The sequence below is a fragment of the Ruegeria sp. CJ2 genome, from assembly GCF_056536745.1.
In genome coordinates, this window is sequence record NZ_JBQFQF010000012.1 from 55,080 (window position 1) to 111,075 (window position 55,996).

The 55,996-nt window shown below is 56.7% G+C and carries 58 protein-coding genes and 1 other RNA gene (2 of these 59 only partly in view); 26 read left to right on the forward strand and 33 right to left on the reverse strand.

The features are described from left to right. The 3 genes in view from ACR0MS_RS16630 to ACR0MS_RS16640 are tightly spaced (at most 12 nt apart) and all read right to left on the reverse strand, a layout consistent with a single transcriptional unit that may run on beyond the window. Nucleotides 1-107, reverse strand: partial view of a dimethylsulfoniopropionate demethylase gene (locus ACR0MS_RS16630; RefSeq protein ID WP_480575698.1) — the 5' portion only. It extends 997 nt beyond the left edge of the window; only the first 107 of its 1,104 coding nucleotides appear in the window; its start codon is at nt 105-107; its stop codon lies off the left edge, out of view. 12 nt (nt 108-119) lie between these two features. Next, the gene (locus tag ACR0MS_RS16635) at nt 120-824 is read right to left on the reverse strand and encodes a DUF1326 domain-containing protein (RefSeq protein WP_170485476.1); all 705 of its coding nucleotides are present in this window, start codon (nt 822-824) and stop codon (nt 120-122) included. Between the two features lie 4 nt (nt 825-828). Beyond that, nucleotides 829-1,620 (reverse strand): DUF2182 domain-containing protein, encoded by a 792-nt coding sequence (locus ACR0MS_RS16640; protein WP_480575701.1) that lies wholly within the window; start codon nt 1,618-1,620, stop codon nt 829-831. A gap of 85 nt (nt 1,621-1,705) precedes the next feature. Here ACR0MS_RS16640 and ACR0MS_RS16645 point away from each other — a divergent pair, with 85 nt between their 5' ends. From ACR0MS_RS16645 to ACR0MS_RS16675, 7 genes are all read left to right on the forward strand, one after another. Then, the gene (locus ACR0MS_RS16645; RefSeq protein ID WP_480575705.1) at nt 1,706-2,437 is read left to right on the forward strand and encodes a FadR/GntR family transcriptional regulator; all 732 of its coding nucleotides are present in this window, start codon (nt 1,706-1,708) and stop codon (nt 2,435-2,437) included. 10 nt (nt 2,438-2,447) lie between these two features. Beyond that, complete coding sequence (locus tag ACR0MS_RS16650; RefSeq protein ID WP_480575708.1) at nt 2,448-2,810, forward strand: DUF4345 family protein; 363 nt, start codon at nt 2,448-2,450, stop codon at nt 2,808-2,810. 37 nt (nt 2,811-2,847) lie between these two features. Continuing rightward, nucleotides 2,848-3,194: a transfer-messenger RNA gene (ssrA, locus tag ACR0MS_RS16655) on the forward strand. A 94-nt stretch (nt 3,195-3,288) separates the two neighbouring features. Further along, entirely contained in the window at nt 3,289-3,720 is a 432-nt protein-coding gene (locus ACR0MS_RS16660; RefSeq protein WP_480575711.1) for an ester cyclase, read from the forward strand. Nucleotides 3,721-3,847: 127 nt separating this feature from the next. Beyond that, nucleotides 3,848-4,663 (forward strand): chromate resistance protein ChrB domain-containing protein, encoded by an 816-nt coding sequence (locus ACR0MS_RS16665; protein ID WP_480575714.1) that lies wholly within the window; start codon nt 3,848-3,850, stop codon nt 4,661-4,663. Continuing rightward, a complete protein-coding gene (gene chrA, locus ACR0MS_RS16670; RefSeq protein WP_480575716.1) occupies nt 4,660-5,913 on the forward strand; it encodes a chromate efflux transporter in 1,254 nt (417 codons plus the stop codon). Before ACR0MS_RS16665 ends, chrA begins: the two co-directional genes overlap by 4 nt. A gap of 76 nt (nt 5,914-5,989) precedes the next feature. Further along, complete coding sequence (locus ACR0MS_RS16675) at nt 5,990-6,448, forward strand: SspB family protein (protein WP_480575719.1); 459 nt, start codon at nt 5,990-5,992, stop codon at nt 6,446-6,448. Between the two features lie 17 nt (nt 6,449-6,465). On the opposite strand, the gene ACR0MS_RS16680 is transcribed toward ACR0MS_RS16675, so the two are convergent. Then, nucleotides 6,466-7,002 carry a hypothetical protein gene (locus ACR0MS_RS16680; protein ID WP_480575962.1) on the reverse strand — a complete coding sequence of 179 codons (537 nt, stop codon included), beginning with the start codon at nt 7,000-7,002 and terminating at the stop codon, nt 6,466-6,468. A 234-nt stretch (nt 7,003-7,236) separates the two neighbouring features. Between ACR0MS_RS16680 and fumC the strand changes: the two genes are divergently transcribed. From fumC to ACR0MS_RS16700, 4 genes are all read left to right on the forward strand, one after another. Then, complete coding sequence (fumC, locus tag ACR0MS_RS16685; protein WP_480575722.1) at nt 7,237-8,631, forward strand: class II fumarate hydratase; 1,395 nt, start codon at nt 7,237-7,239, stop codon at nt 8,629-8,631. Then, complete coding sequence (locus ACR0MS_RS16690) at nt 8,631-8,807, forward strand: DUF4169 family protein (RefSeq protein WP_480575726.1); 177 nt, start codon at nt 8,631-8,633, stop codon at nt 8,805-8,807. The genes fumC and ACR0MS_RS16690 overlap by 1 nt, the downstream gene beginning before the upstream one ends. Further along, a complete protein-coding gene (locus tag ACR0MS_RS16695) occupies nt 8,804-9,019 on the forward strand; it encodes a ribbon-helix-helix domain-containing protein (protein ID WP_480575729.1) in 216 nt (71 codons plus the stop codon). Before ACR0MS_RS16690 ends, ACR0MS_RS16695 begins: the two co-directional genes overlap by 4 nt. Nucleotides 9,020-9,085: 66 nt before the next feature. Continuing rightward, the gene (locus ACR0MS_RS16700) at nt 9,086-9,691 is read left to right on the forward strand and encodes a DNA-3-methyladenine glycosylase I (protein WP_480575732.1); all 606 of its coding nucleotides are present in this window, start codon (nt 9,086-9,088) and stop codon (nt 9,689-9,691) included. A 6-nt stretch (nt 9,692-9,697) separates the two neighbouring features. On the opposite strand, the gene ACR0MS_RS16705 is transcribed toward ACR0MS_RS16700, so the two are convergent. The 4 genes from ACR0MS_RS16705 to ACR0MS_RS16720 all read right to left on the reverse strand — a co-directional run bounded on the left by ACR0MS_RS16705 (nt 9,698) and on the right by ACR0MS_RS16720 (nt 14,028). Next, nucleotides 9,698-10,579 (reverse strand): fructose bisphosphate aldolase, encoded by an 882-nt coding sequence (locus tag ACR0MS_RS16705; RefSeq protein WP_480575735.1) that lies wholly within the window; start codon nt 10,577-10,579, stop codon nt 9,698-9,700. A gap of 72 nt (nt 10,580-10,651) precedes the next feature. Further along, nucleotides 10,652-12,001, reverse strand: coding sequence for a cytochrome P450 (locus tag ACR0MS_RS16710; RefSeq protein WP_480575738.1), 1,350 nt, complete (start codon nt 11,999-12,001; stop codon nt 10,652-10,654). Further along, nucleotides 11,998-13,212 carry a hypothetical protein gene (locus ACR0MS_RS16715; protein WP_480575742.1) on the reverse strand — a complete coding sequence of 405 codons (1,215 nt, stop codon included), beginning with the start codon at nt 13,210-13,212 and terminating at the stop codon, nt 11,998-12,000. Before ACR0MS_RS16715 ends, ACR0MS_RS16710 begins: the two co-directional genes overlap by 4 nt. A gap of 63 nt (nt 13,213-13,275) precedes the next feature. Further along, nucleotides 13,276-14,028, reverse strand: coding sequence for a cytochrome c biogenesis CcdA family protein (locus ACR0MS_RS16720; RefSeq protein ID WP_480575745.1), 753 nt, complete (start codon nt 14,026-14,028; stop codon nt 13,276-13,278). Nucleotides 14,029-14,133: 105 nt separating this feature from the next. Between ACR0MS_RS16720 and ACR0MS_RS16725 the strand changes: the two genes are divergently transcribed. Then, nucleotides 14,134-14,367 carry a sulfurtransferase TusA family protein gene (locus tag ACR0MS_RS16725; RefSeq protein ID WP_480575748.1) on the forward strand — a complete coding sequence of 78 codons (234 nt, stop codon included), beginning with the start codon at nt 14,134-14,136 and terminating at the stop codon, nt 14,365-14,367. A gap of 55 nt (nt 14,368-14,422) precedes the next feature. Here the strand turns inward: ACR0MS_RS16725 and ACR0MS_RS16730 are convergent, their stop codons facing one another. From ACR0MS_RS16730 to purC, 7 genes are all read right to left on the reverse strand, one after another. Continuing rightward, nucleotides 14,423-17,200 (reverse strand): Rne/Rng family ribonuclease, encoded by a 2,778-nt coding sequence (locus tag ACR0MS_RS16730; protein WP_480575751.1) that lies wholly within the window; start codon nt 17,198-17,200, stop codon nt 14,423-14,425. Between the two features lie 512 nt (nt 17,201-17,712). Continuing rightward, on the reverse strand, nt 17,713-19,047 hold the full coding sequence (locus ACR0MS_RS16735; protein WP_171125158.1) for a sigma-54-dependent transcriptional regulator: 1,335 nt from the start codon (nt 19,045-19,047) through the stop codon (nt 17,713-17,715). A 12-nt stretch (nt 19,048-19,059) separates the two neighbouring features. Further along, complete coding sequence (locus ACR0MS_RS16740) at nt 19,060-20,838, reverse strand: sensor histidine kinase (protein ID WP_480575755.1); 1,779 nt, start codon at nt 20,836-20,838, stop codon at nt 19,060-19,062. 36 nt (nt 20,839-20,874) lie between these two features. Then, entirely contained in the window at nt 20,875-21,543 is a 669-nt protein-coding gene (gene purQ / locus ACR0MS_RS16745) for a phosphoribosylformylglycinamidine synthase subunit PurQ (protein ID WP_480575758.1), read from the reverse strand. Nucleotides 21,544-21,554: 11 nt separating this feature from the next. Beyond that, nucleotides 21,555-22,598 (reverse strand): zinc-dependent alcohol dehydrogenase family protein, encoded by a 1,044-nt coding sequence (locus tag ACR0MS_RS16750; RefSeq protein WP_480575762.1) that lies wholly within the window; start codon nt 22,596-22,598, stop codon nt 21,555-21,557. Between the two features lie 4 nt (nt 22,599-22,602). Further along, nucleotides 22,603-22,833, reverse strand: coding sequence for a phosphoribosylformylglycinamidine synthase subunit PurS (gene purS, locus ACR0MS_RS16755; protein ID WP_170683997.1), 231 nt, complete (start codon nt 22,831-22,833; stop codon nt 22,603-22,605). A 174-nt stretch (nt 22,834-23,007) separates the two neighbouring features. Beyond that, complete coding sequence (purC, locus tag ACR0MS_RS16760; protein ID WP_171121706.1) at nt 23,008-23,763, reverse strand: phosphoribosylaminoimidazolesuccinocarboxamide synthase; 756 nt, start codon at nt 23,761-23,763, stop codon at nt 23,008-23,010. 187 nt (nt 23,764-23,950) lie between these two features. Between purC and ACR0MS_RS16765 the strand changes: the two genes are divergently transcribed. Together ACR0MS_RS16765 and bmt are read left to right on the forward strand one after the other, a co-directional pair. After that, on the forward strand, nt 23,951-24,268 hold the full coding sequence (locus ACR0MS_RS16765; protein ID WP_480575765.1) for a DUF1476 domain-containing protein: 318 nt from the start codon (nt 23,951-23,953) through the stop codon (nt 24,266-24,268). A gap of 114 nt (nt 24,269-24,382) precedes the next feature. Then, nucleotides 24,383-25,396, forward strand: coding sequence for a betaine--homocysteine S-methyltransferase (bmt, locus tag ACR0MS_RS16770; protein WP_480575768.1), 1,014 nt, complete (start codon nt 24,383-24,385; stop codon nt 25,394-25,396). Between the two features lie 3 nt (nt 25,397-25,399). Here the strand turns inward: bmt and ACR0MS_RS16775 are convergent, their stop codons facing one another. From ACR0MS_RS16775 to ACR0MS_RS16820, 10 genes are all read right to left on the reverse strand, one after another. Continuing rightward, nucleotides 25,400-26,176 (reverse strand): enoyl-CoA hydratase-related protein, encoded by a 777-nt coding sequence (locus tag ACR0MS_RS16775; protein WP_480575772.1) that lies wholly within the window; start codon nt 26,174-26,176, stop codon nt 25,400-25,402. Nucleotides 26,177-26,250: 74 nt separating this feature from the next. Continuing rightward, complete coding sequence (locus tag ACR0MS_RS16780; protein ID WP_480575775.1) at nt 26,251-26,706, reverse strand: cytochrome c-type biogenesis protein; 456 nt, start codon at nt 26,704-26,706, stop codon at nt 26,251-26,253. Beyond that, nucleotides 26,703-28,667: a heme lyase CcmF/NrfE family subunit gene (locus tag ACR0MS_RS16785; protein ID WP_480575778.1), complete on the reverse strand. Its 1,965-nt coding sequence runs from the start codon at nt 28,665-28,667 to the stop codon at nt 26,703-26,705. The genes ACR0MS_RS16780 and ACR0MS_RS16785 overlap by 4 nt, the downstream gene beginning before the upstream one ends. A gap of 76 nt (nt 28,668-28,743) precedes the next feature. Then, the gene (locus ACR0MS_RS16790) at nt 28,744-29,322 is read right to left on the reverse strand and encodes a holin family protein (RefSeq protein ID WP_480575781.1); all 579 of its coding nucleotides are present in this window, start codon (nt 29,320-29,322) and stop codon (nt 28,744-28,746) included. Then, nucleotides 29,313-29,924, reverse strand: coding sequence for a holin-associated N-acetylmuramidase (locus ACR0MS_RS16795; RefSeq protein WP_480575784.1), 612 nt, complete (start codon nt 29,922-29,924; stop codon nt 29,313-29,315). Before ACR0MS_RS16795 ends, ACR0MS_RS16790 begins: the two co-directional genes overlap by 10 nt. A gap of 122 nt (nt 29,925-30,046) precedes the next feature. After that, nucleotides 30,047-30,493, reverse strand: coding sequence for a cytochrome c maturation protein CcmE (ccmE, locus tag ACR0MS_RS16800; RefSeq protein ID WP_480575787.1), 447 nt, complete (start codon nt 30,491-30,493; stop codon nt 30,047-30,049). A 7-nt stretch (nt 30,494-30,500) separates the two neighbouring features. Further along, entirely contained in the window at nt 30,501-31,529 is a 1,029-nt protein-coding gene (argC, locus tag ACR0MS_RS16805) for an N-acetyl-gamma-glutamyl-phosphate reductase (protein ID WP_480575790.1), read from the reverse strand. A gap of 94 nt (nt 31,530-31,623) precedes the next feature. Next, nucleotides 31,624-32,433, reverse strand: a complete 810-nt coding sequence (locus ACR0MS_RS16810) for a glutamate racemase (protein WP_480575793.1) — start codon at nt 32,431-32,433, stop codon at nt 31,624-31,626. A gap of 8 nt (nt 32,434-32,441) precedes the next feature. Further along, nucleotides 32,442-33,320, reverse strand: a complete 879-nt coding sequence (locus tag ACR0MS_RS16815) for a lysophospholipid acyltransferase family protein (protein ID WP_480575796.1) — start codon at nt 33,318-33,320, stop codon at nt 32,442-32,444. A gap of 80 nt (nt 33,321-33,400) precedes the next feature. After that, the gene (locus ACR0MS_RS16820) at nt 33,401-36,820 is read right to left on the reverse strand and encodes an indolepyruvate ferredoxin oxidoreductase family protein (RefSeq protein WP_480575799.1); all 3,420 of its coding nucleotides are present in this window, start codon (nt 36,818-36,820) and stop codon (nt 33,401-33,403) included. A 169-nt stretch (nt 36,821-36,989) separates the two neighbouring features. On the opposite strand from ACR0MS_RS16820, the gene ACR0MS_RS16825 reads away from it, so the two are divergent. The 5 genes from ACR0MS_RS16825 (at nt 36,990) to grxD (ending at nt 43,724) form a co-directional block, all read left to right on the forward strand. Beyond that, nucleotides 36,990-37,895, forward strand: a complete 906-nt coding sequence (locus ACR0MS_RS16825) for a LysR family transcriptional regulator (protein ID WP_480575803.1) — start codon at nt 36,990-36,992, stop codon at nt 37,893-37,895. 278 nt (nt 37,896-38,173) lie between these two features. Then, nucleotides 38,174-40,423 (forward strand): mechanosensitive ion channel domain-containing protein, encoded by a 2,250-nt coding sequence (locus tag ACR0MS_RS16830; RefSeq protein ID WP_480575806.1) that lies wholly within the window; start codon nt 38,174-38,176, stop codon nt 40,421-40,423. Between the two features lie 154 nt (nt 40,424-40,577). Continuing rightward, a complete protein-coding gene (gene purL, locus ACR0MS_RS16835; protein ID WP_480575809.1) occupies nt 40,578-42,737 on the forward strand; it encodes a phosphoribosylformylglycinamidine synthase subunit PurL in 2,160 nt (719 codons plus the stop codon). Between the two features lie 135 nt (nt 42,738-42,872). After that, the gene (locus tag ACR0MS_RS16840) at nt 42,873-43,109 is read left to right on the forward strand and encodes a BolA/IbaG family iron-sulfur metabolism protein (protein ID WP_480575812.1); all 237 of its coding nucleotides are present in this window, start codon (nt 42,873-42,875) and stop codon (nt 43,107-43,109) included. A 252-nt stretch (nt 43,110-43,361) separates the two neighbouring features. Further along, nucleotides 43,362-43,724: a Grx4 family monothiol glutaredoxin gene (grxD, locus tag ACR0MS_RS16845; protein WP_480575815.1), complete on the forward strand. Its 363-nt coding sequence runs from the start codon at nt 43,362-43,364 to the stop codon at nt 43,722-43,724. Here the strand turns inward: grxD and ACR0MS_RS16850 are convergent, their stop codons facing one another. The 3 genes from ACR0MS_RS16850 to ACR0MS_RS16860 are packed head-to-tail and all read right to left on the reverse strand — an operon-like array spanning nt 43,725 to nt 45,265. After that, nucleotides 43,725-44,069 carry an MliC family protein gene (locus tag ACR0MS_RS16850; protein WP_480575818.1) on the reverse strand — a complete coding sequence of 115 codons (345 nt, stop codon included), beginning with the start codon at nt 44,067-44,069 and terminating at the stop codon, nt 43,725-43,727. It lies immediately after the preceding gene. Between the two features lie 3 nt (nt 44,070-44,072). Further along, entirely contained in the window at nt 44,073-44,468 is a 396-nt protein-coding gene (locus ACR0MS_RS16855) for a cell division protein ZapA (protein WP_480575821.1), read from the reverse strand. Next, the gene (locus tag ACR0MS_RS16860) at nt 44,468-45,265 is read right to left on the reverse strand and encodes a hypothetical protein (RefSeq protein ID WP_480575824.1); all 798 of its coding nucleotides are present in this window, start codon (nt 45,263-45,265) and stop codon (nt 44,468-44,470) included. Before ACR0MS_RS16860 ends, ACR0MS_RS16855 begins: the two co-directional genes overlap by 1 nt. Before the next feature lie 234 nt (nt 45,266-45,499). Here ACR0MS_RS16860 and tkt point away from each other — a divergent pair, with 234 nt between their 5' ends. Continuing rightward, complete coding sequence (gene tkt, locus ACR0MS_RS16865; protein WP_480575827.1) at nt 45,500-47,521, forward strand: transketolase; 2,022 nt, start codon at nt 45,500-45,502, stop codon at nt 47,519-47,521. Between the two features lie 161 nt (nt 47,522-47,682). Next, a complete protein-coding gene (locus tag ACR0MS_RS16870; RefSeq protein ID WP_480575830.1) occupies nt 47,683-48,033 on the forward strand; it encodes a hypothetical protein in 351 nt (116 codons plus the stop codon). 43 nt (nt 48,034-48,076) lie between these two features. Here ACR0MS_RS16870 and ACR0MS_RS16875 read toward each other — a convergent pair whose 3' ends face one another. Next, entirely contained in the window at nt 48,077-49,015 is a 939-nt protein-coding gene (locus ACR0MS_RS16875; RefSeq protein ID WP_480575833.1) for a DUF808 domain-containing protein, read from the reverse strand. A 182-nt stretch (nt 49,016-49,197) separates the two neighbouring features. On the opposite strand from ACR0MS_RS16875, the gene gap (ACR0MS_RS16880) reads away from it, so the two are divergent. The 3 genes from gap (ACR0MS_RS16880) to gap (ACR0MS_RS16890) all read left to right on the forward strand — a co-directional run bounded on the left by gap (ACR0MS_RS16880) (nt 49,198) and on the right by gap (ACR0MS_RS16890) (nt 51,501). Next, complete coding sequence (gene gap, locus ACR0MS_RS16880; RefSeq protein ID WP_480575836.1) at nt 49,198-50,199, forward strand: type I glyceraldehyde-3-phosphate dehydrogenase; 1,002 nt, start codon at nt 49,198-49,200, stop codon at nt 50,197-50,199. Nucleotides 50,200-50,270: 71 nt separating this feature from the next. Beyond that, nucleotides 50,271-50,414 (forward strand): hypothetical protein, encoded by a 144-nt coding sequence (locus ACR0MS_RS16885; protein ID WP_480575838.1) that lies wholly within the window; start codon nt 50,271-50,273, stop codon nt 50,412-50,414. Between the two features lie 82 nt (nt 50,415-50,496). Then, nucleotides 50,497-51,501 carry a type I glyceraldehyde-3-phosphate dehydrogenase gene (gap, locus tag ACR0MS_RS16890; RefSeq protein WP_480575840.1) on the forward strand — a complete coding sequence of 335 codons (1,005 nt, stop codon included), beginning with the start codon at nt 50,497-50,499 and terminating at the stop codon, nt 51,499-51,501. On the opposite strand, the gene coaD is transcribed toward gap (ACR0MS_RS16890), so the two are convergent. From coaD to ACR0MS_RS16905, 3 genes are all read right to left on the reverse strand, one after another. Then, nucleotides 51,493-51,984 carry a pantetheine-phosphate adenylyltransferase gene (coaD, locus tag ACR0MS_RS16895; RefSeq protein WP_480575843.1) on the reverse strand — a complete coding sequence of 164 codons (492 nt, stop codon included), beginning with the start codon at nt 51,982-51,984 and terminating at the stop codon, nt 51,493-51,495. The genes gap (ACR0MS_RS16890) and coaD overlap by 9 nt on opposite strands. Nucleotides 51,985-52,068: 84 nt before the next feature. Beyond that, entirely contained in the window at nt 52,069-52,506 is a 438-nt protein-coding gene (locus tag ACR0MS_RS16900) for a CBS domain-containing protein (RefSeq protein WP_480575846.1), read from the reverse strand. A 60-nt stretch (nt 52,507-52,566) separates the two neighbouring features. Further along, nucleotides 52,567-53,469, reverse strand: a complete 903-nt coding sequence (locus ACR0MS_RS16905; RefSeq protein ID WP_480575849.1) for a LysR family transcriptional regulator — start codon at nt 53,467-53,469, stop codon at nt 52,567-52,569. 103 nt (nt 53,470-53,572) lie between these two features. Here ACR0MS_RS16905 and ACR0MS_RS16910 point away from each other — a divergent pair, with 103 nt between their 5' ends. Next, complete coding sequence (locus tag ACR0MS_RS16910) at nt 53,573-55,072, forward strand: CoA-acylating methylmalonate-semialdehyde dehydrogenase (protein WP_480575852.1); 1,500 nt, start codon at nt 53,573-53,575, stop codon at nt 55,070-55,072. A 204-nt stretch (nt 55,073-55,276) separates the two neighbouring features. Next, nucleotides 55,277-55,861 (forward strand): L,D-transpeptidase, encoded by a 585-nt coding sequence (locus ACR0MS_RS16915; protein WP_480575965.1) that lies wholly within the window; start codon nt 55,277-55,279, stop codon nt 55,859-55,861. A 51-nt stretch (nt 55,862-55,912) separates the two neighbouring features. Here ACR0MS_RS16915 and ACR0MS_RS16920 read toward each other — a convergent pair whose 3' ends face one another. Then, nucleotides 55,913-55,996, reverse strand: the 3' portion of a protein-coding gene (locus ACR0MS_RS16920) for a fasciclin domain-containing protein (RefSeq protein ID WP_170485513.1). Its footprint extends 393 nt past the window's final position; 84 of the gene's 477 nt are visible here — the last part of the coding sequence; its start codon lies off the right edge, out of view; it ends in the stop codon at nt 55,913-55,915.

Sequence of the window (55,996 nt, forward strand, 5' to 3'; positions counted from 1 at the left end):
GGCAAAAGCATGCGGTTGTAAACCGTATACGCTTTGACACCAGCGGCCTCCACGCCTTCGGAGAACGGGGTGCGGCGCAAACGGCGGGACAGCGAAATCTGTGCCATTGCATGTCCTCGCTACTTGGGGCCGTGCCAGTCGATGGGGCAGATTTCCGCGGACTTTCCGCCAAAATCCCAGACGCGGCCATAGTCGCGAACCTTGGACTTTGTTCCACGCGCAACAATGATGTCCGGCCCCATCCAGTATTTGGAGTTGGAAACCATGACCGGATGATCAGCATCCTTGCCAGCCATCATTTCAATTTCGCCCTGAATTTTCCGGCCTATCATGATGCGGCGTTTGTTCCCGTCTCGCTCGATCTGGACCGGCGCGCGTTCAGCTCCGATGATCTCGCTTACCAACATGGTGAACAGGCCGGTCGTGCCGCCCGCCTGACCGCTGAAGATTTGCAGCAAACCGTTATAGGCTTTGCCGCTGGACCTCTCGTCCACATAAGCGGCGACCTTCCACTGGCCCTCGCCCATCCGACCCGGAATATCGACCAACAGCCCAACATTCAGGCCCGAAAGATCTTCGCCTTCGTAATGACCTTCGTCGATGATTACGCCCATCCAGGCGTGACAATGCCCTTCCGTCGGAGGGTGCGCCCCCAATGAAACGACGCACGGGCAGAACACATCGCAGGAACAGTTGAGGATCAATTCGCCCTTGATTGCCCAGTCTGTCGGGCTCATCTCGCGCCGTTTCGGATTGGGCATACGGCTGTCGATGCGCTGGCTGATCGGCAAGCGATCAGATTCTGGTTTTCTGTTTTTAGCCAAATACTTATCCTCCGTAAGTAAAGGGATACACAAGCAGTGCAAGACCACCCGCGATAAGAGCAAACCCCAGAGGCCGCGTTACCGCGTGCCCGATCTGAGGAAGTTTTTCGAGAACCATGAACAGGGTCGCCAGACCCATCCACAACAGGCTCATCACGCCGCCGACGAACCCAAGGGCCATAAAGCCCCAGCAGCAACCCACGCAAAACGCGCCAAGGCCCAGTCCCATGCGCAGTCCGCCTGAGAACCCGGTTTTCCAATGTCCAAGGAAATAGGTCATCGGGGCGTGGCAGACACCGTGGCAGACTTCTTTCGCGCGGGTGAACTGAAACGCACCGACGGCGATCAGAAGCCCTGCGGCAAGTATGTTGGACTTGGAGACCCCCAGCATATCGACCACGCCACCATACAGAAGAAAAAGCTGAATGCTGGTAATGGCTGCGGCAAAGCCGACCCAGACAAGAAAATACCCGCTCAGAACACCAAGCCACCCGGCACGCGTCCCGTCAGCGCTGCGGATCAGGTCATCATAGCTGCGCAAGGTTGGAACCAGTGTGGGCAACATCATGGCTGCCATCATAATCGCCCACATCCAAAACAGCGGGCCAAACTCGGCCATGGGCATGTACATATCCATGCGTGGGTCCATAGCTGCCATCGCCTGACCCATCGGACCCGGACGGCCAATCCAATCAAGATCCATGTTGCGGCTCATGGTGAACATCATCCACCACGCCCACAGGATCAAAGCATAATAGCCCAGCCAAAAACCGTTGCGTAGAACTGCGCGACTCACTTGTCCCTCCCGACTCAGTCCTTGCTTTTCAAATGTCAGACTTTTAAATGTCAGACAAATAAAAATTCGCCAATGGTCCCCGATTATGAAAATCGACCCCCAAAAACCTGCGGATCTGTCCGCGCAGATCGCTCAGGCTATCCGTGACGCGATCATCTCAGGGCAGTTGATCGTGGACGAGCGTTTGCCGTCCGAAGCCGAACTTGCCGATCAGTTCCAAGTCTCGCGCCCGACCGTTCGCGAAGCCTTGAAACGCCTTGCGGCGCAGTCACTTATCCGAACACAACGCGGCGCGACTGGCGGGGCCTTTGTCAATCGGTTGAGCTTTGAAGATGCTTACACGCAGCAAATCACAACATCGACCCTTTTGCTATCCATGAACGCCGTCGCCTTCGATACCGCTTGTGAGGCACGCTATGCGCTGGAACGCGCCTGTGCGCCATTATCGGCGCAGCGCAGAACGGCAGATCAATTGGCAACGATGCGGGCCGAGATATTCAGGCAGGCGCAGCCCGGTCTTACGGATGAGGCTTTTTGTGCCTCAGATGTGGCCTTCCACCGTGCGCTGGTCGACGGTGCAGGAAACCCGGTTCTGTCCTACCAATTGGCTGGTGCGGTTGAGGCGATGCAGCCGTTGATGAACATGATCACCTTTACGGCCAGATCGCGCGAAGAGATCATCTCGCTCCACAATCAAATAGTGGATGCCTTGCAGGACCGAGACTCGGAAACCGTTGATGAAACGCTTGTAAAGCTGGAAAACTACACCCGAAAATTGGCACAAGATGTTGCGGATCAGCGCAGAAAAACCGTTTGATGAGGGTATGATGACCGCAGGTCTTAATGTAATTGCCGCCATCCTGACCATTGGTTTTGGCTTGTTTGGGTTCCTGGCCCCTGCTTTTACCGCAGCCTCACTGGATCTGGCGCCAACCGACAGCACTATGGGGCTAAGCGAAATGCGCGCCTCGGTCGGAGGGTTGTTTGTCGTGACCGGAGCCGTGGTTCTGCTGCTGAATAATCCGATGGGCTACGTGATGCTGGGCGTTGTCTATGCCGGTGCTGCGCTGGGACGGTTCGTATCGGTCGCACTGGACAATCCGCCATTGGTCAAAGCGTTGACCTTTGGTGGAATCGAATTGGTCTTGGCGTTGTGGCTAATACTCGCGAACTTCAACAAAGCCACTTAATTGTTTAACAATAAATGATAAGTCCGCAGGTGTTTCCCCGTTTGCATCCTCGCGTTGGGTCACTTATATAGAAAGTGTCCTTCGGGACTATGGACATAAACGCGCTCGTAATAAGCGGATCGGACCCGGGGGCGGTACCCGGCGGCTCCACCAAAATCTCTCGTTTGGGGATCATGGGGCCGAAATAGGATCGACGAACGTCTAAAGGGGTTAGCTTTGTCTCGGCCGTCTGCCACCGTTACCGGCGAAACTAGTACAATTGCAAACGACAATCGTGCTCCGGTTGCAGTTGCTGCGTAAGCAGTAACAAGACCGAAACTTAAGCCCTTGCGCCTAGCCGCGTAAGGCGGGGTTCGCAGGTACCTGGCAACAGAAACCTGCATTTTCCCCGCGTCACATCAAAGTCCTTTTGCCCGCATGTTCAGAGTTTATTCACTGATTGCGGTGATGCTCTGTTCATTAAGACAGGAGAACTGAGATGTCGCACGCAGAAGTACTCAGAGAGTGGTATTCGGAGGTTTGGGAAAACGGCAATACCGATGCAATCGACCAGTATTTTGCCCCGGAAGCCATGGCAGAGGGTTTGATCCCTGAAATGCAGGTCGGCGCGGATGAATTTCGTGATTTGGTGGTGGCATTTCGGCATATCCTGGGCGACATCCAGGTCGAAATTCCCAAGATTATCGAAGACGGCGATTGGGTTTCCGCCATTCTGCATGTCAGGACAACCCGGGCAGACAATGGCGCCCCACTGCAGGCAACCGGCAGCATGATCGGGCGCATAAAAAACGGGCGTGTCGTCGAGGCATATAACCAGTTCGACTTTATTTCATTGTTCGAACAACTCGGTCAGTTTCCGCAAGACACCCTGCCCGTTTGCATGACAGGCCAACGTCTGGATTGGGCTTAAGCCCGGTAAGAAATCTTGACCCCCCTGTCTCAAGCGCTGTAGCAAGGGGCATGGGGTAAGATTGCGAACGCCCCGTGAGGCGCAAGCCCAAGTTTCGCATGTATCCGCTTGAGACAGGAAACATGCTATGCCCGCGCCAAACTCGATAACATCCAAGCAACTTTTGCGCCTGATAGGAACACCGCAGGCCCCGGTGCTCATCGACATTTGTGTCGACGAAGACTTTCAGGACGATCCCTTCCTTATCCCGGGGTCGTTACGCCACCCTGCCCAAGATTTTGACGGGTTGAAGGACCTGGTTGGCGGCCGGCCTGCTGTGATCATTTGTCAAAAGGGGAAGAAACTCAGCCAGGCCGTCGTTTCGTGGCTGCGCAGCGAAGGCGTTGAAGCCGAGTATCTGGAAGGCGGAATGCATGCGTGGCGGGACACGCCAAATGCGCCCCGCATCCCCGCATCAACGCTCTCCGGTCTGGGGGGAAGGAATACGCTGTGGGTCACGCGTCACCGGCCAAAAATTGATCGTATTGCCTGCCCCTGGTTGATCCGACGGTTTGTAGACCCAAACGCGCGGTTTCTGTTCGTGGCCCCGGATGAGGTTCAAAATGTTGCAGACGTATTCGGAGCCACCCCCTTCGACGTGGAAAACGTGTTCTGGAGCCATCGCAACGACCAATGCACATTTGATACGATGCTGGATGAGTTTGCCTTGCACATCCCGGCATTGGATCGGTTGGCAACTGTAATTCGCGCGGCGGATACGAACCGCCATGACCTGTCGCCCGAAGCTGCTGGATTGCTGGCGGTATCTGTCGGTCTGTCCCGGCAATACCGCGATGATCACCAGAATCTTATGGCCGGACTACAGCTATATGATGCGCTGTACCGCTGGGCGCGCGACGGTTTTGAAGAACGCCACGACTGGCCAACGGACAAGAAATCATGACGCCGACAATTGCGGACTTGATCAGCGTTTTCGGGCGGATTGGGCTGTTGTCTTTCGGTGGGCCCGCCGCGCAGATATCATTGATGCATCAAGAGTTGGTGGAAAAACGACCGTGGTTGGATGAACAGACATATCTAAGGGCGTTGTCCCTGTGCATGCTGCTTCCCGGGCCAGAGGCTATGCAATTGGCCACATTCGCCGGTTGGCGCCTTCGTGGAGTGTCAGGCGGTTTAATTGCCGGTGGTCTTTTCGTTCTGCCCGGGGCCCTAGTCATATCGGTTCTGGTTGGGCTTTACGCGGCGTTTGGTAATCTGCCCTTGGTTCAGGCGGGCTTTCTTGGCGTCAAGGCAACGGTGATCGTGATCGTGCTTCAGGCCCTGTATAGACTGTCGCGCAAGGCCCTGTCGGACACCGAACATCGCGTCATTGCCGTGTTGGGATTTCTGGCGATTTTTGCGTTGAACCTGCCCTTTCCCCTGATCATCCTTGCGGCCGCCGTTTGGGGATACGCGCGGTACAAAGATACAGGTGCTCAGGTGAGCCCCCCGCCGACCCCTCCGGCGACGCATCCGGTTCGGACCTGCGTAATTTGGTTGAGCCTCTGGCTGACCCCTTTGTTCCTGCTGGGACTAACAGGACAAAAACTGCTGAGTGATTTGGGCTGGTTCTTTGCGCGCCTTGCGGTTGTCACCTTTGGCGGGGCCTATGCGGTCCTTGCTTATATGACGCAGACCGTCGTGGACAAGTATCAGTGGATCAATACAGACCAAATGATTGATGCCCTTGGGCTTGCCGAGACGACGCCGGGACCGCTTATTCTGGTGACACAGTTTGTCGCCATGCTGACCGGCCAGATCGAAGGCGGAGCGTCTTTGGCGATCGCGGCAGGTATAGTCGCACTTTGGGCGACATTTGTGCCGTGTTTCCTCTGGATATTCCTTACCGCCCCGTATCTGGAGCATTTGGCCGCCCGTCCACGACTATCTGCCGCTTTGCATGGCATAACGGCGGCCGTTGTGGGTGTGATTCTCAATCTGTCCGTGTGGTTTGGCCTTAATGTTCTTTTCGGCGAAATCTCGCAGAAACAAATGGGTTTCGCCTCAGTTCCCTGGCCTGATCCCACCAGCCTGAACCCGTCGGCGGTTGTGCTAACAATGTTGGCCGGGGTGTTGATATTCAAACTAAAATTTGGCATGGGGGTGACGCTGGCGGTCATGGCTGCGGCTGGTATCGGATTTCATTTTCTTTGAACAATCCGTGCATACGCGGCCTTTCGTTTCCGTTGGAATCCCTTATGCTTGGGGCAATCACTTTTGAGGATGGCACATGTCGCAGGACATTGATTATGGCAACTTGATGCACACCGCCATGCGCGGCCTTATCAAGACTGTTTTGACAGAAGTTTCCCAAAGCGGCCTGCCCGGTGCGCATCACTTCTTCATTACCTTTGACACGGGCCACGATGGTGTCGAACTTGCGGACTGGCTGCGCGAGCGCTACCCCGACGAAATGACCATCGTCATGCAGCACTGGTTCGAAAACCTCGAGGTTGGCGACAACGGTTTCGCCATTACGCTGAACTTTGGGGATGCCCCAGAGCCGCTGTATATTCCTTACGCGTCGATCAAGACATTTGTGGACCCATCGGTCGAATTCGGACTTCGCTTTGAAAGCCCGGATGACGACGAGGAAACTCCGCATATCGCTGAGGAAACGATCGAGGTGGAAGAGCCCGAAGACCACCAGGACGCAGATGTCGTGTCGCTGGACAGCTTCCGCAAGTAATAGCTTATTAGCTTTTGCTACTGACGTTTCAGAAAGGTTTCCACCGACCGGGATTTAATCCCGTTGCGGAACCTTGAAAATGAAAGGTTCAGTCCGCCCTCGGCCAGTGTCCGATCAAATTGTTGGAGCTCGTATCCGCCGTTTTCGTCAATGAACAACGAAAACACAGTCAGCGTGTCCCCTTCGATCCGGCCCCATACAAAAGGCTCGCCCTGCATCGGATCCAATGGGACCTCGTGGCCAAAGACATTCCGTCTCATGGCGGCGGAATAAACGTCCGGCCGTTCGGATTCTTTGAAATCAATCGAAAAGGATTGCTCTTTCACACGGCCATCCAGCTTATAGGTCGTGGTTTTCCAACTGACGTTAAAGCCGTTCTTGGTGTCATGGATCGACACACTCATGTCCCGCGGTGTTTCGCTGCCGTCCTGATCCACAACATTTGCTGATCCAACGTAGTCACCAACAAATTGCTCTATGTCCGCAGCGCGGGCCTGAAAGCTGAAAAAGATAACAAATAGAGCAATGCCTGTGATACCGGCGAAGAATTTCAGGGGGTGAAGCCGTGTCAATTGGGCCACCTTAACCTCCAAATTTATGATCCGTTCATTTTAGCCTACCCGGTGGCACAGACAATGGCGCGAATTGTCATCGGTTCAAGAAAAATCAGGCACGCACTTATCTATACCTTTCCATTCCCTAAGTTTAAGGTGCGCGCAACTGGCCGATTGCATGGCGGCGATGCCGCAGGTAAACGGCATACGACTGTATACACGACGGAGTGACCGATGTCTCAGACCCGCACCGAATCCGACAGCTTTGGCCCGCTGGAGGTTCCTTCCGACAAATATTGGGGCGCGCAAACTCAGCGTTCGATCATGAATTTTCCGATTGGGTGGGAAAAGCAACCTGTCGCCATCGTTCGTGCGCTTGGTGTGATCAAAAAAGCCTGTGCTATGGAAAACAAGGCGATTGGCAAGCTGGATGCCAAGATCGCAGACGCGGTTATTCAGGCCGCTGGCGAAGTTATCGAGGGCAAGTTTGACGACAACTTTCCGCTGGTCGTCTGGCAAACCGGGTCAGGCACACAGTCCAACATGAACTCGAACGAGGTGATCGCAAACCGCGCGATTGAGATCTTGGGCGGCGTAATCGGCTCCAAGGACCCGGTTCATCCCAACGATCATTGCAATATGGGTCAATCGTCCAACGACACTTTCCCGACCGCGATGCACATTGCCACCGCCATGAGCGTGCGCGACGTTCTGCTGCCCGGACTGGAAAAACTGGCGTCGGGTCTCGAGCAGAAATCCGAGGAATTCAGCGAGATCATCAAGATCGGGCGCACGCATACACAGGATGCCACGCCTCTGACTCTGGGTCAGGAATTCAGTGGGTATGCGCATCAAATTCGTCAAGGAATTGAACGGGTCAAGGCGGCAATGCCGGGAATTTATGAACTGGCCCAAGGCGGTACGGCGGTCGGAACTGGCCTGAACACACATGACGGCTGGAGCGAGGCTGTCGCCGGAAATATGGCGGAAATCACCGGCCTGCCCTTTGTCACCGCCCCCAACAAGTTTGAGGCTTTGGCGTCGCATGACGCGATGGTCTTCCTGTCCGGCGCTTTGGCGACCATTGCAGGCAGTTGCTATAAGATCGCGAATGACATCCGTCTGCTGGGGTCCGGTCCCCGCTCGGGCCTGGGCGAACTGATCCTGCCGGAAAATGAGCCAGGGTCATCTATCATGCCGGGCAAGGTAAACCCGACCCAGGCCGAAGCGATTACCCAAGTTGCCGCCCATGTGATGGGCAACGATGCCGCGATCAAATTCGCAGGCAGCCAGGGCCATTTTGAACTGAACGTCTATAACCCGATGATGTCCTACAACCTGCTGCAGTCTATTCAGTTGTTGGGTGACGCCGCCGACAGCTTTACCGAGCGCATGTTGATGGGCATTCAGGCCAACGAGCCGCGGATCGAAAAGCTGATGAAAGAATCTCTGATGCTTGTGACCGCGTTGGCCCCAACGATCGGGTATGATAATGCCACGACCGTCGCGAAAACGGCCCACAAAAATGGCACGACCCTCAAGGAAGAAGCAATCGCCCTTGGGTTTGTCGATGAAGAGACCTTTGACGCTGTGGTCCGTCCTGAACACATGATCGGACCCAAAAGCTGATGGGAAAACCGGTTAACCTCAACCGGTATCGAAAAGAAAAAGCGCGGGCTGAGAAAAAAGCCCGCGCGGATCAGAACTCTGTCGCTTTTGGGCGCGGCAAGGCTGAGAAAGAAGTCCTGCAAAAACAACAGGACAAGCAACGCGCGGACCTCGATAATCACGAGTTGGACAAATGAGCGGTCGTCCCGTCAAACGCTCACTAACGCTCAAAGGGCATCGGACGTCCGTGTCGTTGGAGGATGAATTTTGGCTGGCGTTCAGGGATATTGCCAAGTCTAAAAACACTCCGATCAACGCGTTAGCGGCGGAAATTGATGTGGCGCGTGATCCAGACGTTGGGCTTGCCTCGGCCATCCGCGTGTTCATTCTGAACTGGTACCGATCCTGACCGAAAACGGTTGTGTTTTTCGTACAAACTTTACTAAGGTTGAGAGGAACAAAAAGGGTACACGCGATGAGCAAGACAGTAGTCGGACCAGACGGAAAGCCACGCTGCGCATGGTGCAGCTCTGCGCCAGAGTTTTTTGACTACCATGATCAGGAATGGGGTTATCCGGTGGCGGATGACCGGCGGTTGTTTGAAAAATTGTGTCTTGAGAGTTTTCAGTCCGGTCTAAGCTGGCGCACTATCCTGTCCAAGCGAGAGAACTTTAGAAACGCGTTTAAGCACTTTGATTTCAACAAGGTGGCCGAATTTGGTGAGGCTGACGTTGAGCGCCTGCTTCAGGACGAAGGGATCGTTCGCCATCGCGGGAAAATCGAAGCGGTAATCAATAATGCCCGGCGTGCTCAGGAGTTGGTTGCCGCAGAAGGATCCCTTGCTGCTTATGCCTGGAGGTTTGAGGCTGAAACGCCTGAAAATCCACAAACGGTTTCAACATCCCCGGAATCCATTGCGATGTCGAAAGACCTTAAGAAACGCGGGTGGAAGTTCGTGGGGCCAACCACGGTATTTGCCTTCATGCAGGCGATGGGTCTGGTAAACGACCACGCTGCCGATTGCATCATGCGAGAAAAAGCGGCGCAACTGCGCCGCGATTTCACGAAACCCCTAAGCTGACCGATCTTAGACGGAGGCTTTGAAAATCTTGTCGATGTTTCCGCCCAACGCGGTGTTGAACTCCGCATCGGACTGTTGCTTTGACAGACCTTCGGTCAAGGCGCGTGAGAAAGACGCGATCATCTTGTCGTTCTGATCCAGCAGATCACAGGCTTGTTCGGTCGAGTATCCTCCCGACAAGGCCACGACGCGGACCACACGCGGGTGATCGGCCACGTCGTCATACAGGTTGGCCTGGCTGGGAATGGTCAGCTTCAGCATCACATCCTGCCCATCCTGCAACTGGTCCAGATTCCTCAGGATTTCAGCTTTCAGGATGTCTTCGGCTTCGGCCTTGGTTGCCGAGTTAATGTTCACCTCAGGCTCAACAATCGGAACCATTCCAGCGGCGACAACCTCGCGGGCGACATCGAACTGCTGGGCAACAACTGCGGCGATACCCTCGGCGTTTGCCTCATGAATGACCGAACGTTCTTTGGTGCCAAACACACCCTCCGCCTTTGCCAGCGTGTCGGCGAGGCCCGGGATCGGTTTCATCATCTGAACGCCGTTCGCTTCGTCCTCCAACCCTTTGTCAATCTTGAGGAAAGGGACGATCCCCTTGATCGACCACAGGTAGTCGGCGACGGGGCGTCCGTCGATTTGTTCGGACAGTGTACGTTCAAACAGGATCGCGCCAATCACCTTGTCCTTTGTGAAATCGCTTCCCAAAATGATCCGCGCGCGCATCTTCTGGATCTCGCCGAACATCTCTTCATCCGAGGAATAGTCCGAAGCCTCGACCCCATAAAGCGCCAGTGCCTTGGGGGTTGAACCGCCACTTTGATCCAGAGCGGCAATGAAGCCCGCCCCGCTAGACATTTGTTCGCGCTGTTCAGATTTGGACATAAGACTTTCCCGTTCGAAATGATTCCGCTGTTTTCAACCGCATACAGCAAGGCGTCGGATGTTGGTAGTTGTTTAGCGCTCACGCACGCGCAACCAAATACCATCTTTTGATCTGACTGTTAGATGGGCAATCGGCACAGGTTCGCGCCCTTCTATCAGCTCAAACCGAAAGGATTTCAGAAGCATAGAGAGCAACAAAGGCCCCTCGATCATCGCGAATCCTGCGCCAGGGCACACGCGGGCCCCAGCCGAGAAAGGAATAAAAGCATCGCGCTGACACGAACGTCCGTTTTCGGTGCCCCATCGGGCCGGATCAAACGCATCCGGATTTTGCCACAGCCGCTCATGCCGGTGCAAATGCCAAGGGCTGATAACAATTTGCGAGCCTTCTTGAATTTTCCGGTCCCTGAATGTCTGTGGACAGGTATTTTCCCGGACCATCATCGGAACTGGCGGGTACAGCCGCAATGCTTCGCGAAACACATCCCGGCTGAGTTTCAGTCGGGGCATGGTCGTGAAATTCTGGTCGGGATGGCTTTGCGCTTCGTTGGCCACCTTGTCTTGCCATTCTGGATACTGGGCCAGCAGATACAGGGTCCAGGCCAACGCAGAGGCGCTGGTTTCGTGACCGGCCAGGAAAAAGATCGCAACCTGATCCACCATTTCGCCTTGTCCAAAACATTGCCCTGTTGCTGGGTCGGGTGTCGTCATGATTTTGGTCGCCAAGTCGTCCGGAGCGCACCCAGCGGCGATTTGTTTGGCCCGGTCAGCCGTCAACCGTTCAATCAGAGACCTGATTTCCCTGGCGTTTCGTTTGGTTTCAGATGAATGAAACCGTGGGACCCATCTTGGCAACGGAACGAAGGCTGCGAGGTTCACCAGAGGTTGCGCGCGTTGATATCTGCGAAACTTATTAAAGACTTCTGTGCCGATTTTATGTTCGATCGGGACAGAGAACAGAGTTCTGAAAATTACATCAGCCGCCACATAGCTTGTGAATTTCTCGCACTCCAGTTCTGTGCCGACATGAGGTCTCAGCCGTTCGACCGCGGCATTCGCGGCATCCAACATCGCCGGGTATGTGTCTTTCAACCGGCCGCCTTCAAACGCCGGGTCTATGATACGCCTCTGGCCCTTCCAGGTTTCACCGTTGGTCAGGAACACCGAGTTCCCCAGCAACGGGCGCAAGCCCTCGCTGATCCGTTCTGATTTTGGGAAATCGTCAGGGTCCTTTTTCAGCACCCTTTCAATGAGTTCCGGTTGGTTTATCAAGTATGATCTGAAGAATGGCGTTCGAAACTCAGCCATCCACGCCCGATACAAACGGTGGGGTTGCGCGGACAATATGTCCTTTCGGAAAAGCTTGAGGTATCGCCAAAGCGACACCTTGTCGGGACGTGCAGCCGGCTTAGGCGGCGTCATGCCTGCACCGACCTGAACTTTGAAACGGGGACAGCGATCCGTGACTTAGATGGTGCACGGCCTTCATATCTTTGTGCCAATGTCATTGGGCCGGCGGTAATCCGAAAGTAGTCATACGTTCCCACCTGATCAAACGCACAAAGGTATTGAAAGTGAAGGCGGAAAAAACGCCACCTCAGTTCCTTCCAGCGCTCGGGCGACAGTGTTTGCGTGAACGCAGCCGACAGAACAAGCGGCCATTTCGAGCTTTCCGTACTAACCCCCGAAACTGCAACCGGATCGCAGAGCGCAAATGAACACCCGTCTCCCGGCGCAGAAACGTCCAGCCATGTAAGATCATCCCGCTGAGACAGATAGCGAAGGTCAGAGCGCAGACCATGCGCATCAGGTAAAAAGGAAACCATCGGAACGACCTGACCCAAAGTCAGAAATGAAAGCTCTGGTCCTTTCGCCGGTCGATCCGTTGATCGCAAAACCTCGGCCAGCACACTGACGCCAAGATGCGCCCCCGAGCTGTGGCCGACAACCAGCACTTCGTCCACATCCGTTTCCAGAGCTCTTGCTATCAGCGCACTGAAATCCGACAGGCGAGATTCAAGCGCGGCTGGCGTCACCCCGTTTTCAGATGCGGAATAGGCATAGTCGTGCATCAGGTAATAAGCGAACAGCTTGTTGTCCGCCTTCCGAAACCACCTCAGCAGACCGTAGGCAAGCAGAACTCCGGGCGCGACCGCGAACCACGAGGTAACTGGCATGAGAACAACCGTCAAAGCCCACGCTGCCCCCAACGCCAAGCCCAGTTGCAGCAGTAGCATGGCCACCGGATACAGTGCGGCAATCACCGGACCTTTGCGCAACCGCATCAGCCGCCAAAGGGTTCCGGTAGAAATGTAAATCCACGCGGTTTGCACCATTTGCAAATAGGTCGCGAGGATCGAATTCGACATGCTTTCCCGAACGATGTCAGACCAAACCAGAACCTCGATATCGCTCTGGATGTGCTCACCATCTTGTTCCGAGCGCACGTGCCAACCGTATGGCCCCTCGCCCGACTTGGCCGATACGGACAAGTCGTAACCCGAAAGTTCGGCCTGAACCGCGCCTTCCTTGCGATACAACTCTCGATACCTTCGCGGATGGATCGGGTCGTAGCCGGGAATGTAGAAAACCCGGCGTGTGCGAACCCTTGATTGTTTGGCCTGACTGCTCATGATCTTACCTTTTGCCACGCAAGTTACCGCAGCATTACCGACAAGGTAAGACAGATCAGGTCATCACCCGAAATTTGCCAGCGCCGGGAAAGCTTCCAGCAACCACCAGCTGAACTCGGTAAACAGGCCGGTGATCAGCATGATGCCCACGAACAACAGCAAGCCGCCCATGACTTTTTCAATCGTCGCCATGTGGGGTTTGATCTTGTTCATCACCGTCATCGAGCGGTTGAGGAACATCGCCGCCAGCAGGAAGGGAATCCCCAGTCCCGCTGCGTATACCCCCAACAACAGCGTTCCACGTGCCACTGACGCCTCGGAAGCCGCAAGCGACAGGATAGCGCCCAACTGAGGGCCAATGCAGGGCGTCCACCCGAAGGCAAACGCAAGCCCCAAAATGTAGGCGCCAAAGACCGAGCCACCGGAGTCCCCGGTTTCGATTCTGGCCTCTCGGTCAAGAAACGGGATTCGAAATACGTTCAGGAAATGCAGGCCAAAGACGATGACCACCGCGCCGGACAGTTTGGCGAATAGAACCTGGTTCTTGAGAACAAACGCGCCAAAGGCGGACGCTGTAAATCCCAACAGCAGGAATACCGTGGAAAGGCCCAGAACAAAGAACAGGGCCGTCAGGGTCGCCTTGCGGCGCGCCTGCGCTTGGTCCTGCATGTCGTTGATGGACACGCCGCTCATATACGCCAGGTAAGGCGGAACGATTGGCAGAACGCAGGGCGACAGAAAGCTGATCAGGCCACCCAGCATCGCTATGAACATGGCAGGCAGAAGGCCTGCGTCTATGATGTCAATTCCGAACATGATTCAGCACATATGTTATGACTCCGCCGACGTCACGGGGCAATTCGGTCACATCCTCGTGGTTGCATGCTGGACACCCGGCAAAACTGGAAATATTTGATCGGTATGTCAGACTCGCCGGAAACACTCGACGCATTGGGGCTGTTATGCCCCCTTCCCGTGCTCAAAGCACGTAAGCGATTGAAATCCATGCCGAAAGGCTCTTTGCTTCGCATGCTGGCCGATGACCCTGCTGCTATCGTTGACGTTCCACATTTCTGCGCCGAGAGTGGCCATGTGCTGGTCTCGCAAGAGGAATCCGACGGGCACCAAGTCTACGTCATTCAGAAATCAGACTGACAAAAATCGCAATTTCCTAAGAAAAAAGGCGGGCCATGCGACCCGCCTGATCTGGTTATTGCCCCAGAGACCACCACCCACGACGTTTGGGTTTGGCAGGTTCACTAGGCGCCTCGGGTTCTTCGGCAACCACTTCCAACACCGGCTCTGCCGCGGGCTCTTCCGGTTCTGGCTCCTGAGTCGGCTCCTCTGATGCTGCTGCCACGGGCTCTGCAACCGACTCCACAACCTCTTCTGAAACCGCCTCGGCTTCTGGTTCAGGTTCACCGGTGGCTTCAACCTCAGCCTCAGCTTCAACCTCAGCTACAGTTTCACTCTCAGCGGTTTGAGGCTCCGCCGTCTCGGGGTCAGCGGCCTCTTCAGCAACCACTTCACTGGTATCCGAAGCCTCGCTTTCCTCAGAAACTTCAGCCGTTTCGGGGTCTTTTTTCTTACGACGAGGTGAACGGCGGCGTTTTGGCTTGGCTGGTTTTTCTTCCTCAGCCGTGTCATCGGCAACAACTTCTGCCTCGGACTCTTCCGAAGAGTCAGCCGGTGCCTCCTCGCCCTCTTCACCATTTGCTTCAGGCGCGTCGCCCGAGTTGTTGTTCTTCTTGCGACGGCGGCGGCGACGCTTGCGCTTGGGCTTTGTCTCATCCTCAGCCTGAGGCGCTTCGTCCTCAACCTGCTCCTCGTCAGAAGCATCCACCAAGTCCATCAAGGACGCATCGACGGACACAACCGGCGCACTGGCTTCGGGCACAATACGGCTTGCGGTCTTGAACTTCTCCAACGAGAAATCAGGGCTGACCAGATGCACATCACCTTCGATCCGCACCGACAAACCATAACGCGCCTCGATCTGCGCGATATGCTCGCGCTTCTGATTCATCAGGAAATTCGCGATACTGACCGGGCAGCGTACCAATACTTCGCGTGAACGGCGGCGGGTGCCTTCCTCTTCGATCTGGCGCAAGATGGTCAGCGCCATGTTGTCGTCCGAGCGGATCAGGCCAGTACCATGGCAGGACGGACACGGCTGCGTCGTTGCCTCCAACATACCGGGCCGCAGACGCTGACGGCTCATCTCCAGCAGGCCAAAGCCGGAAATTCGACCCACCTGAATGCGCGCACGGTCAGTTTTCAGCTTGTCCTTCAGGCGCTTTTCAACAGCCGTGTTGTTCTTGCGCTCGTCCATGTCGATAAAGTCGATGACGATCAGACCAGCCAGGTCGCGCAGGCGCAACTGACGCGCGACTTCCTCGGCCGCCTCAAGGTTGGTCTTGAGCGCGGTTTCCTCGATCGAGCCTTCCTTGGTCGCCCGCCCCGAGTTCACGTCGATCGCCACCAGCGCTTCGGTCACGCCAATCACGATATAGCCGCCGGATTTCAACTGAACCGTCGGGTTGAACATCCCAGCAAGATAGCTTTCCACCTGATAGCGCGCGAACAGAGGCAACGAATCCTCATACCGCTTCACGTTCTTGGCGTGGGACGGCATGATCATCTTCATGAAGTCCTTGGCGATGCGGTATCCGCCCTCGCCTTCGACCAGAACCTCGTCGATCTCGCGATTGTAAAGGTCGCGGATCGACCGTTTGATCAGGTCGCCTTCCTCATAGATTTTCGCGGGCGCGATGGATTTCAACGTCAACTCGCGGATCTGCTCCCACATCCGCTGAAGATACTCATAGTCGCGCTTAATCTCGGATTTGGTACGCTTGGCCCCTGCGGTCCGAATGATCAGGCCCGCGCCGGTTGGCACGTCAATCTCGGCAGCGATTTCCTTCAGCTTCTTGCGGTCCGGCGCATTAGTGATCTTACGGCTGATGCCGCCGCCACGCGCGGTGTTTGGCATCAGAACGCAATAGCGACCGGCCAAGGACAGATATGTCGTCAGAGCAGCGCCCTTGTTACCACGCTCTTCCTTCACGACCTGCACCAGCAGAACCTGACGAACCTTGATGACTTCCTGAATCTTGTACCGACGTGGGCGCGGTTTCCGTGGAGGTCGAATGTCCTCGCTGTCATCCTCATCCGCGACGGATTCGATGGAATCGTCTTTGGCCGTCGCATCAGCGCGGGCTTCCGCCTCATCCGTATCGTCCTTGGCTTCACCTTCTGACGACGCTTCCTCAACCTCGGCGGCTGCGGGTTCAGTATCGTCCGATTCACCCTCTCCGTCAGAGGTTTCCTCGGCTGCACCTTCTTCGTCTGGCGTTTCGGTGGCCGTTTCTGGCTGCTCGGTCTCCGAAGTCTCATCAGCCTCAGCTTCTACGCCCTCGGCCGCCGTGTCTTCAGATGCATCAGGCGCATCATCAACGGGTTCTTCGACAGGCGTCTCGGCCACGCGATCGGCAGGAGATGTACCCTCGGGGACATCGAGATCGGGATTTTCTTCACCGTCGCCGAGGTCAATGGTCTCCATACCCGTCGGCTCGTTGGAAACATCAAGCGTTTCGACCGCGTCATCTGTCTTTACGTCAGCGGCCTTGCTCCGCGAGCGCGAGCGGCGTTTTTTCGGCTTGGACTCTTCCGCCTCGTCCCGTGCCTTCAACGCTTCTGCATAAGCACGCTCTTCTTCCATAAGAGCTTCGCGATCAGCGACAGGTATCTGGTAGTAATCCGGATGGATCTCGGAAAACGCCAGGAAACCATGCCGGTTCCCTCCATAATCCACAAAGGCCGCCTGTAGCGACGGCTCGACCCGTGTTACTTTTGCAAGATAGATGTTGCCAGCAAGCTGGCGTTTGTTCTCGGATTCAAAATCGAACTCCTCGACCTTGTTTCCGTCGACCACCACAACGCGGGTTTCCTCCGCGTGGGTGGCATCGATAAGCATTTTCTTAGCCATGTGTCCTTGGTGCACCGCGCCAAACGCGTTGTCCTTACCCGTCCGGGGGGACAGGCGCTTTTGGGGTGGTGTCTTGTCAGGGCGATTTCGGACGGCGCGCGGCAGGGTCCGGCGCTGTGGCCCCCTGCCCGTATAGTCAATCGTTGCGCGCGCGTCATCGCGGTTCTTCTCCGACAGGCGCGATCCAACGCTGCCTGCCCATTTATTCCTTTCACCCGCATCCACGGGGTCAGGCGTTCAACTGCCCCATTACGGGGCACAATCGGTCTGCGTTGCCTGTGTGGGAGGTTGTCACCACCTGCGGCATTGCAGCGAAACTCAAAGATTCGGGACTTGGGGGCGCAAAAGGGCCCGGCCCGTCCGGGTACAATAAAAGCAGTCCTGTGGAAAAGACAATGGGCAAACTGCATAGCAACGCCTCCAAGCGCGCATCCAAACCTTCTTCTGTTCAAAAATACTTCGGCGGTGAATTGAGCCAAAGGCTCAAGAGGGGGCTGGCCCCCTCCTCGCTTCTACAGATAATCGGAACGCTGAAGCCCGTATTTGGCCATTTTCTCGTTCAGGGTGCGCCGTGGCAGGCACAGTTCCTCCATCACGGACGCGATCGAACCTTTGTGACGGCGCATCGTGTTGTCGATCAACATGCGCTCAAAGGCCTCGACATATTCCTTCAAGGGTTTCCCTTCGGTCGTCATCACCGGCTGCATCTCTTCGTGATCCGACATCAGCAGCGACGCAATGGTGCCCGATCCGCGGCGCGATTGCAGAACGGCACGCTCGGCAATATTGATCAACTGACGCACGTTGCCCGGCCAAGGGGCCTGCAGTAATTGCGCTGCTTCCTGTGCGCTGACCTGAGGCGCATCACAGCCATATTCTTCTGCAAATTGTTCGCTCAGACGGGTGAACAGGGTCAGGATATCCTCACCACGCTGCCGTAGCGGAGGCATGGTGATCCGCAACGCCGCCAAACGGTAGAACAAATCCGGGCGCAATACATCCTCGCTGGTCTTACCAGCCTCCTGAAGGTTTGAAATTGCGATGATCCTTGTTTCGGCCGGAGTTCCCTGATCGTTCATCACGCTCAGCAGCCGTGCCTGCAACGTGTCGCTCAGGGCTTCGATATCTTCCAGTACCAAAGTCCCGCCGCGCGCCTCTTCGATCGCGGGCAGTTGAGCGTCTTCTGGCATCATCGGCCCAAACAAACGCTTGGACAGAGCCTCTTCTTCAAGTGCTGCACAAGACACTAAAACGAACTTCTTACCGGCCCGGCTGCCAACGGCATGCAAGGCATGAGCCACCAGCGTCTTTCCCGTTCCCGTTTCGCCGTCAATCAGGACGTGACCATCGGCCTGGCCCAGATCAAGAATATCCTCGCGCAGGCGATCCATCACTGGACTGGCGCCAATCAGCTTATTCATGATCTGTGTGCCGTCCGACAATTCCCGTCGCAGGGCGCGGTTGTCCAGCGTCAGGCGCCGCGCGTTGCTGGCGCGCTTTGCCAGTTCAGACATCCGATCCGGGTTGAACGGCTTTTCAAGGAAATCGAAGGCTCCGACCCGCATAGCCTCGACCGCCATGGGAACATCGCCGTGGCCGGTGATCATTATCACTGGCAGAGTGCTGTCCGCACCCATCAGCTTTTTCAGCAATTGAATGCCATCCATGCCCGGCATCTTGATGTCGGAAATGACAATACCCGGATATTCAGGCCCAAGAACCTTAAGCGCATCTTCGGCGCTGGAAAAGGTTTCCGTGTCATATCCAGATAATGCCAACCACTGACTGATCGACTGGCGCATGTCCTGTTCGTCGTCCACGATGGCAATCTTCATGGCTTGTGCCATAGGCTTTCCCCGTTATTCCGCGGCCTCAAGGCCGTCGCTTCCTAGTCTCGGCAGCTGCATTTCGAACACCGCACCACCGTTCGGGCTGTTGCGCGCGGTCAGCCGTCCGCCATGGTCGTTCACGATCCCGGACGAGATGGCAAGCCCCAGCCCAACGCCGTCGCCGGGCTGTTTGGTGGTGTAGAAGGGCTCGAACAGGTTTTCGATATCTTCGATCCCGTGACCGTTATCCCTTACAGTCAACACCGCCATGTCGCCCACGGCCAGAATTATTTCGACATCTGGCTCAGTTACAGATTTGGTGGCGTCCAGCGCATTGCGCAAGAGGTTCACCATAACCTGTTCGATCCGCATCCGATCCCCCATCACAAACACGGGTTCTTCCGGCAGAATTTGCGTGATCTTAACATGACGCTGTCGCAATTGCGGTTCCATCATCGACAGGGCCGAGGCCAGCGCTTCGCCAAGATTTACAGGGGAAAACGCATCCGCACCCTTGCGGGCGTAGGATTTTAGCTGTCGGGTAATGGCCCCCATCCTCTCGATTAGACCGTCGATGCGGCCAAAGCTGGCCAGCGCCTCTTCGGGGCGGTTGCGGCGCAGCAGCAGGCGTGCGCCCGCCAGATAGGTCTTCATTGCAGCCAATGGTTGATTCAGCTCGTGGCTGACGGCCGCCGACATCTCCCCCAAAGCCGCAAGTTTCGAGCTTTGCGCAAGCGTCTGCTCTGCCACTTCAAGCGTCTTTTCGACCCGCTCACGCTCAGCAATTTCCCGCTGTAGCCGTGTATTCAATGCGCGAAGCTCTGCCGACTCGCGCTGGAACAGCGCCATCCGGAACGTCGCCCGACGACTGAGCGCATAGAACGCAAGCGCCAGAAGAATCGCAAATCCCATGATTTCCAGCGCGATGACGCTGTTCACCTTGTCCCGAATGGACGCGTAAGTCGTGAACGAGGTCATTTGCCAGCCCCGGAACGGAATCCGTGTATCCAATCGCATCACGGCTTCGCCCTGTAGATAGGCATCCGGTGGCAGTGCCGTCCAATCGGTTGTCGCGCGGATGGCGCGCTCAATCGCGCCTTCGGGTGGTTGCCGCACCAGTGCTGCGCTTTCTTCCAGCCCCCGCCATTTCGGTTCGGTCGACAGAATAATCGTACCCGTGCTGTCCGCCACCATCACAGCATCGGAAATACCCGCCCAGGCACGTTCGAACTTTTGCAGATCGACTTCGACAACGATGACCCCAAGGGTATCAGTACCGGCATCCATACGCCGCGAGTAAATGAAGCTGTAAGAGCCGGCTTCATTCTGGATCACGGTGAATATGGTGGAATTCGCGCGCACCGCATCTACGTAGTAATGAGAGTTCCGGTGTGCCTCACCCAATCTGCTGCGATCTGTGGCGGCAACAGTTCGCCCATCACTGTCCAGCAACATCAACGATGCCGCGCCGATCTCTTCCACAAACGATATAAGACGCTGTGTTGAAAGCGAAAAATCGCTGGATTGCAATGCCGAGATCAGCGTTGGGTCCCGCGCCAGAAGCTGTGGAACAATTGCGTTCCTGCGCAATTCACTCAGCAGGTTGCCGGAATACAGGGCCAGGCGCAGTTCCGCCCGATTGCGCGTCGATTCCGTGAACCGGTCTGTCAGCAACCTGTTGGTTACCCAGATTGTTGCAACCGTTGCAATCAGCAGAATGGAAACCGCAACACGCAGGCGCCAACCTAATGGCGCGCCGCGGAAAGGTTTTTGCAGTGAAGCCCACCCAGAGCGATCATCGGAACTCATACCCGGAAACTACGCGGGCTTGTCTGCGACCTCAAGTCATGCGGGTGCAAGTACGCCCGACAATGCGCGGAACAATGCCGTTCCGTCGGTTCCGCCGTGACCTTGGTCCGCCGCACGTTCCGGGTGCGGCATCATGCCCAGCACGCGGCGGTTTTCGGACAGGATCCCAGCAATGTCACCAACCGAACCGTTTGGATTCTCGGTATAGGTGAACGCCACACGGTCCTGATCCCGCAGTTTAGCCAACGTGTTATCATCCGCGAAATAGTTACCATCGTGGTGCGCAATCGGAATCCCGATCACATCCCCAGCGTTATACCCTTCGGTAAACGCGCTGGCGCTGGTCTGGACCTTCAGGCCGACAGTGCGGCAGATATATTTGAGGCCGGCGTTTCGCAGCAAAGCACCCGGCAGGATGCCTGTCTCGGTCAGAATTTGAAAACCGTTGCAAATTCCCAGCGCGTAGCCGCCCCGCTGCGTGTGATCCACGACCGCCTGACAGATCGGCGACTGCGCGGCGATCGCACCGCAGCGCAGATAATCACCGTAGGAGAAACCACCGGGCACGCCAACAATGTCGATGCCCTCGGGCAAGGCGGCATCTTTGTGCCAGACCATATCAACCTGAAAGCCTGCCTGTTCAAAGGCCACGGCCAGATCCCGGTCGCAGTTTGATCCGGGGAATACGATGACTGCTGCGCGCATTGCGGGGCCTCCTAATGCGAAAAATCAGTGACCACGGCAACGCCGGGGGGCGTTGGATGATCAAAGGCGGCAAGTTCTTCACTTACCTGAGACAGTGAAATCTGACGTGTCACCAGCGGGATCAGATCAACACTGCCCCCTGCGATCAACGACAAAAGTGAAGGATAGCGCCAACTTGGCATTCCACGCGTGCCAAACACGGCCAACTGCCCGGAATAGAGCACGTCCATCGGCAAGGTCATGTTGCTATGTGGTCCGGCGGGCATTCCGATCTGAACCATGCGACCCAGCTTGCGCAGGGATTTCATGGCAGCGACGGTGGTGATTTCGATCCCCAGCGCCTCGATCGCGACATGAGCGCCGCCACTGGTGATGTCCTTGATCGCTTCGGGCGCGTTGCTGGTTGCGGCATTCACCACGGCATCCGCACCAAGGCCTTTGGCGTAGGCCAGTTTTTCATCATCTATATCAACGACGATCACACGCGCACCCAACGCCTTGCCCAGCAACAGGGTCGAGATGCCGACGCCGCCACCTCCAAAAATCGCAAGCCATTCGCCGCCTTGTAACTGCGCCCGCCCGACCAAAGCCTGCCACGCTGTCGTCACGCGACAGCCCAACGCAGCGGCGATTTCCGATGCCATCGTATCGGGCAGCGCTGTCAGGTTGGCGTCAGCGTGGGCAACCGCGACAAATTCAGCAAAAGCGCCATCACAGGTAAAACCGGGCACGACTTGATCGGAACAGATCGTCTGATGGCCCTGTGCGCAATCCGGGCAATGCCCACACGCCAGAATGAAAGGCGCGATTACACGATCACCAACTTTCCACCGGCTGACACGGGAGCCGACCGCGACCACCTCGCCGCAAAATTCATGGCCAGGGGTCATCGGCAAAATTACATCGGGGTCCGCGCCAGACCAAGCATGCCAATCGGACCGGCACACACCACAGGCCAGCACGCGCAGAACGACCCCGTCCTCACCCGGTTCGGGATCAGCAATCGAGGCCAATTCCAACGGTTGGCGGTAAGTGATCAAACGCGCAGCCCGCATCCGCTTAGACCAGTTCGATCTCGTAGCGTTCGATGACCGTGTTGGCCAACAGCTTTTCGCACATCTGGGTCACGTCAGCCTCGGTCGCGCCCTCGGCCAGTTCCAGGTCGATCACTTTGCCCTGACGCACGCCTTCGACCTGGTCGAAACCCATAGCGCCCAATGCATGACGCACCGCTTCACCCTGCGGGTCCAGAACCCCGTTCTTGAGCATCACATGCACCCGTGCTTTCATTCCTGCAACTCCAGCTAAGGGCCATCGGTCACGGCCCGTTCCGTTGCGCGGGGGATAGCGCGCCTTTTGCATTTCGACAACCCTTGTCCGCACGCAGTTTGCCGCAGGATCGTCGGTAAACAAAAAACGCCGCATTCAGGTGCGGCGTTTCAGGTTTAGCTAGGGGCCGTCACGTCAATTAATAAGCGTCGGCTTGGTCACGTTGCTTTTGGGCAGAACGCCCAGACGACGGGCCACCTCGGAATAGGCATCCGTCAGGCTGCCCAGATCACGGCGGAATACGTCCTTGTCCAATTTCTGGCCCGTTTCGATATCCCACAGGCGGCAGCTATCCGGGCTGATCTCGTCAGCAACGATCAGGCGTTGGAAATCGCCCTCGAATACGCGGCCGATCTCGATCTTGAAGTCGACCAGACGGATACCCACTGCCAGCATCATGCCGCTCATGAAGTCGTTCACACGCAATGCGAGGCTAAGGATATCGTCCATGTCCTGCTGGCTGGCCCAACCGAATGCTGCAATGTGCTCTTCAGTCACCAGAGGGTCACCCAGAGCGTCATCCTTATAGCAATACTCAACAATAGGACGCGGCAATTGCGTTCCTTCTGCTATGCCAAGGCGTTTGGACATGGTTCCGGCCGCATAGTTGCGCACGATCACTTCAAGGGGCACGATCTCGCAGCTACGAACCAGTTGTTCGCGCATATTGAGGCGGCGGATGAAATGGGTCGGCACACCGATCTGGTTCAAGCCGTTCATGAAGAATTCGCTCAGTCGGTTGTTCAGAACGCCTTTACCGTCGATGACATCCTTCTTTTCCGCGTTGAACGCGGTGGCGTCATCCTTGAAATACTGAACGATTGTGCCCGGCTCCGGGCCTTCATACAGAATCTTGGCTTTGCCTTCGTAGATTTTCTTGCGACGCGCCATAAGCGACCCTTCCAGACTGTTGAGCCGGGGATTTCCCCTGCTTCTTGGCGCTCTCATAGTCCAAGCCCCTCTTTCCCGCAAGTTCGACGACCCGAGGGGCTTTGACGCAGCGCAAATACCTTGCGTCCGGGCGCGGCTATAGTCATATCATCAATTAAGAAGATGTAATCCAAGGGGTCCCTAACCAATGACCACGTTTGACGAACGCGAAAACGCCTTTGAAGCCAAGTTTGCGCATGATGAAGAGATGCAGTTCAAGGCACAGGCGCGCTGCAACAAGCTTTTGGGCCTGTGGGCCGCAGAAAAGCTGGGCAAATCCGGTGCTGAGGCTGAAGATTATGCCAAAACCGTCGTAATCGCGGATATGGAAGAAGTAGGCCACGAAGATGTGGTCCGCAAAGTGTCCGGCGACCTTGGCTCTTTGTCATCCGACGAAGAAATCCGCGCAAAAATGGCCGAACTTCTGCCAGAGGCCAAAGCGCAGGTTCTGAGCGAAACTCAGTAAGGCCAATGCCCAACTCATGATCTTCATGAGATTTATGAATTTGATTTGATGCCCCGTCCATGAGAGACGGGGCATCTTAGTTTTTTCGGCTCTGCCGACATCTGGAAAACCCCAATGACAAACGCGCTCAACACATTTCTGGAAACCAAGGATACGATTCTGGCCGACGGTGCCACGGGAACAAACCTGTTCAATATGGGTTTGCAATCCGGCGACGCCCCCGAGCTGTGGAACGTGGATGCGCCCGAAAAGATAACCGCGCTGTATCAAGGCTCGGTCGATGCAGGCAGTGATCTGTTTCTGACCAACACGTTCGGCGGAACCTCGGCACGTTTGAAGCTGCACGATGCCAAAAACCGTGTGGCCGAGCTGAACAAGGTCGGTGCTGAACTGGGTCGCGAAGTCGCGGACAAAGCCGGACGCCCCGTAATCGTTGCTGGTTCGGTTGGTCCTACGGGTGAGATTATGGAACCGGTCGGCAGCCTGTCTCATGCTGGTGCGGTCGAGATGTTCCACGAACAGGCCGAAGCGTTGAAGGCCGGTGGCGCCGATGTTCTATGGCTTGAGACGATCAGTGCCCCTGAAGAGTTTCGGGCCGCGGCCGAAGCCTTTGCAATGGCTGACATGCCCTGGTGTGGTACGATGAGCTTTGACACCGCCGGGCGGACCATGATGGGCGTCACCTCGGCTGACTTGGCCCAATTGGTTGAAACACTGCCGAATCCACCTGTCGCATTTGGTGCGAACTGCGGCACCGGTGCGTCTGACATCCTGCGCACCGTTCTTGGTTTTGTGGCCCAAGGGACCGAGCGCCCGGTGATCTCAAAGGGTAATGCAGGCATCCCGAAATACGTCAACGGCCATATCCACTATGACGGCACGCCCGAGTTGATGGGGCAATATGCTGCGATGGCGCGCGATTCCGGTGCAACGATTATTGGCGGTTGCTGCGGCACCATGCCAGCGCACCTGCGAAAGATGCGCGAGGCCCTTGATACCACTTCACGTGGTTCACGCCCTACTCTGGATCAGATTACCGATGCATTGGGGCCGTTTTCGTCAGCCTCGGACGGCACCGGTGAAGACGCCGTGCCCGAACGCAGGACACGCCGCCGTCGCCGTGCCTAAGGTTCAGCGCCCCTCGAATTTCGGAGGGCGTTTTTGCATGAAGGCCACCACTCCTTCGGCAAAGTCACGAGATCGTCCGCATTCGCCTTGCAGATGCGCCTCGATTTCCAGTTGCTGACTCAGCGTTTTGTCGTAGGTGCCCCGGATTGCTTGCTTGATGGCTCCAAACCCGGCGGTAGGACCTTTGGCAAGGTAGGCTGCGCGCTTGCGCCAATGCGCCTCGAATTCGTCATCGGGAACGGCTTCCCAGATCAAACCCCAGTCGTCCGCCTGCTGTGCGCTGATCTTTTCGGCGAAAAGGGCTGCACCCATGGCCTTGGCAAAACCCATTTGCCGAGGTGTGAACCATGTGCCACCCGCGTCGGGCAGCAGCCCAATGCGCGCAAACGCCTGCAGGAAATACGCGCTTTCCGTCGCAATCACGACGTCGGCACACAGCGCAAGGTTCGCCCCTGCCCCAGCCGCCGCACCGTTCACCGCCGCAATAGTCGGAACCGGACAGTTATAGACCGTCTCGAGCATCGGCTCATACTCATCGCGTAGAGTCCGCTCCAGATCAATTTTGCCTGTGCTTGAGGAATCCCCCAAATCCTGACCGGAACAAAATGCGTCACCCGCACCCGTCAGAACAACAGCTCGCGCATTGCGCGCTGCGTGTTTCATGGCATGCGTGACTTCGGCCCGCATCAGCGCAGTCATCGCGTTCATTTTGTCTGGCCGGTTCAAGGTGACTACTGCCAGATCATCGGCAACGTCCAAAAGCAGCGTTTCGTAGTCCATGCGTTCCTCCCGTTCGTTCTGGATTTGCGGCGACCCTGACTCAATTACCCTGGGAGGAAAAGCCCGACGAAACGTCAGTCTTTAAGAATTTGTTCTAACCGCTCTTTTTCCGCGTCGGTCAGGGCGTCACCGCCCGAGGTCTGTTGCGCCTTTGACCGCTTGCGCAAAAAGCCCAACCCCAGACCTGCCGCAATCAGCAACATGATCGGACCGGCCAGCCACAACACGATGTTTGCCCCTGACGTGGTCGGCTTCAACAGAACGTACTCACCGTAACGATCCACGATGAATTCAATCGCCTCATCATCGGTGTCACCTGCCACCAGCCTTTCCCTTAGCAACAGGCGCAGGTCACGGGCGAGATCGGCGTTGCTTTCGTCAATACTCTCGTTTCGGCATACCAAGCACCGCAAACCGGTGCTCAGGTCCCGCGCTCGTTGTTCCAAAACCGGGTCGTCCAGAACTTCATCCGGTTGAACCGCCCAGAGCGGCGAGGCAAAAAACGCGAGGATCAAAAACAGCCTTATCATTCTGCGGGTACTCCGCCCGATGGGGCCTTGCGAGCACCTGCGGCCACACGGAACCGGCGGTCTGACAAGCTGATAAAGCCACCAAGGGCCATAAGGATACATCCCCCCCAAATCCAATTGGCCAGAGGTTTGATATAGGTTCGCATCACCCAACCGCCATCAGCCTGCTGATCACCGATCACGACATACACATCGCGCAGGAAACGATAGTCGATCGCGGCTTCGGTGGTGGGCATTCTGGCAACCGGGTAGTCTCGTTTCTCTGGGTATAGGGTTGCAACGGGTCGTCCGTCCTTTTCCACCAGAACTTCGGCCATGGTTGAGAAGTAGTTCGGTCCCTCTACCCGCCGGACGTCTTCCAATGTGAACGTGAACTGCCCAACATCAAACGGTTTTCCCGGTTGCGCGACGCGGATATCCTCAACCTCCCATGCGGTAAGGCCCGCTATGGCAAACATGGTAACGCCCAGACCTGTGTGTGCGACGGCTTTGCCCCAATCCGCACCGGGAAGGCGGAACAAGCGTGACAGATTTCCGTTGCGTCCCGTTCGGCTCCAAAGGTCTACGGCCGCGCCAAAGGTTATCCATGCGCCCAGGAACAGACCTGCGGGCCCCAGCGCGCTGCGCCCGGTTTGCATTGCCCAGACCAACAGCGCCAGCGCGACCGCCAGAACAAAGGCAAAGCGCAAAGAATACGCGGCTTTCGCAATCTTGCCGCGTTTCCATGGCAGCATGGCCCCAACTGGCAGGGCTATTCCCAAGGCAATCATGAACGGCGTAAAGGCCGCGTTGAAGAACGGAGGACCAACAGACAGCTTCCGGTCAAACGCCATTTCCGCAACCATGGGCCACATGGTTCCGAAGAAAACGACAAAGCAGCTTACCGCCAGCAGGATATTGTTAAGAACCAACGCGCTTTCGCGGCTGACCATACCGAAGACGCCCTTCGCCTCCATCGCCTGTGCGCGTGCCGCGAACACGGTCAGCGCGCCGCCGATGAAGATCACGAGAATGAACAGGATGAACACACCGCGTTCGGGGTCATTCGCGAAGGCATGAACCGATGTCAGCAGGCCGGATCGGACAATAAATGTTCCGATAAGAGAAAAGCCAAAGGCTATGATGGCCAGAAGAATCGTCCAGCTTTTCAAGGCTTCGCGTTTTTCAACGACGATGGCCGAGTGCAACAAGGCCGCCGACAAAAGCCACGGCATGAACGAGGCGTTTTCAACCGGGTCCCAGAACCAGAAACCACCCCAGCCCAATTCGTAATAGGCCCACCACGATCCCAAAGCGATGCCAATGGTCAGGAATATCCAGGCTGCCAAGGTCCATGGTCGGACCCAACGGCCCCATGCCGCGTCGATACGCCCTTCGATCAAGGCGGCAACGGCAAAGCTGAAGGCCATGCTCAGGCCCACATAGCCAAGATACAAAAATGGGGGGTGAAACGCCAAACCCGGATCTTGCAGCAGTGGGTTCAGGTCTTGCCCGTCGAATGGGGCGACGATGAGCCGGTCGAAGGGATTCGACGTGAACAGGATGAACGCATAAAACGCGACACCAATTGCGGCCTGCACTGACAGAACGCGCGCCTTTAGCGTGGGTGGCAAACCTGCACCAAAGAAGGCAGCCATAGCCCCAAACAACGCAACGATAAGGACCCACAAAAGCATCGACCCTTCATGGTTTCCCCAGGTTCCGCTGATCTTGTACAGCATCGGCTTCAGCGAATGGCTGTTTTCCACCACGATGCGCAGCGAAAAGTCCGACGTCGCAAACGCCCAGACCAGCGCCCCAAAGGAAAATGCGACCAACGCGAATTGGGCGACCGCGGCCGTTTCGCCGAACTTCATCCAGCCTGTCCAACGGTAGCCCGCGCCAATCAGTGGGAAAACAGTCTGAACAATCGCGACGAGGAAGGCGAGTATCAGGGTAAAGTGACCGAGTTCTGTAATCATGGCCCCGGATATAATCCTGATGCGGGGCGATCACCAATCACTTTCGCCCCTGAGGAGCGAGCATAGTGTCGCGGCATCAGCCGGTTCGCTGACGCCTCCAGTCTTCAAGTGCGCGGTTTGTGTCGGGGTAAAGCGCGTTTTCGGCCAATTCCGCGTCTGTGCCGGGGTCCGCTGAACCTATCGCCTCGGTGCGCATTCCTTCAAGTAACCTAATGTTTTCGGCTACTTTGGGCGCGCGCAGAACAGTTGCGGAGAGTTCTCTTTGCAGGTCTTGCGCCTTGGCCTGATGGCGCGCGCCAAAATAGAAGGAAACGATCACGCCCAACAACCACCATAACGGTTCAGGAACCAGAGCAATCCCCTGCATTCGGGCTGCGAACCAAAGCGGGTCAACCATGGCGGCGATAAACAAACCAAGCGTACCAAAGGCCAGCGCTGGTCGTGGCAGACGATTGAGCCCGTCGATTGTCTGATCGTACCTGCTTTTGCGCGCCACACTGAATTCCGCACCGAATTGGTGCATTGCCTGTTGTTGCAGGCTCAGATCACGAACAGCCGCATTCTCGGCGTTCTGGCGAAAAACCTCTGTTGTTTCGCGAACAACATTCCTTCCGCTACCGAACAGGAACGTCAAAATCTCGGAGATCAGCCCCATGCCGCCACCCTTGTCTGAAATTCTGCATCACTCAAATGGTAAACAGGCGAGATAAATTCCTCGGCCCGACGTATCCAGCCACCTTTGCCGCCTGCCCGCGTCCGCGCGTATTTTCTGGCCGAAGGTCTACGGTCCGCCAATCGAACATAGTAGTTCCTTCGCGCCACACCATACGCGTCTCTCAGCGCCCGGGGTTCGGGCCGCGAGGCTTCTTGTGCAGCGTGGGCTGTTTGCGGTCCCACCACCCCGTCAACGGCTATGGAAAACCCCATGTCGGACAATAATACCTGCATTATTTTAATGGCTTGCGCGCCAGAGTTGACATACATGTCGAACACGGAAGGCTGAAGGTCCTCAGGTAACATCCCCAGACGTGGCTTCTGGAAATAATGGGTGACGAATATGTCGACCGCCTGTGATTTGCTGATCAACTCAACATCTTCTCTGCCGACATTTCCGTCACCGGAAAGATCCAGACCAAGGCGTCGCATCGTGTGGATTGTAACACCATACTTGGTTGCACCGCCCGGGTCATCGGGGTCATCAACAAACCCGCCTTCTCGGGCCACAATCTGTGTGGCGATTTGTCGAACCGTTCGCACCGCACCCTCCTTCAAAATGTGAGGGAACGGTCAGACATAAGTGTTAAAATGGGTAAACGAGAAAGGGCGCTGCCTTCTGTGCAGACGCAACGCCCATTTGCCTCACGTCCTAATCCGCTGGATCAGCTTTCGTCTGCGTGTTGGAATACACCCTGTTCCTTGAGGGCATCCACCACTTCTTTTGGCATGTAGGTCTCATCATGTTTTGCCAAAATTTCAGTGGCTTCGAAGACACCGTTGACGTAACTTCCGGTGCCGACCATGCCCTGATTTTCCGAAAACAGGTCTGGCAGAACGCCCGTAAAGGCAACGGGCACGCTTTCGCCACCGTCGGTTACGACAAATGTCACTGTTTCACCCTGCCCACGAACGATGGAACCTTCTTCGACAAGGCCACCGATCCGGAACACTTCGGTTGGCTTCGGCGGTTCAGCAATCACTTCGCTGGGCGAGCGGAAAAAGTTGATCCCATCCTGCAACGCCCAACCAATCAACACCGTCGAGGATACCAAGGCCACGACAGCCAACAGAATGATTTGGACGCGACGACGTTTCTTGAGTGACTTCATGATATCCTCACGGGAACAGAGGGGCCATCATCAGACCGGCGGTTTCAACTTCACCTAGCATCAGGTTGGCGTTCTGCAAGGCTTGGCCACTGCTACCTTTTGTCAGGTTATCCAGGGCACCGATGACTATGGCGCGGCGTTCGATCCGGTCTGCGACCACCCCGATATGGCAGAAATTCGAGCCTCTTACATGGTGCGTCGAAGGCGTTTCGCCGAAAGGCAGCATCTGGATGAAGGGTTCATCCTCATAGGTTTTGACCAATGTCTCATAGACGCTGGCAGGATCGCCTTTGACGTAGGTGGTCGCCAGAATTCCCCGGTTCGCCGGTATCAAGTGCGGCGTAAACTGAACATGCACAGGGCGACCCGCCAAGGCGGAAAACTCTTGGTCGAATTCTCCAAGGTGCCGATGCGTGCCTCCTACTGCGTAAGCGGTATACCCTTCGCTAAGCTCCGCGTGCAGCAGGTTTTCCTTGAGCGAACGCCCTGCCCCCGACACCGCGCATTTGAGGTCCAGTACGATGTCGTCCAGATCAATCACTCCGTTCGAGATCAGTGGGCGCAGCACATATTGGCCGGTCGCGGCGTTACACCCCGTTCCTGCAACCAGCCGAGCTTGGCGAATGTCGTCGCGATAGAACTCTGTCAAGCCATAGACGGCCTCGTCTTGCTGCTCCAAGGCCACGTGCGAATTGCCGTACCACTTTTCATATTCATCGGGGTCGCGCAGTCGAAAATCTGCAGACAGATCAACGATCTTCAACCCTTTGGGCAGATCGCGAATAACCTCCTGACTGGTTTTATGCGGCAGCGCGCAAAAACACAGGTCGACTTGTGAAAAGTCGATTTCGGAAATCTTGCACAGATCCGGCAGGTCCATATGGCGCAGATGAGGAAAAACCTGTGCCATCGACTGGCCCGCCTTGCGCTCGGCCGCCAAAGCGGTGATTTCCATATTCGGATGTTCGGCGATCAACCGAACCAGTTCAGCGCCGGTATATCCCGAAGCGCCCAGAATTGCGATTTTATGGGTCATCTGAGACCTCTTGTTTCTGAGTGTCACATATCACGACCGCCAAAGTGACGATCTTTGAACTAAGGGGCCAGCCTTGAACAATCCTTGACCTAAGTCAGGCGGCCTCGAATGTGATTTGTCGTCGGAGGAACTGTGTCGCGCGATCACTGACAACCTCTGGCTTTCCGGTCGTCAGAAAACCGCCTTTTCCTTCGCCAAGCATCCTGGGGTGGCGCTGCAGGTAATCCGCCAGACTTTCCGCGACCAGATCCCCCTGGCTGAACACCTGCACATCGGTGCCAAGCGCCTGCTGGAACGTGTCCGCCATCAGCGGATAATGCGTGCAGCCAAGAATTGCGGCCTGCGGTTCCGGCATCTTGCGTTTCAGCGCATCGACATGGCTGCGCACCAATGCCTCGGCCAGGATCATGTCGCCATCCTCGATCGCGTCCACCACACCGCCGCAGGCCTGAGCTTCGACGTCCACGCCGATCGCCCGGAATGCCAGTTCGCGCTGAAACGCCCGGCTGGAGACGGTGGCAGGTGTTGCAAACAGGGCGACATGTTTCACGGCGACTTCGCGCGGGGGGCTGTTGTCGCCCCACTGACGTTCTGTCAGCGCCTCAATCAAAGGAACGAACACACCCAGAACCCGCTTACCCTCGGGCACGCCTTCCTCCTGCATCCGGCGCAGCGCGGCAGCACTTGCCGTATTGCACGCCAGAATCACCAAATCACAGCCGCGATTCCATAGATCGTTCACGGCACCGCGTGTCAGATCATAGATGTTTTCCGCATCCCGCACCCCGTAAGGCGCATGTGCGCTGTCTGCGTAATACAGAAAATCCACGTCCGGCAGACGTTTCCGCGCGGCGTCCAGAACGGTAAGACCGCCCAAACCAGAATCAAAAATACCTACTGCCATTTGCCCCTTCAGGCGCGATGCCGTTCCTCGAATTCATAACCGTAGTCATAAGACTTTAACGGCTTCGGAGACAGCTCATACGTGGCTTTGCGCAGGAAATCCATCATCTTGCGCGTATCCTTTGCCAAAGGGTCCAGAACGTCGCGGCCAATCGGCTCTCCGACTACCACTTTGACCGGGGTATCGACGCGCTTTTTGAACTCTTTGATCAGCAAACCCATTCGCAAGGTGCTGTGCAGATGGCTGGCGATTTGGAACAGGCGCGAGGTGTGGCCGTCGAAAAAGACAGGCACCACGGTGGCGTTCGACTTGGCAACCATCCGCGCCGTAAACCCCCGCCACCCCGGATCCATCGGGTACGAGAACGGCTTGACCCCGGTACTGACGGTACCACCGGGAAAAATGCCGATTGCGCCACCCTCACCCAGATAATTCAGCGCCGTTTTCCGTGTTTCGAGGTTCAGTTTCATCGCCTCTTTCGTCTCATCAAACGAAATCGGCAGGATGATGCGGTTCAGGTCCTCTGCCTTGCGAAACACTCTGTGCGCCAGAATTCGGAAATCGTCCCTGGTCTGGGACAGCATATGGCCCATCATCATCCCGTCCAGAATGCCATAGGGGTGATTGGCAATCAGGATCAGTGGCCCGGTCTTGGGAATATGCGACAGCGACCCGCCGACCACATCCAGAGAAAGCCCGTACCGATCCACCATGACCGACCAGAAATCGCGCCCGTTGGCGACCTCTTTTTCGTACCCGTCAGCCCGCTTGATCAACCGCATCCGGCCCGTGGTATTCTCCATCAACTTAATGACCATGCGTCCACTTTTGGTCTCGGCGGAATAGGCATAAGAAATGTCACGAGCGACATGGCGGCGCGAGGGCATGGACGTCTCCGGGGTTTGTTGCCTGCTATTTATGTGCAGGTAACAAGTTTGCCTAGAGATCGTGACAGGGCTGTGACGATTTACTCGGCTGCCGCGCGCATGTCGGGCCCTCCGCTTCGGATCGTTGCCAACAATTCTTCACGGCGCTTGGCGGCCTTGGCCTCGTTTTCCTTCAAGACCGGTCCGAAGCCCCGAATATCTAGCGGCAACTGGGCCAGCGCAACTACGGCGTCTTTTGTCTGTGGTGTTATCAGCGAAGACACCTCTTTGAAATCGCGCTCATATTGCTTGATCAAGGCACGCTCCATGCGCCGTTCCGCGCTATAGCCGAAGATATCCAACGGAGTACCGCGCAGGAACTTGAACTTGCTCATCAACTTTAGCGGACCCAACATCCATTCTCCAAAATCGCGTTTGCGCGGGCGTCCATCCGGTCCGGTGCCGCCCAGCAACGGGGGGGCAAGATGGAAGGTCATCTTGAAATCCCCGTCGAATTCAGCAGCGGCCTTTTCGCGGCTGGACAACAGCAAGCGGGCGACCTCGTATTCATCCTTATAGGACAGAAGCTTGTGATACCCTTTTGCGGCGGCTTCTTTGATTTCTGCATCCTCGAACGCGTCAATCAGCTTCCGATACCGCTTTGCCAGCCGAGCACTTTGGTACTCGGATAGGTGGTTCGCCCTGAACTCGATCAGTTGATCCAGGGTTTTGGGCAATTCTGCGACCTTGGGACGTAGAATTTCACTGACCTTTTCGGGGTGTAAAACAGCCCAGCGTCCAATGTCGAACGCCCGTTTGTTACGCTCGACCGCTGTTCCGTTCAGCTCAATGGCCGTCAGAACAGCTTCGTGGCTGATTGGCAGCAACCCGCGCTGCCACGCGGCCCCAAACACCATCATGTTGGAATAGATCGAATTCCCCATAACAGCACGTGCAAGTTCCGTGGCATCGAACAATGAAACGTCATCTTTCAAACGCGCCTGCAATGCCAGTTCCAGCCTGTCACCCGGTATGCGGAACTTGGTATCTCGGGTAAAGTCACCCGTGACCGTCTCGTGGCTGTTTACGACCGCCCCTGTCTGACCTGCACGGGTCAGGCCAAGTGTCTTGGACCCGGCAGATACGACAAGGTCACCGCCAATCAATGTATGCGCTTCACCCGTGGCCACGCGGATTGCGCTGATGTCTTCGGGCTTGTTGGCCAGACGGCAATGGATGTGGACCGCGCCACCTTTCTGCGCCAGCCCCGCCATCTCCATCATTCCGGCGCCTTTGCCGTCGACCTGAGCCGCCTGCGCCAGAACCGCGCCAAGTGTCACGACCCCGGTGCCGCCAATTCCGGTGATCACCACATTATGGGTGCCGTGGATCGTCGGCAAAGTGGGCAAAGGCAGATCTGGAAGGTCAATCTCGGTCGTGGCTTCCTTACGGATTTCCGCCCCTTCCAAAGTAACAAAAGACGGGCAAAACCCTTTCAGACAGGAAAAGTCCTTGTTGCAACTGGATTGATCAATCGCACGCTTGCGCCCCAGTTCCGTCTCGTGGGGCACGATCGACACACAGTTCGACTGAACACCGCAATCCCCGCAGCCCTCGCAGATATCAGTATTGATGAACACCCGCTTGTCCGGATCGGGGAACGTACCGCGCTTGCGACGCCGACGTTTTTCAGCGGCACAAGTCTGTACATAGACGATAACGGAAACGCCTTCGATGTCACGGAACCGTTCCTGAACCTGCATCAGTTCCGCGCGTTCAAATGTCTCGACCCCGGCAGGTAGAGCTTTGAAGTTCACGTCCTCTTTCTCATCATAGACCAAAGCGACATCCTTCACGCCCATGGCCTTGACCTCGGCCACGATCCGCACTGCGGTCAGGTCGCCCTCGTTGCCTTGCCCGCCGGTCATGGCAACAGCGTCATTGAACAGGATCTTGAAGGTGATGTTCGTTCCCGCAGACAACGCCGCACGAATGGCCTGCACCCCGGAATGGTTATAGGTGCCATCCCCAAGGTTCTGGAAAACATGCTGGGTGGTCGAAAACGGTTCTTCACCGATCCAATTCGCGCCCTCTCCGCCCATTTGGGTAAAGCCGGACGTATTCCGATCCATCCACTGAACCATGTAGTGGCACCCGATACCGGCATAAGCCCGGCTGCCGTCAGGCACTTTGGTTGAGCTGTTATGCGGGCAGCCCGAGCAGAAATACGGAAGGCGGGTCGCGATCTCTTCGGCATTATCGGCGCGGCGCGCTTCGGACAGCTTGGCGAGGCCGCCGCGAATGCCGTCCGTCTCACGGCCTTCCTCAATCAGAATCTCACCCAGTTTTTCGGCGATCATGATCGGATCAAGCGCGCCACGGGTCGGGAACAGCTCTTCCCGGTGCAGCGTACCTGCGCCACCCTTGTACCAGCCGTAAACACGGCGTCCCCGGCGATCATCGAAAATGGCCTCTTTGACCTGCACCTCGATCAGCTTGCGCTTTTCCTCGACGATCACGATCAGGTCCAGCCCCTCGGCCCATTCGTGAAAACCGGTCATGTCCAGCGGAAATGTCTGCCCGACCTTGTAGGTCGTGATCCCAAGCCGTTCAGCCTCGGCCGCGTCGATATTCAAAAGTGACATAGCATGTACAAGGTCGAGCCAGTTCTTGCCTGCGGCGACGAGACCGATCTTGGCTCCCGGCTTGCCCCAAACCCGCTTGTCCATCTTGTTGGCGCGTGAGAATGTTTCTGCCGCAAACCGCTTATAGTCGATGATCCGCGCCTCTTGCAGATGCGGCGTGTCGCCAAGCCGAATATTCAAGCCGCCCTCAGGCATCTCAAAGTCCGGTGTCACCACTTTCATTCGGTCCGCACTGCCATCCACGACCGATGTCACTTCGATCGTGTCCTTCATCGTCTTCAGACCAACCCAGACGCCAGCAAACCGGCTGAGAGCAAATCCGTAGACGCCATAATCCAGAATTTCCTGAACTCCGGCCGGGCTGACCACGGGCATATACGTATCGACCAGCGACCATTCGGATTGGTGCAATACGGTCGAGCTTTCACCCGTGTGGTCGTCACCCATCGCCATTAGAACGCCGCCGTGCTTGGCCGTTCCCGCCATATTCGCATGGCGCATCACATCACCAGAGCGGTCAACGCCGGGTCCTTTCCCGTACCAAAGCCCGAACACGCCGTCGTATTTGCCATCCCCGCGCAACCCAGCTTGTTGGCTGCCCCAAAGCGCTGTGGCGGCAAGGTCTTCGTTCAAACCGTATTGAAAAGTGACATCGCTTTCAGCCAATTGCTTTTGTGCGCGGATCATCTGCTGATCGACCGCCCCAAGCGGTGATCCCCTATATCCGGTCACCAAGCCCGCAGTGTTCAATCCCGCCTGTTGGTCCCGTGCCTTCTGGATCAACATCAGGCGCACCAAAGCCTGAGTTCCGTTCAGCAGAACAGGGTTCTTCTCCAGATCGAACCGGTCATTCAGCGATATCAGTGGCTGACTCATCAGACGTCTCCCCTCGTCAGATCAGTGTGCTTCATTTATACACATATTAGGTCACAATTCCTGACCTGTATAGAGTTTATCCTCTGAAACATAAGGATTTCACCGTTTGAATGTGGAAGTTGTTACCTATTTCATATAGGCATTCCGCAGGATAACGAAAGTTGCGGCGATGGACTGGGACAAGCTTAGGATATTTCATGCAGTTGCCGATGCAGGCAGTCTGACCCATGCAGGAGACCGATTGAACCTGTCGCAATCAGCCGTGAGCCGCCAAATTCGGGCGCTGGAAGAGTCACTTGATTCGACCCTGTTTCACCGCCACGCCCGTGGCCTGATCCTGACGGAACAGGGTGAGCTTCTGTTTGATGCAACCTCGGCCATGTCCAAACGTCTGGACGCGGCGGCCGCGCGCATCCGCGACAGTGAAGAAGAGGTTTTTGGTGTTCTGCGCGTCACTACAACCTTTGGATTCGGCACGCTTTGGCTGGCGCCACGCCTCCCGAAACTCTACGAGCAATATCCTGACCTGAATATCGACCTGATGCTGGAAGAACGCGTGCTGGACCTGCCAATGCGTGAGGCTGACGTTGCCATCCGTATGAAGGAACCCAGCCAAGCTGATCTTGTGCGCAAACGGCTGATGACCGTGCAGATGCAACTTTACGCGACTAAGGAATACCTAGCCGAGAATGGAACACCCGAGACGCTTGAGGAAATCTCGACCCACCGGCTGATCTGCCAAACACCTGCGGCCCCGCAAGTTGGCGCAAGCGCTTCAATGGTTCGCCATCTAATGACCTACAATCCGGGATCATTGCTGACTGTGAACAACTATTTCGGCGTGTTGCAGGGTGTTTTGCACAATCTGGGTATCGGCGTCTTGCCGGACTATGTGACACAGGATTTCCCGCATTTGGTTCCGATTTTGATTGATATCGAGACCGCCGATGTCCCTGTTTACCTCGCCTACCCCGAGGAATTGCGCCATTCCAAGCGCGTAGCGGCGTTCCGCGACTTTGTTCAGGATGAAATTATTGAACAACGCAAGCAGTTGAAGCAAATGGGAAAACTATAGCTATGCACAAAAAGCATAGCGGACATTCCCATTGATCAGGCTGAAAAATCTTGATCGTTCACAAACTGATCCCTAAATGAGCACTCGAAGGCGGTGATGCTGAAACGCTCATCATCTTCATACCTCCCTGTTGGACTACGGCCGAGCTTAGTGCTCGGCCTTTTTTTTGCTTTAGAGCGTCAACACGACCCTTGAACCGGTGAAACATCTGGGAATGCCGGGCACTTAGACCTATGATCCCGGAAAAATACCAATACTTGTGTTCGAGGACAGATTCGATGTTTCACCCATTTCGCCTGCTTTTGGCGATGCTGTCAGTTATTTTACTTTCAGGGCCTATCGCCGCTCAGGAAAGCGGAACGTCCGGCTCAACAGCATCCGTCTCAATTCCCGAGGATCTAACGCCCGAACAGGTGGACGACCTTGTGGCGCGCATGTCTGACGATCAGGTGCGCGCTATCCTTCTGGAACGCCTCGATGCTGTGGCGGCTCAACAGGCCGAAACCACCGAGGCCAGGAAGGGTCTGATCCAGACGATTTCAGACACTTTCACCAGCATGACAGCCTCGTGGCTGGACGTGATCCGGAAAATTCCCCTTCTGGTGAGTGCTCAGGTCGAAGCTTTCTCGAATTTCGGAGCGACTTTCGGCTCAAATGGCCTCATGTCGCTGTTTGGGTTTACCTTCCTGGCGCTGGCGATCGGGTATGCGGCGGAAAACGTGGTCGGGCTGTGGACGCGCCGTTGGATCAAGGTTGTAGACGGGGACGCCTCATCTAACCTGCGTGGGGCGGTGACCTTTCTGTTCAAGCGGTTCCTTTGCGAATTTCTGGGTCTGCTCGTCTTCTACTACACCCTCGTTTTTGTCGGACGGCAGTTGTTGAACGAACAACAGATCGCTCAGGCCGCCCCCTTCGTTTTCTATATGATCTGGTTCCCGCGTTTGGGCGCGGCGATCTCGCGGTTCATTCTGGCCCCCAGGCAGCACGACCTGCGGCTTGTGAATGTCGATGACCATTGGGCAAAATACCTGCATCGGAACCTGATTGGCCTGTTCCTGCTGATCGGCTTCACGCTGTTCATTCTGGACTTCAACGCGCTGAACGGTGTCATGCCGGGTGAATCCCGTTTGGGGTTCTGGCTTAATACAGCGATCCATATCTATATCGGCGTGATCGCATGGCGTGCGCGGGATGGGCTGTCTGACATGATGCGCGGGTCAGACCCGGATCGCACGCGTTTCGACGAAGAAGTCGCGCGTCTTTATCCCTATCTGGCCATCGGTGTTTCGGCAGGCACATGGCTGCTTGTTGAGTACCTCTCGGCGCAGCGTAACCCCGCCGTGTTCGAGTTGCTGGCGCACGGCGCACATTTCACCACCATGTTCTGGCTCCTGATTGCTCCGGCTCTGGATACGCTGATCCGTGGGCTGGTACGGCACCTTCAGCCTCCGATGCTGGGCGATGGACCGGTTGCAGAACGCGCCTACAAGTCGACCAAGCGCAGCTATATCCGCATTGGCCGTGTTCTGGCCGGTATCCTGATCATTCTGATGATCGCAAACGCCTGGGATCTGGATCTGCAGGAAATTGCGGGCGGTGGCACGGAATCTGGCAGCAAGGTCATTCAGTTCTTTATCATCATCGCAGTCGGTTACATCCTGAACGAGGCGGTATCCCTGTGGATCAACCGGCGCCTGGCCAAAGAACAAACCGCAGCCGAACAAAGCCCCGACGAGGAAGCTGGCGAAGGCGGCGGTACCGGTGGGTCTCGTCTGGCGACGGTCCTGCCCCTGCTTCGCGTGACGGCACAGGTCTCGATCGCGGTTATCTTTGTGCTGCTGGCGTTGGGGGCGTTGGGCATCAATATCACCCCGCTGCTGGCCGGTGCTGGTGTTCTGGGTCTGGCCATTGGTTTTGGCGCGCAGAAACTGGTGGCCGATATCGTCGGGGGCATCTTCTTCCTGATAGATGATGCTTTCCGCGTCGGTGAATATGTCGATGTTGGCGGCACAATGGGTACAGTCGAGAAAATTTCGATCCGCTCCATGCAACTGCGCCACCATCGCGGACCGGTTCACACGATCCCCTACGGCGAGATTCAAAAGCTGACCAATTTCAGCCGCGACTGGGTCATCATGAAGCTGAAGTTCACCGTTCCATTCGACACCGATCCAAACAAGGTCAAGAAAATCTTCAAGAAGATCGGGGCCGAGATGATGGCAGACGAAGTGCACAAAGACGGATTCCTTCAGCCTTTCAAATCTCAGGGTGTGTTCGATTTCGACGATGTCGGCATGATCATCCGGGGTAAGTTCATGGCCAAACCGGGCAAGCAATTCACGTTGCGCAAGGAAATCTTCAATCGCGTGAAAGCGGCCTTCAAGGAAAACGGCATCGACTTTGCCCGCCGGGAAGTTCGCGTGGCGATCCCCGGATTGGAAGAGGCTGAGAACCTGACCGAGGAGCAAAAAGCCGCCGTCGGTGCAGCCGCTGCAGATGCCGTCAACAAGGGTGAAGCACCCGCCTGACCCGGTGCATTCTTAACCGATTATCGGGCCGTGCAGTATTGCATGGCCCGTTTTTCTTCATCTAAACCGCCCTGCGGTGACTTGACCCTTCCCACGGGCGCGTCCTTGCCCTAAAAGGCGCGCAATCTCGGCCCCTTTGGACACAGGACAGACGATGCAAGAGCCCGCCATCACCCCGGATCTGATTGCTGCACATGGGCTGAAGCCCGACGAATATGACATGATCCTCGAGATCATCGGGCGAGAGCCGACCTTCACCGAGCTGGGCATCTTCTCGGCCATGTGGAACGAGCATTGTTCGTACAAATCCTCCAAGAAATGGCTGCGCACCCTGCCCACCTCTGGCCCACAAGTGATCTGTGGTCCGGGTGAGAATGCGGGCGTGGTCGATATCGGGGACGGCCAGGCCGTGGTGTTCAAAATGGAAAGCCACAACCACCCCTCGTATATCGAGCCTTATCAGGGCGCGGCGACCGGCGTGGGCGGCATCTTGCGCGACGTCTTCACCATGGGCGCGCGGCCTATCGCGTCGATGAACGCCCTGTCCTTCGGTGAACCCGGCCACCACAAAACCCGTCAGTTGGTGAATGGCGTGGTCGAGGGTATCGGCGGCTATGGCAATTGTTTCGGCGTGCCTTGCGTGGGTGGTGAGGTTCGCTTTCACCCTGCCTATAACGGCAACTGCCTTGTAAACGCCTTTGCCGCAGGTCTGGCCGACAGCGACAAGATTTTCTACTCGGCTGCCTCGGGCGTCGGCATGCCCGTCGTTTATCTGGGTGCCAAAACTGGCCGCGATGGTGTGGGCGGCGCGACCATGGCCTCGGCCGAGTTCGACGACACCATCGAAGAAAAGCGTCCCACCGTTCAGGTTGGCGACCCCTTCACCGAAAAGCGCCTGATGGAGGCGACGCTGGAGTTGATGCAGACGGGTGCCGTGATCTCGATTCAGGATATGGGTGCGGCTGGCCTAACCTGTTCGGCAGTTGAGATGGGCGACAAGGGTGGCCTTGGTGTGCGTCTGGACCTTGAGAACGTCCCCCAGCGCGAAGAAAACATGACGGCTTACGAGATGATGCTGTCGGAATCGCAGGAACGGATGCTGATGGTCCTCAAGCCCGAGCTTGAAGCCGAGGCCCGCGCCGTGTTCGAAAAATGGGATCTGGACTTTGCCATCGTCGGCGAAACCATTGCCGAGGACCGGTTCCTGATCCTCCACAATGGCGAGGTCAAAGCTGATCTAGTCCTGTCGAAACTCTCCTCGACTGCGCCCGAGTATGACCGCCCGTGGGTCGAAACACCTGCAGCTGAGGACCTGGCCGAAGTCCCTCAGATCGACCCGATTGACGGGTTGCGCGCCCTGCTCGCCTCGCCGAACTACGCAGGCAAGCAGTGGGTGTATGAACAATACGACACCATGGTCATGGCCGACACCGCCCGCACGCCGGGTCTGGGCGCGGGCATGGTCCGCGTGCATGGCACCGACAAGGCGCTGGCCTTCACCAGCGACGTGACCCCCCGCTATGTCCGCGCCAACCCGATTGAGGGCGGCAAGCAAGCTGTGGCCGAAGCTTATCGCAACCTGACCGCTGTGGGTGCCACTCCGCTGGCGACCACTGACAACCTGAACTTCGGAAACCCCGAAAAGCCCGAGATCATGGGCCAGTTCGTCGGCGCGATCAAAGGCATTGGTCAGGCCGTCGCCGCGCTGGATATGCCCATCGTGTCGGGCAATGTCTCGCTGTATAACGAGACCGACGGTCAGGCGATCCTGCCCACGCCGACCATCGGCGCGGTTGGCCTGCTGGCCCATACCGACGACATCATCGGCAACGAAGTACGTGACGGCCATGTCGCTTTGGTCATTGGCGAAACCGGTGGTCATCTGGGACAATCCGCGTTGCTGGCCGAGGTGTTCAACCGCGAAGACGGCGACGCGCCCTATGTTGATCTCGAAGCCGAAAAGCTTAACGGCGATTTCATCCGCGCGAACCGCGAGATGATCAAAGCCTGCACCGATCTGGGCGATGGTGGCCTTGCGCTGGCCGCGTTTGAACTGGCCGAAGCCGCGGGCGTGGGCGTCTGCCTCGACGATGCCTCGACCGAGTTCCTGTTTGGCGAAGATCAGGCCCGGTATCTGGTCGCCTGCAACTTTGATCAGGCCGAAGCATTGATGATTGCCGCGGGTCAGGCAGGTGTGGCTGTGGCCTCGGTCGGTCGTTTCACCGGTGACGCGGTCCGCATCGGAAGCTCGGAAGCCTCGTTGGAGGAATTGACCGGGACGTTCCGTAACAGCTTTGCCGCTGCCGTCGCCTGATCTTTACCTGGCTTTGCATTGCGAAACCTGCGCTAGCCCAAGCGCGGGTTTTGTGCGTTTCAGCCTTGCACCACACCCTTGCGCGCCCCGTCCGGGCGCTCTACATCTTGGGAAAGACTTTCAGGAGAAACCTACATGCCGATGAGCGCCCACGAAATCGAACACCTGCTGCGCGAAGCTTTTCCGGATGCGGAAATTCAAGTCGGCGGCAGCGACGGTGTGCATATGTCCGCCATGGTCGTGGATGAGAGTTTTCGGGGAAAAAACCGGGTTCAGCAGCAGCGTGCAGTTTATGCGGCCTTGAAAGGTAAAATGGACGGCCCAGATGGAAAGTTGCACGCGCTGGCGTTGACGACGAAAGTGCCGGAGTAATATGGAGCTTGGATTTGGTGTCATAGTTGGCAGTGCAGCCGTCATAATCTTGACGGCGCTGCTGGCACGAAGCCGATCCAAGAATGACCTTCAATCCAAGCGAGGAACTCTTCCCGGATTAGGATATCGCACGATCTTTACAATCTATGATTCCGGCGGGTCCGGAGGTGGGCATTCCACGCAATACCGTGTCCCGTTAGATCCTCAAGTTTATGCCAAAGCGATGATGCCGAAGAGCAAAGGAAACGCGAAATGACCGACGTTAAGACCCAGATCGACGAAACCGTCAAAGCCAATGATGTGGTGTTGTATATGAAAGGCACCAAGGAAATGCCGCAATGCGGGTTCTCATCCCGTGTGGCCGGAGTGCTGAATTTTATGGGCGTCGATTACACGGATGTGAATGTTCTGGCTGATGAAAACGTACGCCAGGGCATCAAGGATTATTCCGACTGGCCGACCGTGCCCCAGCTTTACGTCAAAGGCGAATTCGTTGGTGGTTGCGACATCATCACCGAGATGACTTTGTCGGGCGAACTGGACACGTTGTTCGACGACAACGGTGTTGGCTATAGCAAAGACGCCGCAGACAAGATCCGCGAAGCGAACGCCTGATCAGCGGCTGGAACAGCCTTTCAGAATATCCTGTTCTCTGGCGGCGTCGCCCGTCGCCAGAAAACTGACCATCGCATCCCACCCTTTGGATCGCAGAATATAAGTTCCATCCTCACCTTCGGACTCATAGCGAATTCCCGAAGCACTGCGGGCCTGCTTGAGTGATATCAAGGTGTTATCGACCAGCATGGCCGCCGCACTGGATCCGTCCGTCGCGTTGAAATACGTCACTTGAAGCGGGACGTTGTTCTCGCAAGTGAATGTGACAGGCAGGATGTCGATCTCAGCCTGCGCCGCACCGCCTGACGCAAGCATCACGGCAGCAAAAATACCAGTCCTGAACATGTGTTATCCCGTGGTTTTGTCTTCGATGACCGAGGCCAGAGCTTCTGCCCGTGCAGCCAGTTCCGCAAGTGTATCCGTCACCGATGGAGGTACAACTGCTACTTCTACCCTTTCGGGTTCAGGCTTTGGCATCTCACGCAGGGTTTTCATTTCTGCTTCCACCTCGGACAGCTTGCGCTCGAGTGTCTTGATCTTGTCGTCATTTGCGGCCGTCTTATCCGCAAGCATCAACCCCGCCATAAGCAGCATTCGCGACTCGGGCATGCGCCCAATCTGGTCCGACAGTACCTGCGCCTCGTCATCCAGCATTTTTGCAGCGGCTTGCAGGAATACTTCCTCACCTTCCTGGCAAGAGACATCGAAACCCCGGCCACCGATTTGAATGGTTACTTCGGGCATTACTCCACCTCTCCATCAGCCAGTTTCGCCCGCGACAACAACGGTTCCAGACGGGCCAGAACCGCATGGGCTTCGGCCGCATCCGTCGCTTGCGCCGCACGGGTCGCTTCCAGTTCCGCAACTGTCGCCCGGTTCAACAATTCCGCATCCGGCAGACCGTTCTGAGATGCTGCCCGAAGCTCGTCAATGGAGTTGCGCAACTGCTCATTGGCTTTGCGCATGCGTTGCAGATCATCGTCCAGCCTGGACATCGCCGCGCCATGGCTGCTGCGTTCTGCGCGCAACATTTCAAGCTCAGAACTGAGTTCGGCCACGCGCTCACTATCGGCCAATTCGGATTTCAAACGGGCGTTCTCGGCTTCCAGTTCCTGAGATTTGGTGGCGGCGGCTCTGAGTTGCTCATTCTCAGCGCGCAGCGTATCAACCTCATCCTGATTTTCCAAAGCGGCCTTTGCATCTGCCAGTTCCGCACGGGCGGCCTCGACCGCTTCCAGCTTGGCAGTCGCTTCGGCCAACTGTTCTCGCAAAGCGCCGTTTTCGGGGTGGTCAGCCGGTACGGAACGCAGGCTTTCCATATCGGCGCGCATGGCGTCGACTTCCTGTTCGTGCCGCTGTTTGAGAGTCTTCAGCCGCTCTTCCAACTGCGCATTGGCGACACGTTCATCATCCAGCGCTGCACGCAAGCTGTCGTCTTCGCCACCCCCGCTCGGAGCTGCGTTCTGCAAGGCATCGACCCCGGTGCCAATGCGCTCCATCGCAGAGACGATACGGCGGTGTAATTCTTCGATCTGGCTCATGCCCCTGCCACCTCTTTATCAAGGTTCCTTGTGTCACGGTTCATCCGAATCAACATAACCCGCGTCTTGCTCTAGTCTAACCCAATGGCGCAGAAAATACCCACTCTTTGCTTTCAACAACTTGGACTGCGTTCTTGATCCATGAACATGACGCAACCCCCAGTTATGCTTGCACTTTGAGGGCTGAGTGGTATTCAGCGCGCAATCTGCCCGTAATCCAAAGGAATAACGCCCGTGGACCTGACTGCGCTGCGCAATGCAAACCCCGAACACTGGGACAAAGCTGCGGCCATCCGCACACTGACCCTTGACGCCGTCGCTGCCGCCAATTCCGGCCATTCCGGTATGCCGATGGGCATGGCCGATGTTGCGACTGTGCTGTTCGAAAAGCACCTGAAATTTGATGCCTCGGCCCCCAACTGGCCCGACCGCGACCGGTTCATCCTGTCTGCCGGTCACGGTTCGATGCTGATCTATTCGTTGCTTTATCTGACAGGTCACGCAGACGTCACGCTGGACGAAATCAAGAACTTCCGTCAACTGGGCGCGAAAACCGCAGGTCACCCGGAAAACTTCCTGGTCGAGGGGATTGAGACCACCACTGGCCCGCTGGGTCAGGGCATCTCGAACGCTGTGGGCTTTGCCATGGCCGAGGAAATCCAGCGCGCGCAATACGGCAAGAAGGTCGTTGACCATTATACCTATGTGATCGCGGGCGACGGTTGCTTGATGGAAGGCGTCAGCCAAGAGGCAATCACCCTGGCTGGTCGTCACGAGCTGAGCAAACTGATCGTCTTCTGGGACAACAACAACATTACCATCGACGGCACTGTCGACATCGCCGACCGCACCGATCAGGTGCGCCGTTTCGCAGCCTCGGGCTGGCATGTGATCGAGATTGATGGCCATGATCCGCAGGCCATCGACGCAGCCATCGTGCAGGCGAAAAAATCGACCAAACCGACAATGATCGCCTGCGAAAGCCACATCGCCCTGGGGCACGCCGCGCAGGATACCTCGAAAGGCCACGGCGCGCTGACCGATCAGGATCAGTTGAAAGCCGCCAAAGATGGTTACGGCTGGCCGCATGATGCGTTCGAAATTCCCGCCGATGTAAAATCCGCATGGGAAGCCATCGGCGCACGCGGTGCCGCCGAACGCGCGGCCTGGGAAGAGCGTTTCGCGCAAATCTCGGACCGCAAACAGGCCGAGTTCAACCGTGCCTATGCGTTTGAAGCGCCCAAGAAACTGGCCAGTGCGATCCGCGCGTTCAAGAAACAGGCCTCGGAAGATCAACCGAAACTGGCCACCCGCGCCTCGTCTGAAAAGGTTCTGAACGTCGTCAACCCGATCATGACCGAGACCGTGGGCGGTTCGGCTGACCTGACCGGGTCGAACAACACCAAATCCGCCGATATGGGCGTTTTCCTGCCGGAAAACCGTAAGGGTCGTTACATCCACTACGGTATTCGTGAACACGGCATGGCCGCTGCCATGAACGGCATGGCGCTGCATGGTGGTATCCGCCCCTATGGTGGCACGTTCATGGCCTTTACCGACTATGCCCGCCCCTCCATGCGTTTGGCTGCATTGATGAAAGTACCGTCGGTTTTCGTGATGACCCACGACTCCATCGGTCTGGGCGAAGACGGCCCCACCCACCAGCCGGTCGAGCATCTGGCGATCAGCCGCGCGACGCCAAACACTTATGTGTTCCGTCCCGCTGACACCGTTGAAACGGCCGAAGCGTGGGAACTGGCGCTGACCTTCAAGGAAAGCCCTTCGGTCCTGTCGCTGACCCGTCAGGGCGTGCCGACCGTGCGCACCCAGCACAAGACCAAGAACCTTGTCGCCCAAGGCGCTTATGTTCTGGCCGAGGCCGAGGGCAAACGTCAGGCGATCCTGATTGCCACCGGATCCGAAGTGTCGCTGGCGATGGAAGCCAAGGCGATGCTTGAGGCTGAAGGCATCGGCACCCGCGTTGTCTCCATGCCCTGTATGGAACTGTTTGCACAGCAGGACGAAGCCTATCGCAAGCGCGTGCTGCCTGCTGGCCCGGTTCGCGTCGGCATCGAAGCCGCCGTTCGTGCGGGTGGCTGGGATCGCTGGCTGCTGGGTGAACGCGGACGCGAAGCCAAGGCTGGTTTCATCGGCATGTCCGGTTTTGGCGCGTCGGCCCCCGCGGGTGAGCTGTACAAGCACTTCGGCATCACCGCCGAAGCGACTGTTGCCAAGGTCAAAGAACTGCTGGGCTAATCCCCGACACACATTCACAGAAATGGCGGTCCATGTGGCCGCCTTTTTTCATGCCCGTCTTCCGTCACAGACAGGTGAGGCATCGTGAACCGACCTGCCCTATCCCTATGACAAAAACACCTTAGCTGCGTTGAAACCATCCAATACAGGGAAGCTAAGATATGAAATTCCTCACCGCCCTCTGCACCGTGGCCGTAACCGCAGCCGCCCCTGCTTTTGCAGGCGAATTTGCCAGCAAGGACGAGATCCAACAAACAATGGCGGGTCACACCTATGCCGGAGGCATGCTTTCAGGCGCATTCACCGAATATTACGCCGCCGACGGCACCATCAAAGGCGAAGGCTATTCTGGGAAATGGGAAGCAACAGATAGCGGAATGTGCTTTCAATACGGGACCGACCCCAAGAATTGCTGGGATCTGAAAATTGAAGGGGCCGCTGTGACCTTGTTCAAAGACGGCAAAGTCGACGGGTCCGGCGTTGTCGTTCAGGGCAACACCAACGGGTTCTGATACATGGCCGCGCTGCAAGCGCGTGTGGCGGGGTTCACCGCACCTAGTGCGGTTTCAGAAGTTTTGATCCAAGGGGGATCAATACGAACCCCCAGGCCAAACCGAACACACCGTCCATGGCTGCCTTGGCAATCCACTCGGCTGCGCCTGCATATTGTGCGGACACCATGTGGCCCACCGCATAGGCCCAGTCGTGAATAAGGTGGCCCAGCCAACCAAAGCCCAGAACCTCTAGCCCGTGGATTATGATCGACCCACCAACCCACAGCATCGCGGCGGTTCCGACGATGGACAGAACTTTCATCACGATCGGCATGGCCTTGACCAGACCCCGTCCAGTTCCCCGTCCAATCGGTGTCGGTGCATTCTGCGCGAGAAACAGACCCACATCATCCATTTTCACAATCAAAGCGACCGAGCCGTAAACGGCCACGGTCACACCCACCCCGACAACTGCCAATGTCGCCGCCTGCATCCATAGGTTTGGTGCTTCGATAGCGGCAAGCGCTATGGTCATGATCTCAGCCGACAGGATAAAATCGGTCTTTATTGCGCCTTTGACCTTCTGTTCCTCAAGGTGGCCCGGATCGCGTATCTTCATGTCCTCGTCGATGGCGTGGCTGCCATGCGGAAACAGGACATGAAAAATCTTCTCAGCCCCCTCAAAACACAAATAAGATCCCCCCAACATCAACAATGGGGTAATCATCCAAGGCGCGAAATTTGCAAGCAGCAACGCAACGGGCAACAGCAATACGATCTTGTTAAACACCGAGCCACGCGCGATGCGCCAGATGATCGGCAATTCGCGCGCCGGGGCGAAGCCCTGAACGTATTTGGGGGTAACTGCCGCGTCGTCGATAATCACCCCAGCAGTTTTGGCCCCAGCCTTGCCTGCCGCAGCGACAACATCGTCAACCGAAGCCGCCGCAACCTTAGCGATCCCTGCCACATCGTCCAACAATGCCAAAAGACCGCTCATGCTGCTTCCTTTCCAGTCATCTGCCGCAAACAGACCCTACCCGATCCCACGGCTAGCGCAAGCGTTAGCGATACCGGCAAAGGTTTGCGCTAACACGTTAAAAATATGTCACTTTTACTCTTTTGGGAACGCGTTTGGGCCGCTATATCGCCTGCAACGCAAGCGCATTTTGGAGACGTCATATGACCATCAAGGTCGGCATCAATGGTTTTGGCCGTATCGGCCGCTGCACCCTGTCGCATATCGCGGCATCGGCCCGCAACGACATCGAAGTGATCAAGGTCAACGCAACCGGTCCGCTGGAAACCACTGCGCATCTGCTGAAATATGACAGCGTCCACGGTCGGTTCCCCCGTGACGTCGCCATCAACGGCAATACCATGGATCTGGGCCGCGGTCCGATGCAGATGTTCTCGACCTACGACATGAACGAGCTGGACTGGGAAGGCTGCGACGTCGTTCTGGAGTGCACCGGCAAGTTCAATGACGGCCTGAAGGCCAAGACGCACCTTGAGCGCGGTGCCCAAAAGGTTCTGCTGTCTGCGCCCGGCAAGAATGTCGACAAAACTATCGTATATGGCGTGAACCACAACAGCCTGAACGTCGAAGACAAGATGGTCTCGAACGGCTCGTGCACGACGAACTGCCTTGCTCCGCTTGCCAAGGTTCTGGACGAAGGCATCGGGATCGAGCATGGCATCATGACCACGATCCACGCTTATACTGGCGACCAGCCCACATTGGACCGTCGTCACAGCGACCTGTACCGCGCTCGCGCCGCTGCAATGTCGATGATCCCGACCTCGACCGGTGCTGCCAAGGCGCTGGGTGAGGTGCTGCCGAATCTCAAAGGTCGTCTGGACGGTTCGGCAATCCGCGTTCCGACCCCGAATGTCTCGGCCGTGGACCTGACCTTCCGCGCCGCCCGTGACGTGACCGTGGATGAGGTGAACGCCATCGTGCGCGAAGCGTCGCAAGGTCATATGCAGCGCGTTCTGGGTTATGAGCCCGCGCCGCTGGTGTCGACCGATTTCAACCACACCGAAGAAAGCTCGATCTTTGCACCGGACCAAACCCGCGTGGTGGGCGACCGTATGGTGCGCGTGCTGGCGTGGTATGACAATGAGTGGGCCTTCTCGGTCCGCATGGCGGATGTCGCCGTTGCAATGGGTCGCCTTAACTAAGACGCTGTTGAAATCTTGAACATATTTGCCCGCTCAGGTTATCTGGGCGGGCATTTTCGTTCGGGGCCACGATGACCAATCAAATCGCTATCTGGCTGGGTCTTTTGCTTCTGGGGGGCGCTTTTCTGGACTACGCCCTGTTTGGGCCCGAGCATTTCGTGTTCCTCGGCAAAAAGTTCTACGCCTTTCTCGACTGGATCGCATTCTGGCGCTGACAGAGGTTTTGCTTGACTTTTTCGTCGTTCTGGCTTTGTTAGCGCTAACTCTAACATAGCCGAAAGACGGACGGAGCAGACCATGGCACTCAAACTGGCAATCAATGGATTTGGACGCATCGGGCGCAACGTGGTGCGGGCTGTAATGGAAACTGGTCGAACCGACGTGGAAATCGTCGCTATCAACGATCTGGCAAAGCCGGAAATGAACGCGCATCTGTTCGAGTTTGACAGCGTACATGGCCGTTACGCTAAGCCCGTCACCCTGTCAGAAGCCGGAATGGATGTCGGCGCAGGTCCCATCCGCTTGACCAGCGAGCGTGACCCGGAAAATCTGGACTGGTCCGATGTGGACGTCGTGCTGGAATGCACCGGCGTATTCCGCACACGTGAAGCGGCCGCGCGACATCTGGAGAACGGCTCGAAAAAGGTCCTGATCTCGGCCCCGGCACGTGGGGATGGTGGCGTCAAAACGGTCGTTTTCGGCGTCAACGACCATGAACTAACCGCGCAGGACACGATCGTATCGAATGCCTCCTGCACCACGAACTGCCTGTCTCCGGTTGCTGCCGCCTTGGATGCGGGTCTTGGCATTGTCCACGGCAACATGACGACGGTTCATGCCTATACCGCAAGCCAACCGGTGCACGATTCCGCTGGTAAAGACCCCTACCTGTCGCGCGCGGCGGCCCTGTCGATGATCCCGACTACGACCGGAGCGGCCTCGGCCGTGGGTCTTGTGCTGCCGCAACTGCAAGGCAAGCTGACCGGACAGGCCATCCGGGTGCCGACGCCCAATGTTTCGGTTGTCGACCTGGTGGCCGAGGTTTCGCGCCCCACCACCGAGGAAGAGGTCAACGCCTTGTTTGTCGAAGCGGCGGCAAAAATTCCCGGCGTTCTGGCCGCTGAACAACGCCCGCTGATCTCGGTCGATTTCAACCACGATTCCCACAGCTCGACCGTGTCCCTGCCCGAGACAAAGGTCACAGACGGCACTCTGGTCCGGGTGCTGGCCTGGTATGATAATGAATGGGGCTTCTCGAACCGGATGCTGGATACGGCTGCGGCAATGGGCGCGTTATCCTAACCGCTCTTTCAACGCCGTATTGACGCGGGGCGTGACGAATTTCGACACGTCCCCGTCCAGACGGGCAATCTCTTTCACCAGTTTCGAAGCAATCGCCTGATGCCGCGCTTCGGCCATCAGGAACACGGTCTCAACCGAGTTGTCTAATGCGCGATTCATGCCAACCATTTGAAACTCATACTCAAAATCGGCAACAGCGCGCAGGCCTCGCACAATGATCTGAGCCCCCACATCACGGGCGCAGTCGATCAACAGGTTCTCAAAAGGATGCGCGACGATTTCGGTGCCGGTCTGTTCAGTCAGATGCGCGCATTCGGCCTCGATCATGGCGACACGCTCTTCCAGAGAAAACAGAGGTCCCTTGTCCCGGTTAATTGCGACGCCGATCACTAGTTTGTCGACCAATGCGGAAGCCCGTCGAATAATATCGATATGACCCAAAGTGATCGGATCAAAAGTTCCGGGATACAATCCAACCCTCATCGCGGCCTCCTGCGCAATAAAATTTCTGCGCAAGCAAACATAACTCTGCCGCAGGTGCAATAGGAAGTAAGGTTTGCGGGGTGATTAATGCCCCATGATCATCGTTTCCAACGCTTCTTTTTCCATTGCCAGTTCTGACAATTGCGCCTTGACGACATCGCCCAGAGTGACGATCCCGATCAACTGCCCGTCCTCCACCACGGGCATGTGGCGAAAGCGTCCGGACGTCATCCGTTGAAGAACATCCTGCACACTGTCCTGACGCGTTGCGGTTTCCAGATCGCTGGTCATGTAAGCGCTGACCGCCTGATTCAGACAACCACTGCCACTTGCAGCCAGTTCCCGCACGATGTCACGCTCGGAGAGGATTCCGGAAGCTGTTTGCCCCCCATCCACAGAAACCACGACCGTACCGATCCGCTTTTCCGCCAGTATTTTCGAAGCCTCGGACACGGTAATATCAGGGGTGACCGTAACGACCCCCTCGGTGGCCTTGGATTTCAGAATGGTCTGAACAAGCATATACATAACCTCCGAAATAACTTCCTGTTTTACAAAGCGTTGCCGGAATGTCTGAACGTGTCAAGGTGAAGCTTCAGCCTCAAGCCGCTCAACCTCTTCACGGATACCCTGCGTCAGCGCCTGTGCAAAACGGTTCAATCGTTCATTTCGCTGGTCCCCCTGGTGGCGGACAAGGTGGAAACTTCGCGTCAGACTGACCTGATCCATCAGTATTTTCTGCAACTCGGAATGAAACGGCAGAGTGAAATCATGCGCCATGCAAATGCCTGACCCCAACGAAACTTGCCGCAGCTGCACCGAAACCGAATTCGATGCAAGGGCGACACGGTCAACACCGATATCGACCAGATAATCCAGTTCCCGGTCAAAGATCATGTCCGGGATGTAGCCGATCAGCCTGTGCCCATTCAAAGACTCGACCGAACCTATTGCGGGGTGGGTTTTCAGGTAGTCCCGTGTTGCAACAAGGTGCAACCTATAATCCGTGATCTTCTGAACCAGCAGTTTCCCGGCCGTTGGCGCGCTGACCGTTACCGCCATGTCCGCTTCGCGCCGAGACAGGTTAATGACACGCGGCAAGGCCAAAATCTGAATATCCAGATCAGGGTTGGCTTCGCAAATTTTCGCGCAGACCTGCGGCAACAGGTAATTGGCGCATCCATCTGGCGCTCCGATCCGAATTTGACCACTCATGGTCTTGGACGACCCAGCCAGCGCGCCAGAAGCCCCGCGCATGGCTTCCTCGGCCCTTAACCCATATTCCAAAAGCCGTTCGCCGGCACTTGTCAGTACGTACCCCTGCTGGGACTTTGCAAAAAGCGGTGCATCCAGTGACATTTCAAGCCGCGCGATCCGGCGCCCCACCGTGGCGGGGTCGATTTTCAGTAATCGGCCGGCCGCCGACAGGCTTTCCTCGCGGGCAACCGCAAGAAACACGCGCATATCATCCCAGTTTGGAGTCACGCCTTAACCTTTGCATTTTTGCAAAACACCTTTGGGACATTGCCTCTGTTCATGTGATTTATGCAAGCCTATTCTGCGCGCAAATCTATCGGAGGAAATGGCAATGTCCGAACTGTCCCACTTTATCAACGGCGAGAATGTCGCTGGCGCGTCTGGTCGCTTTGACGATGTGTTCAATCCAGCAACAGGCGAAGTTCAGTATAAGTGCCCGATGGCAAGCGCGGCTGAAACCACTGCTGCGATTGAAAGCGCCGCGGCTGCGCAACCTGCATGGGGCGCGACAAACCCACAAAAGCGCGCACGCGTTATGATGGCGATGGTTCACCTGATGAACCGCGATATGGACAAGTTGGCCGAAGCCCTCAGCCGCGAGCACGGAAAAACCATTCCCGATGCCAAGGGCGATCTTCAGCGCGGGTTGGAAGTGATCGAGTACTGCATTGGCGCGCCTCAGATGTTGAAAGGTGAGTTCACCGACAGCGCGGGTCCGGGCATCGACATGTATTCGATGCGTCAGCCGCTGGGCGTCGTTGCCTCGATCATGCCGTTCAACTTCCCGGCCATGATGCCCCTGTGGCACGTGGGCCCGGCGCTGGCCTGCGGCAATGCCGTGGTTCTGAAGCCATCCGAGCGTGACCCCTCGGTCCCGTTGATGCTGGCGGAGTTGTTTGTCGAGGCTGGTCTGCCCAAGGGCGTCTTCCAGGTCGTCAATGGCGACAAAGAGGCCGTCGACACCCTGCTGGACAGCGAGATCATCCAAGGCGTGTCCTTTGTTGGCTCGACCCCAATTGCGCAGTATATCTATTCCCGCGCCACGGCGAACGGCAAACGCGCCCAGTGTTTCGGCGGCGCCAAGAACCACATGATCGTCATGCCCGACGCCGATCTGGATCAGGCGGCTGACGCTTTGGTCGGCGCAGGCTTTGGCGCAGCAGGTGAGCGCTGCATGGCCGTATCGGTTGCTGTCCCGGTTGGTGAAGAAACCGCCGACGCGCTGATCGAAAAGCTGGTGCCCCGCATCGAAAAGCTGACGGTCGGCCCCTATACGGCGGGTGACGACGTTGATATGGGGCCGGTTGTGACCGGTGCCGCAAAAGAACGCATTCTGGGCCTGATCAACTCGGGCATCGAACAGGGCGCAAAGCTGGTCGTTGATAATCGCGACTTCAGTTTGCAAGGGTATGAAGATGGCTTCTTTGTCGGCCCGCACCTGTTCGACCACGTGACCCCTGAGATGGACATCTACAAGCAGGAAATCTTCGGCCCTGTCCTGTCCACTGTCCGCGCCGGTTCCTATGAAGAAGCGCTGAAATTGGCGATGGATCATGAATATGGCAATGGCACCGCGATCTTTACTCGTGACGGTGATACCGCGCGCGATTTTGCCAGCCGGGTGAATATCGGCATGGTCGGCGTTAACGTCCCGATCCCGGTTCCGCTGGCCTATCACACCTTTGGCGGCTGGAAGAAATCCATGTTCGGCGATCTAAACCAGCACGGCCCGGACAGCTTCAAGTTCTATACCCGCACCAAAACCGTCACGGCCCGCTGGCCGTCGGGCATCAAAGAAGGCGGCGAGTTCAACTTCAAAGCAATGGACTGATCGAAACTGTTCTAAGGAATATCAACAAACCCGGCCCATTTCGGCCGGGTTTTTATCGGCAAAGCTCTGCCAAATCCCAAGTTTTTGACCTACTCACGATAAATTCAAACGTGCAGCACTGGCAAATCAGTGCCGTCAGCAATATTTTAAACTGAAATTGTTCGAGCAGTCCCTGATCCGGAGGCAACTTTGTCAAACCCCCGTATGACCCGCCGCACAGCATTGTTGGGCGCTGCGTCCTTGCTGGCGACACCTGCATTGGTGCGCGCCCAAAGCACGGATGCGTTCCCGCAAGCAGAAGATGCAATCAGCACGCAATTGCCTGTGCGCCGCAATGTCTCTTCGTTCTCGCAGCAGAACTGGCAGGATCACTTCGATGAATTGGGAGCTGGCTGCCTGTTGGCGGATATCACCAGCCGTGCGGTTCATTACTGGGGTCCGGACGGCACTTACAAGCTGTACCCAAGTTCCGTTCCCATGAGCGAAGAACTGACCAAGCGCGGCTATACCGAAGTGGTACGCAAGCGCGAAAACCCAAGCTGGACACCAACCGCATCCATGCGCGAACGCGATCCGTCGCTGCCCGTTCGGATGGAGGGTGGAGATCCCGGCAACCCGCTGGGCACCCGCGCGATGTATCTGGGCTGGCCAGCTTACCTGGTGCACGGAACACACGACACGCGCAAAATTGGGCGTCAAAGCTCGTCGGGGTGTATCGGTCTTTATAACCAACATGTTGAGGAGTTGTATCCTCTGGTCCAAGTCGGCACCCAAGTTCGACTGGTTTAACAAAAAAGCCCCGGCCACATGGACCGGGGCTTTTTTTGATTTGGTGAGCGATTACTCGGGCAGGATCACTGCGTCCACGACATGAATGACGCCGTTGCTTGCTTCGATGTCTGCTTGCACGACCTCAGCGCCGTT

Coding starts and splice junctions, on each gene's coding strand:
- ACR0MS_RS16645 (WP_480575705.1), top strand. CDS start 1,706: ATGAAAATCGACCCCCAAAAACCTGCGGATCTGTCCGCGCAGATCGCT.
- ACR0MS_RS16650 (WP_480575708.1), top strand. CDS start 2,448: ATGACCGCAGGTCTTAATGTAATTGCCGCCATCCTGACCATTGGTTTT.
- ACR0MS_RS16660 (WP_480575711.1), top strand. CDS start 3,289: ATGTCGCACGCAGAAGTACTCAGAGAGTGGTATTCGGAGGTTTGGGAA.
- ACR0MS_RS16665 (WP_480575714.1), top strand. CDS start 3,848: ATGCCCGCGCCAAACTCGATAACATCCAAGCAACTTTTGCGCCTGATA.
- chrA (WP_480575716.1), top strand. CDS start 4,660: ATGACGCCGACAATTGCGGACTTGATCAGCGTTTTCGGGCGGATTGGG.
- ACR0MS_RS16675 (WP_480575719.1), top strand. CDS start 5,990: ATGTCGCAGGACATTGATTATGGCAACTTGATGCACACCGCCATGCGC.
- fumC (WP_480575722.1), top strand. CDS start 7,237: ATGTCTCAGACCCGCACCGAATCCGACAGCTTTGGCCCGCTGGAGGTT.
- ACR0MS_RS16690 (WP_480575726.1), top strand. CDS start 8,631: ATGGGAAAACCGGTTAACCTCAACCGGTATCGAAAAGAAAAAGCGCGG.
- ACR0MS_RS16695 (WP_480575729.1), top strand. CDS start 8,804: ATGAGCGGTCGTCCCGTCAAACGCTCACTAACGCTCAAAGGGCATCGG.
- ACR0MS_RS16700 (WP_480575732.1), top strand. CDS start 9,086: ATGAGCAAGACAGTAGTCGGACCAGACGGAAAGCCACGCTGCGCATGG.
- ACR0MS_RS16705 (WP_480575735.1), bottom strand. CDS start 10,579: ATGTCCAAATCTGAACAGCGCGAACAAATGTCTAGCGGGGCGGGCTTC.
- ACR0MS_RS16710 (WP_480575738.1), bottom strand. CDS start 12,001: ATGACGCCGCCTAAGCCGGCTGCACGTCCCGACAAGGTGTCGCTTTGG.
- ACR0MS_RS16715 (WP_480575742.1), bottom strand. CDS start 13,212: ATGAGCAGTCAGGCCAAACAATCAAGGGTTCGCACACGCCGGGTTTTC.
- ACR0MS_RS16720 (WP_480575745.1), bottom strand. CDS start 14,028: ATGTTCGGAATTGACATCATAGACGCAGGCCTTCTGCCTGCCATGTTC.
- ACR0MS_RS16725 (WP_480575748.1), top strand. CDS start 14,134: ATGTCAGACTCGCCGGAAACACTCGACGCATTGGGGCTGTTATGCCCC.
- ACR0MS_RS16730 (WP_480575751.1), bottom strand. CDS start 17,200: ATGGCTAAGAAAATGCTTATCGATGCCACCCACGCGGAGGAAACCCGC.
- ACR0MS_RS16735 (WP_171125158.1), bottom strand. CDS start 19,047: ATGGCACAAGCCATGAAGATTGCCATCGTGGACGACGAACAGGACATG.
- ACR0MS_RS16740 (WP_480575755.1), bottom strand. CDS start 20,838: ATGAGTTCCGATGATCGCTCTGGGTGGGCTTCACTGCAAAAACCTTTC.
- purQ (WP_480575758.1), bottom strand. CDS start 21,543: ATGCGCGCAGCAGTCATCGTATTCCCCGGATCAAACTGCGACCGGGAT.
- ACR0MS_RS16750 (WP_480575762.1), bottom strand. CDS start 22,598: ATGCGGGCTGCGCGTTTGATCACTTACCGCCAACCGTTGGAATTGGCC.
- purS (WP_170683997.1), bottom strand. CDS start 22,833: ATGAAAGCACGGGTGCATGTGATGCTCAAGAACGGGGTTCTGGACCCG.
- purC (WP_171121706.1), bottom strand. CDS start 23,763: ATGGCGCGTCGCAAGAAAATCTACGAAGGCAAAGCCAAGATTCTGTAT.
- ACR0MS_RS16765 (WP_480575765.1), top strand. CDS start 23,951: ATGACCACGTTTGACGAACGCGAAAACGCCTTTGAAGCCAAGTTTGCG.
- bmt (WP_480575768.1), top strand. CDS start 24,383: ATGACAAACGCGCTCAACACATTTCTGGAAACCAAGGATACGATTCTG.
- ACR0MS_RS16775 (WP_480575772.1), bottom strand. CDS start 26,176: ATGGACTACGAAACGCTGCTTTTGGACGTTGCCGATGATCTGGCAGTA.
- ACR0MS_RS16780 (WP_480575775.1), bottom strand. CDS start 26,706: ATGATAAGGCTGTTTTTGATCCTCGCGTTTTTTGCCTCGCCGCTCTGG.
- ACR0MS_RS16785 (WP_480575778.1), bottom strand. CDS start 28,667: ATGATTACAGAACTCGGTCACTTTACCCTGATACTCGCCTTCCTCGTC.
- ACR0MS_RS16790 (WP_480575781.1), bottom strand. CDS start 29,322: ATGGGGCTGATCTCCGAGATTTTGACGTTCCTGTTCGGTAGCGGAAGG.
- ccmE (WP_480575787.1), bottom strand. CDS start 30,493: ATGAAGTCACTCAAGAAACGTCGTCGCGTCCAAATCATTCTGTTGGCT.
- argC (WP_480575790.1), bottom strand. CDS start 31,529: ATGACCCATAAAATCGCAATTCTGGGCGCTTCGGGATATACCGGCGCT.
- ACR0MS_RS16810 (WP_480575793.1), bottom strand. CDS start 32,433: ATGGCAGTAGGTATTTTTGATTCTGGTTTGGGCGGTCTTACCGTTCTG.
- ACR0MS_RS16815 (WP_480575796.1), bottom strand. CDS start 33,320: ATGCCCTCGCGCCGCCATGTCGCTCGTGACATTTCTTATGCCTATTCC.
- ACR0MS_RS16820 (WP_480575799.1), bottom strand. CDS start 36,820: ATGAGTCAGCCACTGATATCGCTGAATGACCGGTTCGATCTGGAGAAG.
- ACR0MS_RS16825 (WP_480575803.1), top strand. CDS start 36,990: ATGGACTGGGACAAGCTTAGGATATTTCATGCAGTTGCCGATGCAGGC.
- ACR0MS_RS16830 (WP_480575806.1), top strand. CDS start 38,174: ATGTTTCACCCATTTCGCCTGCTTTTGGCGATGCTGTCAGTTATTTTA.
- purL (WP_480575809.1), top strand. CDS start 40,578: ATGCAAGAGCCCGCCATCACCCCGGATCTGATTGCTGCACATGGGCTG.
- ACR0MS_RS16840 (WP_480575812.1), top strand. CDS start 42,873: ATGCCGATGAGCGCCCACGAAATCGAACACCTGCTGCGCGAAGCTTTT.
- grxD (WP_480575815.1), top strand. CDS start 43,362: ATGACCGACGTTAAGACCCAGATCGACGAAACCGTCAAAGCCAATGAT.
- ACR0MS_RS16850 (WP_480575818.1), bottom strand. CDS start 44,069: ATGTTCAGGACTGGTATTTTTGCTGCCGTGATGCTTGCGTCAGGCGGT.
- ACR0MS_RS16855 (WP_480575821.1), bottom strand. CDS start 44,468: ATGCCCGAAGTAACCATTCAAATCGGTGGCCGGGGTTTCGATGTCTCT.
- ACR0MS_RS16860 (WP_480575824.1), bottom strand. CDS start 45,265: ATGAGCCAGATCGAAGAATTACACCGCCGTATCGTCTCTGCGATGGAG.
- ACR0MS_RS16870 (WP_480575830.1), top strand. CDS start 47,683: ATGAAATTCCTCACCGCCCTCTGCACCGTGGCCGTAACCGCAGCCGCC.
- ACR0MS_RS16875 (WP_480575833.1), bottom strand. CDS start 49,015: ATGAGCGGTCTTTTGGCATTGTTGGACGATGTGGCAGGGATCGCTAAG.
- gap (WP_480575836.1), top strand. CDS start 49,198: ATGACCATCAAGGTCGGCATCAATGGTTTTGGCCGTATCGGCCGCTGC.
- ACR0MS_RS16885 (WP_480575838.1), top strand. CDS start 50,271: ATGACCAATCAAATCGCTATCTGGCTGGGTCTTTTGCTTCTGGGGGGC.
- gap (WP_480575840.1), top strand. CDS start 50,497: ATGGCACTCAAACTGGCAATCAATGGATTTGGACGCATCGGGCGCAAC.
- coaD (WP_480575843.1), bottom strand. CDS start 51,984: ATGAGGGTTGGATTGTATCCCGGAACTTTTGATCCGATCACTTTGGGT.
- ACR0MS_RS16900 (WP_480575846.1), bottom strand. CDS start 52,506: ATGCTTGTTCAGACCATTCTGAAATCCAAGGCCACCGAGGGGGTCGTT.
- ACR0MS_RS16910 (WP_480575852.1), top strand. CDS start 53,573: ATGTCCGAACTGTCCCACTTTATCAACGGCGAGAATGTCGCTGGCGCG.
- ACR0MS_RS16915 (WP_480575965.1), top strand. CDS start 55,277: ATGACCCGCCGCACAGCATTGTTGGGCGCTGCGTCCTTGCTGGCGACA.